General features: G+C 68.4%; 36 protein-coding genes, 1 tRNA gene and 1 riboswitch. Of the genes, 16 read left to right on the forward strand and 21 right to left on the reverse strand.

Annotated features, from left to right (window positions below; genetic code table 11):
* The 9 genes from ABIS05_RS12315 to ABIS05_RS12355 all read left to right on the forward strand — a co-directional run.
* A partial coding sequence (locus ABIS05_RS12315; RefSeq protein WP_348014256.1) for a DUF934 domain-containing protein occupies positions 1-230 on the forward strand: 230 nt, incomplete at its 5' end.
* Between the two features lie 160 nt (positions 231-390).
* Positions 391-993 (forward strand): phosphoadenylyl-sulfate reductase, encoded by a 603-nt coding sequence (locus ABIS05_RS12320; RefSeq protein ID WP_407074911.1) that lies wholly within the window; start codon positions 391-393, stop codon positions 991-993.
* Positions 990-1,955, forward strand: coding sequence for a sulfate adenylyltransferase subunit CysD (gene cysD, locus ABIS05_RS12325; RefSeq protein ID WP_348014257.1), 966 nt, complete (start codon positions 990-992; stop codon positions 1,953-1,955). Before ABIS05_RS12320 ends, cysD begins: the two co-directional genes overlap by 4 nt.
* Positions 1,955-3,241 carry a GTP-binding protein gene (locus tag ABIS05_RS12330; RefSeq protein WP_348014258.1) on the forward strand — a complete coding sequence of 429 codons (1,287 nt, stop codon included), beginning with the start codon at positions 1,955-1,957 and terminating at the stop codon, positions 3,239-3,241. The genes cysD and ABIS05_RS12330 overlap by 1 nt, the downstream gene beginning before the upstream one ends.
* On the forward strand, positions 3,241-4,020 hold the full coding sequence (cobA, locus tag ABIS05_RS12335) for a uroporphyrinogen-III C-methyltransferase (RefSeq protein WP_348014259.1): 780 nt from the start codon (positions 3,241-3,243) through the stop codon (positions 4,018-4,020). The genes ABIS05_RS12330 and cobA overlap by 1 nt, the downstream gene beginning before the upstream one ends.
* Entirely contained in the window at positions 4,017-4,340 is a 324-nt protein-coding gene (gene fdxA / locus ABIS05_RS12340) for a ferredoxin FdxA (protein ID WP_348014260.1), read from the forward strand. The genes cobA and fdxA overlap by 4 nt, the downstream gene beginning before the upstream one ends.
* A gap of 11 nt (positions 4,341-4,351) precedes the next feature.
* A complete protein-coding gene (locus tag ABIS05_RS12345; RefSeq protein ID WP_348014261.1) occupies positions 4,352-5,437 on the forward strand; it encodes an NAD(P)/FAD-dependent oxidoreductase in 1,086 nt (361 codons plus the stop codon).
* Positions 5,438-5,601: 164 nt separating this feature from the next.
* A riboswitch (TPP riboswitch) is annotated at positions 5,602-5,700 on the forward strand.
* 123 nt (positions 5,701-5,823) lie between these two features.
* On the forward strand, positions 5,824-7,902 hold the full coding sequence (locus ABIS05_RS12350; RefSeq protein ID WP_348014262.1) for a TonB-dependent siderophore receptor: 2,079 nt from the start codon (positions 5,824-5,826) through the stop codon (positions 7,900-7,902).
* A gap of 36 nt (positions 7,903-7,938) precedes the next feature.
* Positions 7,939-8,014, forward strand: a tRNA-Asn gene (locus tag ABIS05_RS12355).
* A 302-nt stretch (positions 8,015-8,316) separates the two neighbouring features.
* Here the strand turns inward: ABIS05_RS12355 and ABIS05_RS12360 are convergent.
* A complete protein-coding gene (locus tag ABIS05_RS12360; RefSeq protein ID WP_348014263.1) occupies positions 8,317-9,201 on the reverse strand; it encodes a hypothetical protein in 885 nt (294 codons plus the stop codon).
* Between the two features lie 248 nt (positions 9,202-9,449).
* Between ABIS05_RS12360 and ABIS05_RS12365 the strand changes: the two genes are divergently transcribed.
* Entirely contained in the window at positions 9,450-10,481 is a 1,032-nt protein-coding gene (locus ABIS05_RS12365) for a hypothetical protein (RefSeq protein WP_348014264.1), read from the forward strand.
* On the opposite strand, the gene ABIS05_RS12370 is transcribed toward ABIS05_RS12365, so the two are convergent.
* From ABIS05_RS12370 to ABIS05_RS12405, 8 genes are all read right to left on the reverse strand, one after another.
* Positions 10,474-10,887, reverse strand: coding sequence for a DUF2809 domain-containing protein (locus ABIS05_RS12370; protein ID WP_348014265.1), 414 nt, complete (start codon positions 10,885-10,887; stop codon positions 10,474-10,476). The two genes, ABIS05_RS12365 and ABIS05_RS12370, sit on opposite strands and share 8 nt — an antisense overlap.
* Positions 10,884-12,311 (reverse strand): cell envelope integrity protein CreD, encoded by a 1,428-nt coding sequence (gene creD / locus ABIS05_RS12375; protein ID WP_348014266.1) that lies wholly within the window; start codon positions 12,309-12,311, stop codon positions 10,884-10,886. The genes ABIS05_RS12370 and creD overlap by 4 nt, the downstream gene beginning before the upstream one ends.
* A 95-nt stretch (positions 12,312-12,406) precedes the next feature.
* Complete coding sequence (locus ABIS05_RS12380; protein WP_348014267.1) at positions 12,407-13,231, reverse strand: DUF2135 domain-containing protein; 825 nt, start codon at positions 13,229-13,231, stop codon at positions 12,407-12,409.
* A complete protein-coding gene (locus ABIS05_RS12385; protein WP_348014268.1) occupies positions 13,228-14,880 on the reverse strand; it encodes a DUF2300 domain-containing protein in 1,653 nt (550 codons plus the stop codon). Before ABIS05_RS12385 ends, ABIS05_RS12380 begins: the two co-directional genes overlap by 4 nt.
* Positions 14,881-14,891: 11 nt before the next feature.
* The gene (locus tag ABIS05_RS12390) at positions 14,892-19,613 is read right to left on the reverse strand and encodes an alpha-2-macroglobulin (RefSeq protein WP_348014269.1); all 4,722 of its coding nucleotides are present in this window, start codon (positions 19,611-19,613) and stop codon (positions 14,892-14,894) included.
* Between the two features lie 14 nt (positions 19,614-19,627).
* Positions 19,628-20,275: a DUF1175 family protein gene (locus ABIS05_RS12395; RefSeq protein ID WP_348014270.1), complete on the reverse strand. Its 648-nt coding sequence runs from the start codon at positions 20,273-20,275 to the stop codon at positions 19,628-19,630.
* Positions 20,272-21,918 (reverse strand): DUF2138 family protein, encoded by a 1,647-nt coding sequence (locus ABIS05_RS12400; protein WP_348014271.1) that lies wholly within the window; start codon positions 21,916-21,918, stop codon positions 20,272-20,274. Before ABIS05_RS12400 ends, ABIS05_RS12395 begins: the two co-directional genes overlap by 4 nt.
* A 332-nt stretch (positions 21,919-22,250) precedes the next feature.
* Complete coding sequence (locus ABIS05_RS12405) at positions 22,251-23,072, reverse strand: HDOD domain-containing protein (RefSeq protein WP_348014272.1); 822 nt, start codon at positions 23,070-23,072, stop codon at positions 22,251-22,253.
* A 127-nt stretch (positions 23,073-23,199) separates the two neighbouring features.
* Between ABIS05_RS12405 and ABIS05_RS12410 the strand changes: the two genes are divergently transcribed.
* Complete coding sequence (locus ABIS05_RS12410) at positions 23,200-24,513, forward strand: leucine-rich repeat-containing protein kinase family protein (protein WP_348014273.1); 1,314 nt, start codon at positions 23,200-23,202, stop codon at positions 24,511-24,513.
* A 153-nt stretch (positions 24,514-24,666) separates the two neighbouring features.
* Here the strand turns inward: ABIS05_RS12410 and ABIS05_RS12415 are convergent, their stop codons facing one another.
* Positions 24,667-27,156, reverse strand: coding sequence for a DEAD/DEAH box helicase (locus tag ABIS05_RS12415; protein WP_348014274.1), 2,490 nt, complete (start codon positions 27,154-27,156; stop codon positions 24,667-24,669).
* 184 nt (positions 27,157-27,340) lie between these two features.
* Between ABIS05_RS12415 and ABIS05_RS12420 the strand changes: the two genes are divergently transcribed.
* From ABIS05_RS12420 to ABIS05_RS12440, 5 genes are all read left to right on the forward strand, one after another.
* Positions 27,341-28,081 carry a class I SAM-dependent methyltransferase gene (locus tag ABIS05_RS12420; protein ID WP_348014275.1) on the forward strand — a complete coding sequence of 247 codons (741 nt, stop codon included), beginning with the start codon at positions 27,341-27,343 and terminating at the stop codon, positions 28,079-28,081.
* Positions 28,078-29,040 carry a hypothetical protein gene (locus tag ABIS05_RS12425; RefSeq protein WP_348014276.1) on the forward strand — a complete coding sequence of 321 codons (963 nt, stop codon included), beginning with the start codon at positions 28,078-28,080 and terminating at the stop codon, positions 29,038-29,040. Before ABIS05_RS12420 ends, ABIS05_RS12425 begins: the two co-directional genes overlap by 4 nt.
* A gap of 144 nt (positions 29,041-29,184) precedes the next feature.
* Positions 29,185-30,582, forward strand: coding sequence for a B12-binding domain-containing radical SAM protein (locus ABIS05_RS12430; protein ID WP_348014277.1), 1,398 nt, complete (start codon positions 29,185-29,187; stop codon positions 30,580-30,582).
* Between the two features lie 128 nt (positions 30,583-30,710).
* Complete coding sequence (locus tag ABIS05_RS12435) at positions 30,711-31,979, forward strand: nucleotidyltransferase family protein (protein WP_348014278.1); 1,269 nt, start codon at positions 30,711-30,713, stop codon at positions 31,977-31,979.
* Between the two features lie 76 nt (positions 31,980-32,055).
* Positions 32,056-32,883 (forward strand): class I SAM-dependent methyltransferase, encoded by an 828-nt coding sequence (locus tag ABIS05_RS12440; protein WP_348014279.1) that lies wholly within the window; start codon positions 32,056-32,058, stop codon positions 32,881-32,883.
* A gap of 78 nt (positions 32,884-32,961) precedes the next feature.
* On the opposite strand, the gene ABIS05_RS12445 is transcribed toward ABIS05_RS12440, so the two are convergent.
* The 11 genes from ABIS05_RS12445 to ABIS05_RS12495 all read right to left on the reverse strand — a co-directional run bounded on the left by ABIS05_RS12445 (position 32,962) and on the right by ABIS05_RS12495 (position 44,063).
* Complete coding sequence (locus ABIS05_RS12445; protein ID WP_348014280.1) at positions 32,962-33,966, reverse strand: hypothetical protein; 1,005 nt, start codon at positions 33,964-33,966, stop codon at positions 32,962-32,964.
* A 127-nt stretch (positions 33,967-34,093) separates the two neighbouring features.
* The gene (locus tag ABIS05_RS12450; RefSeq protein WP_348014281.1) at positions 34,094-35,500 is read right to left on the reverse strand and encodes an oligosaccharide flippase family protein; all 1,407 of its coding nucleotides are present in this window, start codon (positions 35,498-35,500) and stop codon (positions 34,094-34,096) included.
* A gap of 87 nt (positions 35,501-35,587) precedes the next feature.
* Complete coding sequence (locus tag ABIS05_RS12455; protein WP_348014282.1) at positions 35,588-37,066, reverse strand: B12-binding domain-containing radical SAM protein; 1,479 nt, start codon at positions 37,064-37,066, stop codon at positions 35,588-35,590.
* A complete protein-coding gene (locus ABIS05_RS12460) occupies positions 37,063-38,184 on the reverse strand; it encodes an amidohydrolase family protein (protein WP_348014283.1) in 1,122 nt (373 codons plus the stop codon). Before ABIS05_RS12460 ends, ABIS05_RS12455 begins: the two co-directional genes overlap by 4 nt.
* On the reverse strand, positions 38,181-38,846 hold the full coding sequence (locus tag ABIS05_RS12465) for a class I SAM-dependent methyltransferase (protein WP_348014284.1): 666 nt from the start codon (positions 38,844-38,846) through the stop codon (positions 38,181-38,183). The genes ABIS05_RS12460 and ABIS05_RS12465 overlap by 4 nt, the downstream gene beginning before the upstream one ends.
* 73 nt (positions 38,847-38,919) lie before the next feature.
* Positions 38,920-39,924 (reverse strand): radical SAM protein, encoded by a 1,005-nt coding sequence (locus ABIS05_RS12470; protein ID WP_348014285.1) that lies wholly within the window; start codon positions 39,922-39,924, stop codon positions 38,920-38,922.
* Positions 39,911-40,993, reverse strand: coding sequence for a hypothetical protein (locus ABIS05_RS12475; protein WP_348014286.1), 1,083 nt, complete (start codon positions 40,991-40,993; stop codon positions 39,911-39,913). The genes ABIS05_RS12470 and ABIS05_RS12475 overlap by 14 nt, the downstream gene beginning before the upstream one ends.
* On the reverse strand, positions 40,990-41,436 hold the full coding sequence (locus ABIS05_RS12480; RefSeq protein ID WP_348014287.1) for a hypothetical protein: 447 nt from the start codon (positions 41,434-41,436) through the stop codon (positions 40,990-40,992). Before ABIS05_RS12480 ends, ABIS05_RS12475 begins: the two co-directional genes overlap by 4 nt.
* A gap of 79 nt (positions 41,437-41,515) precedes the next feature.
* The gene (locus ABIS05_RS12485) at positions 41,516-42,223 is read right to left on the reverse strand and encodes a TorF family putative porin (RefSeq protein WP_348014288.1); all 708 of its coding nucleotides are present in this window, start codon (positions 42,221-42,223) and stop codon (positions 41,516-41,518) included.
* Positions 42,223-43,452: a S8 family serine peptidase gene (locus ABIS05_RS12490; protein WP_348014289.1), complete on the reverse strand. Its 1,230-nt coding sequence runs from the start codon at positions 43,450-43,452 to the stop codon at positions 42,223-42,225. Before ABIS05_RS12490 ends, ABIS05_RS12485 begins: the two co-directional genes overlap by 1 nt.
* The gene (locus ABIS05_RS12495; protein ID WP_348014290.1) at positions 43,449-44,063 is read right to left on the reverse strand and encodes a zf-HC2 domain-containing protein; all 615 of its coding nucleotides are present in this window, start codon (positions 44,061-44,063) and stop codon (positions 43,449-43,451) included. Before ABIS05_RS12495 ends, ABIS05_RS12490 begins: the two co-directional genes overlap by 4 nt.
* Positions 44,064-44,201 lie beyond the last annotated feature (138 nt).

Genomic DNA, 44,201 nt, shown 5'->3' on the forward strand with positions numbered 1-44,201 from the left:
CCCACCTGCTGCGCATCCGCCACCAGTTCAAAGGCGCCATCCGTGCGCGCGGCGAAGTGCTGGTCGACATGATGCAGTTGCTGGCCCGCACCGGCTTCGACGAGGTCGTCATGCGCGGCGACCAGTCGCAGGCTGCGGCCCAGAAGGCACTGGATCTTTTCGCGCCGGTGGGCTTCTACCAAGGCGACGTGGACGAGACGCGCCCGTGGTTCCTCAGGAGCGCAGCGTGAGCGACGGCGTTTCAAGCCTGCCCTGGGCCGCCGCGCCCGCTGACCCGCTGCAGGCAACGCCATCGGCCTCTACGCGAAGTGGACACCGGCGCTCGACGCCAAGATCGACGCCGCGCTGCAGCGCCTGCGTGAGGCCAACATCGAGCATGGCGACGGCCTCGTGCAGAGCAGCAGCCTGGGCGTGGAAGACATGGTCATCACCGACCTGATCGCCCGCACGCAACTGCCCATCGCCATCTCGACGCTGGACACCGGCAAGCTGCACGCCGAGACACTGGCCTTGCTGCCGCGCATCCACGAGCGTTATGGCCGCGATGTCGAGGTCTTCAAGCCCGTGGCCGACGCCGTCATCCAGTTCGTCGCCCGCGAGGGTGAGGAGCCGATGTACAAGAGCATCGAGCTGCGCAAGGCCTGCTGCGGCATCCGCAAGATGGAGCCGCTGGGCCGCATGCTGAAGGGCCGCAGTGCCTGGATCACCGGCCTGCGCCGTGAGCAATCAGGCGCCCGCGGCGACGTGGCTTTTGATGAAGACGACGGCAACAACCGCCGCAAGATCAGCCCCATCGCCGACTGGACCTGGGCCGAGGTCTGGGCCTATGTCGAGAAGTACGACGTGCCCTACAACCCGCTGCATGACCAATTCATGCCCTCGATCGGCTGCGCGCCCTGCACGCGCGCCATCGCCGTCGGTGAGGACTTCAGAGCCGGCCGCTGGTGGTGGGAAGACTCGACCAAGGAATGCGGACTGCACGCCAAATCATGAATGCTGCTGTGAAACCCGAACAACTCATCGCCGACGTCGACCACGCTCATTTGGATGCGCTGGAAGAAGAAGCCATCTTCATCCTGCGCGAGGTGGCCGCGAGCTTCGAGCGCCCCGCCCTGCTCTTCTCCGGCGGCAAGGACAGCTGCGTCGTGCTGCGCCTGGCCGAGAAGGCCTTCAAGATGAAGAACGCGGCGCATCCGAGTGGCTACTCGGGCCAGCTGCCCTTCCCGATGGTGCACATCGACACCGGCCACAACTTCCCCGAGGTCATCACCTTCCGTGATCGCCGCGTCGAAGAGATGGGCGAACGCCTGATCGTCGGCCATCTGGAAGACAGCATGGCCAAGGGCACCATCCGCCTGAGTCACCCGCTGGAAAGCCGCAATGGCCACCAGACGGTGACGCTGCTGGAGACCATCGAGGAGCACAAGTTCGACTGCCTCATCGGCGGCGCCCGCCGCGACGAGGAGAAGGCGCGCGCCAAGGAGCGCATCTTCAGCCACCGTGACAGCTTCGGCCAATGGCAGCCCAAGGAGCAGCGCCCCGAGCTGTGGACGCTGTTCAACACGCGCATCCGCCCGGGCGAGCATTTCCGCTGCTTCCCCATCAGCAACTGGACCGAGCTGGACGTGTGGCTCTACATCGCCCGCGAGAACATTCCGCTGCCGCAGATGTACTTCGCGCACGAGCGCCAGGTGATCCGCCGCAAGGGCCTGCTGGTGCCGTTGACCGACGTGACGCCGCCGGAAGCAGGCGAGACGGTCGAGACAGCGCTCGTGCGCTTTCGCACCGTGGGCGACATGACCTGCACCTGCCCGGTCGAGAGCCCCGCCGCGAATGCGAGCGAGGTCGTGGCCGAGACGCTGACGGTGACGGTGAGCGAACGCGGCGCCACGCGCATGGACGACCGCACATCGGAAGCCTCGATGGAAAAACGCAAGAAAGAAGGCTACTTCTGATGAAAGCCCTGAGATTCCTAACGGCCGGTTCCGTTGACGACGGCAAGAGCACGCTGATCGGCCGTCTGCTGTTCGACGGCCAGGCCATCCTGGCCGACCAGCTCGACACGCTCGAGCGCCGCGCCGCCGGCCGGCCCATCGACCTCTCGCTGCTGACAGACGGCCTGGAAGCCGAGCGCGAGCAAGGCATCACCATCGACGTGGCCTACCGCTACTTCGCGACCAAGACGCGCAAGTTCATCATTGCCGACGCCCCCGGCCATGAGCAGTACACGCGCAACATGGTCACGGCCGCTGCTGGCTCTGACGCCGCCGTCGTGCTGGTCGACATCACCAAGCTCGACCTGAACGAAGCCGAAGTCACGCTGCTGCCGCAGACCCGCCGCCACTCGCTGCTGGCCCAGCTGCTGCGCGTGCCGAGCATCGTCTTCGCCATCAACAAGATCGACGCGCTGGACGACGCCGGTGCTGGCTTCGCCAAGGTCAAGACGGCGCTCGACAAGTTCGCTGCCGCTGCCGGCCTGAACGTCGCGGCCACCGTGCCCGTCAGCGCGCTGCGTGGCGACAACGTCACCCAGCCGCTGGACGCGCCCTGGTGGAACGGCGAGTCGCTGCTGCAGGTGCTGGAGCGCCTGCCCACGCTGAGTGAGCGCACCGACGCGCCGCTGTCCCTGCCCGTGCAATATGTGCAGAAGGACGCCTACCAATCCAACGGCACCGGCGTGCAGCCGCGCGTGCTGTGGGGCCGCATCGCCCACGGCGCCGTGAAGGCAGGCGACACCATCGAGGTGCTGCCGTCCAAGCAGACCGCCGTCGTGTCCGAAGTCCGCCTGGCCGGCGAGACCGTGCCCAGCGCGGAAGCGGGCGACTCGGCCGGCCTGGTGCTGGACCGCCAGCTCGACGTCAGCCGTGGCGACTGGATCGTCACGCCCGGCAGCGCGGCGGCCACCAAGAACTTCTCGGCGACGCTGGCCTGGCTGGACACCGAAGCCGCCAAGCCCGGCCGCAAGTACTGGGTGCGCCACGGCAACCGCTGGGTGCAGGCGCGCATCTCGGCCATTGACTCGGTGCTGGACATCAACACGCTGACGCCGCAGGACGCGCACGAGCTGCCGGTCAACACCATCGGCCGCGTGCAGATGGAAGTGCAGCACGCGCTGCCCGTCGAGCCGTTCGCGGACAACCGCATCAGCGGCGCGCTGATCGTCGTCGACCCGGCCAGCCACCGCACCAGCGGCGCGCTGTTGGTGGACGTGCAGCCCGCTGCCGTCGAAGAGGCCTGGTAATGGGCGCTGGCCGTGTGATCTTCGTCAGCGCCGGCCCCGGTGCGGCGGACCTCATCACGGTTCGCGGTGCCCGTGCGCTCGGCACGGCCGACATCGTGCTGGCCGACGCCCTCGCCGACCCCGCCCTGCGCGACCTCGCGCCCCAGGCGCAGTGGGTGCTCGTCGGCAAGCGTGGCTATGAGCATTCGGCCAAGCAGACAGAGATCAACGCCCTGCTGCTGAAGGCCACCCAGGAGCACGCCGTCGTCGTTCGCCTCAAGGGCGGCGACGCGAGCATCTTCGGCCGGCTGGAGGAAGAGCTGGTGGCCCTGGCCGAGGCCGGCGTCGCCAGCGAAGTGATCCCCGGCGTCACCGCCGCGTTCGCAGCGGCTGCCCATGCCCAACGCCCGCTGACCCGCCGTGGCCGTGGCCGCAATGTGTCGCTGACCACCGCAATGACCGAGACCGGCGAGCTGCGCGCCGCGCTCAGCGCCGACACCGAAGTTTTCTACATGGCCGGCCGCCAGCTTGCGACGCTGGGAGCCAAGCTCATCGTCGCCGGCTGGCCCGCCGACACGCTCGCTCTCGTCGTTTCACGCGCGGGCTGCGCGGACGCCATCACCAGTGAGCACAGCATCGCCACCCTGGCCGATGCCGCCCCCCTGCACGGCAACTGCCCCACGGTCGTGACTGTGGGCACGGGCGCCGCGCCGGTGCAGGGCCAGCCCCACCTGACGCCCGCCTCTAAAATCGTCGTTTCGCCTGAACAGGCGCCCCTTACTACTCAGAGCCGCTCATGACCCACGTCGTCACCGAAGCCTGCATCCGCTGCAAATACACCGACTGCGTCGACGTCTGCCCGGTCGACTGTTTCCGCGAAGGCCCGAACTTCCTGACCATCGACCCGGATGAATGCATCGACTGCGCCGTCTGCATCCCCGAGTGCCCGGTCAACGCCATCCTGCCGGAGGAAGACGTGCCGGGCGATCAGATCCACATGATCAAGATCAACGCCGACCTGGCCAAAGGCTGGCCCAGCATCACCAAGCGCAAGGCCCCGCTGCCCGATGCCGATGACTGGAAAGACAAGACGGGCAAGTTGCCCGAGCTGATCCGCTGAACGCGCTCTCCATGCAGGCAGTAGAGATCAGGCCCGACGCCATCGAGACGGATGCCGTCATCGTCGGCGCCGGCCCGGTCGGACTGTTCCAGGTCTTCGAGCTGGGCCTGCTGGAGATCAAGGCCCACATCATCGACAGCCTGGCCTACCCCGGTGGCCAGTGCATCGAGCTGTATCCCGACAAGCCGATCTACGACATCCCGGCCGTGCCCGTGTGCACCGGCAAGGAGCTGACGGACAACCTGCTCAAGCAGATCCAGCCGTTCGGCGCGACCTTCCACCTGGGGCAGGAGGTCACCGTCGTAGAGAAGCAGGCCGATGGCCGCTTTGCCGTCGAGACGAACAAGGGCGTGCGCCTGCTCACCAAGACGGTTTTCATCGCCGGCGGCGTGGGCAGCTTCCAGCCGCGCACGTTGAAGGTGGAGGGCGTCGAGCCCTACGAGGGCGAGCAGGTCCACTACCGCGTCAAGAATCCGGCCCAGTTCGCCGGCAAGCAGCTCGTCATCATCGGTGGCGGCGACTCGGCGCTGGACTGGGCGCTGAACTTCTGCGCCGGCCATGCCGATGGCAACCCGCACAAGGCAGAGAGCGTCATCCTCATCCACCGCCGCGACGACTTCCGCGCCGCGCCCGCCAGCATCGCCAAGATGCGCGCCCTCTGCGACGCGCAGGAGATGCAGTTCATCGTCGGCCAGGCCACCGGCATCGACGAACGTGATGGGCAACTCACCGGCCTGAAGATCACCGGCAACGACGGCATCACGCGCATCGTGCCCTGCGACCAGGTGCTGGCCTTCTTCGGCCTCAGCCCCAAGCTCGGCCCCATCGCCGACTGGGGCCTGGCGCTGGAACGCAAGCAGATCGTCGTCGACACCGAGAAGTTCGAGACCAGCGTGCCCGGCATCTTTGCCGTGGGCGACGTGAACACCTACCCGGGCAAGAAAAAGCTCATCTTGAGCGGCTTCCACGAGACGGCGCTGGCCGCGTTTGGCGCGGCGCCCTACGTCTTCCCGGACAAGCGCATTCACCTGCAGTACACGACGACCAGCCCCAAGCTGCACAGGGTTCTAGGCGTCGATTCCCCCGTCTTCGACTGAGGGTTGGGGCTTGCGAAATGACGCCACAGCGGCGTTGCAACGGCTTGCCGTGGCAGTGCCACTGTCAGCGCCCGTGCGCCTTGCTGTGACGCCATTGCGCAAGCCTGGGGGGTTAGGGGAATGCAGCACATAGAATTCCGTCCAACGCATCACCAACGGTGATGCGTTTTCGCTAGGGGTGTTGATGGCCAGCCATCGACTGAGACAGTCCCTTTGAACCTGATTGAGGTAATCCTCGCGCAGGGAAGCAGCTGACCAGCTGGGCCTTTTTTCACTCCCGTCTCCCGGGGCCCGCCGCGTTTTCGTTTGCCGACCTGCCATCGCTTTTCCATCCGATGGCAAACCACCGTATTTCCCGCTCCACCCTCGCAACGGCTGCAACGTTGATGCTTGCGGGCGTCGCTGCCGCCCAGACCCTCCCCCAGGTCAGCGTGACCGGCAAGGCCACCGAGGCCGTGCCCAGCCTGTCCGGCTTCACCGACCCACCCGCCAAGCTGCCAATGCAGGCGCTCAGCCTGTCTGCCGAACGGCTTGACGACCTCGGCATCAGCCAGCTCTCGGGCATCACCAAGCTCGACGCCTCCATCTCCGACGCCTACAACGCCGTCGGCTACTGGTCGCAGCTCAAGATCCGCGGCTTCGACCTCGACAACCGCTTCAACCTGCGCCGCGACGGCCTGCCTATCAGTGGCGAGACGGCGCTGTCGCTGGTCAACAAGTCGGGCATCGAGGTGCTGAAGGGCAGCTCCGGCATGCAGGCCGGCACCAGCTCGCCGGCCGGCATCGTCAACTTCGTCGTCAAGCGTCCGCTGGCCGAAGACGGCACGGCGCTGATGCTGGAAGCCATCCAGGGCGGTTCGGTGCAAGCCAGCCTCGACCACTCGCAGCGCTTCGGCGCCAACCGTGAGTTCGGCGTGCGCGTCAACCTCGCGGCGGCCCACCTGGACCCGCAGCTGCGCAACGGCAAGGGCCGCTCCCATACCGCCGCGCTGGCCACCGACTGGCGCGTTAGCCCCGACACCCTCGTCGAGGCCGAGATCGAGTTCAACCGCCAGAGCCAGCCCAGCCAGCAGGGCTTCAGCCTGCTGGGCAACCGCCTGCCCGACGCCCACAGCGTCGACCCCAAGCTCAACCTCAACAACCAGCCCTGGAGCCTGCCCGTCGTCTTCGACAACACCCACGCCTCGCTGCGCGTGCAGCACAAGCTCAGTGGCGACTGGCGCGTGCAGGCAGCCCTCGGCATCCAGCGCCTGCGCACCGATGACCGTCTGGCCTACGCCTACGGCTGCAGCGCCGCTGACGGCATAACCTACTACGCTGACCGCTTCTGCCCCGACGGCAGCTACGACCTCTACGACTTCCGCAGCGAGAACGAGCACCGCGACACGACGGCGCTCGACGTCTCCGCCAGCGGCCCCGTGCAACTCGCCGGCCTGCGCCATGACGTCACCGTCGGCGGCCTGACGACTCAGTTCAAGAGCCGTTTCCAGCGCCAGGCCTACAACTGGGCCGGCACCGGCAATGTCGATGGCAGCGCGGTGACTAACGCTCAACCTGACCTGACCGACGAGAACACCAACCGCGACGAACGCAGCAACGAGCTCTACCTGCGCGACCGCGTGGCGCTGAGCGCCGACACCAGCGCCTGGCTGGGCCTGCGCCACACCCGCCTGCACCGCGAGAGCGTGCGCACCGATGGCTCGCGGCCGACCGACTACGCGCAGAGCGTCACCACGCCGTGGATCGCGCTGAGCCACGCCATCGCGAGCGACTGGCTGGTCTACGCCAGCTGGGGCCAGGGCATCGAGAGCGAGGTCGTCCCCAATCGCAGCCGCTACATCAAGCCAGGCGAAGCCCTGCCCGCGCTGAAGAGCCGCCAGACCGAGATCGGCCTGAAGACCGGCACCCAGCGCGTCGAAGGCTCGCTGACCATGTTCGACATCCGTCGCCCGGCGTGGCGCGACATCGGCAGCTGCGATACCGCCGGCACCTGCGAGCGCCGCGCCGATGGCTACGCCCGCCATCGCGGCATCGAAGCCAGCGCCGACCTGAAGTGGAGCGGCGGCGGCCTGTTCGGCAGCGTCATGCGGCTACAGGCACGCCGCGAGGACAGCGCCGACGCCAGCCTCAATGGCCTACGCCCGCCCAACGTGCCCGAGACGACGATCAAACTGCACGCGCGTCAGGACCTGCTGCCCGGCCTGCAAGCCCAGCTCGGCCTGCGCTACGAGGGCCGACGCTTCGCTACGCCGGACAACAGCATCGCCGTGCCCGCCTGGACGGTGGCCGACGCCGGCCTGCGCTACACGCAGCAGCAAGGCAACCAGACCTGGATATGGCGCGCGGCCATCGACAACCTCGCCAACCACCGCGCCTGGCGCGAGTCGCCCTGGCAGTTCGAGCACAGCTACCTCTACCCGATGGCGCCCCGCACTTTGCGCGCGAGCCTTGAAGTGCGCTTGTGAGCCTCCCGAAAACTTGTCTACAATAGCGGGCTCTGTTCCTCGATAGCTCAGTTGGTAGAGCGCCGGACTGTTAATCCGTAGGTCCCTGGTTCGAGCCCAGGTCGGGGAGCCACTCAAGAAGCCTCACATGCGAAAGCGTGTGGGGCTTTTTCTTGCCAACGTCAGCGCAGCCAACGGCTGCTCATCAGCGGCAATGACGCGACCCGAAACTCTAGGGGCTTGATCAGTTCGGGATGCACGACGAGACGATACATCTCGTCCGCGTCGGGCTCAGTTGCACTGGATCCAGGTTCTTGATGAACGGCCTTGTCGTCAGACCGGCACCGAGCAGCACACATCCATGTGCATCGCCCTTCTGGTTGTCGAGCCAGTTCTCGTGGAACTCGACGCTCAAGTAGGCGAATCCACGCCCCTTCACCGCCTCGACGCCGACCGGCGTCCACTCCCAACAGGGCTCGCAGCTTCGCGCCCTCCACGGCCAGGCGCAGCACCTTCGCCGCGGCACCATCGCCCGGCGTGTGGTTGACGTCGATGAACACGTCCCAGAGCGGCGTGAGGCACTTCAGATCGCTTGGCGGCATCCCAGCCCGTCGTGGCCATGATTGCCGCGCCGACGTCCAGGCCTGCATCGGTGGCCGTGGTGTTAGCCGCCGGCATGTCCATCAGGAAGAAGAACTCGCCCTGCCCGCTCGTGCCGGCCTCGCTCCGGTAGAACCTGCGCGTCCTGATGCCGTAGTTGCCGGCCAGCGCCGCCGACAGCGAGGCGATTTCGATGACGGTGCCAGGCTTGGACGTGATCGAGCTGATGATCCGAGGCTTGCTCTCCTCGCCCTTTTCCGTGATGAACACGTCGGTGTAGAAGGTCAGTCGGTCGGTTCCCGTGCCTGGCGTCGTCTCCGTGATCGTCGAGACGCCCTCCAGCGCCGGCACTCCCAGCTCGCGCGCGGCGGTCGGGTATGGCGCACCGGCCAGGCCGATGATGTTGTCAGTCACATTCGGCGCGCCGGATCCGGTGAAGTAAGTCCGCTCCGTCGAGTCGTTGGCCAGGAAGCCGCGTATCGCGTGCACGATGGTCGTCCAGCTGAGCCAGTAGCTCGAATCGGACAGCGTGTCGCGGCCCATTCGGTAGATCGTCTTGCGGCCGGCCGGCACGGTCGCCACCGTCGTCGGCTGCCGCCACGGAGTCAGCTCGCCGACACGCGGGCGCTGGTTGACCGAGTCGGAACCGATCGAGGCGTCGAGCGAGTGCGAATCCAGCGCCTTGATGGCGCCAGCGAAGCCGGCGAGGAGAAAACGCATTGCGTGAGCGTCGGCCAGGACCCGCGAAAGTCAACCCGTTCAGGCGGTCGCAACCGTCTTCCACTCCGCGTCGGTCAGGCTGCGGGCGTTGAAATAGATTGCCGTCATTTCCGCGTCAGCGGTGGCCACCGATCAGTCCAAGAATTCGGGACACCTAGATTGGCTGGCTTCGGCCGTTGCTCTTAACCACGCAGCGCAGCAAGATCTGGCTTTGCCGCGCGCACTACGCACTGACGCTGGAGAAGCCAATGAGCATGAACTTCGCTGGGATCGCACTGACCACCGCATTGATGACAGGATGGGCCCCGGTACAGGCGGCGCCGTCGATCACTTCAGACGTCCGAGTGGATTGGGCTTCGCTTAAGGTACTGCCGATTGCGGACGATGGGGGCGTAGCACCGTCTTTGACGTGGTTCAACCGCACTTCACAGCTGACCGCCTACAACCCCAATTCATCAGTGACCGTCGGCGATTGGACATCGCAACTCGAGAAATCGGTGGGCGATTCCCGGGCGTCGGCGACCGCAAGCATGGGCGCGTCCGAGATGCACGCCTACAGCATCGACACCGACAGCGGCGGCAATACCTCGGGCAGCATTTGGGCTCTGCGAGAGGGCGAGTTCTCCGTCATCGGCAGCGGTAGCGTTCAGCTCTCCGTTGACTACTCGTGGGCTGCCGCTTTGCACCCGACGGCCGACGCTCGAACGTGGGATAGCTTTGCCTATGCATACGTCGCGCTGCGCGCCGAGACGCGCTACGACCCCCGCAGCGGCGGCAACCGCAGCGACGAGCAGCAAGCCAACATTCAGCTGCTCGCACCACCTCAGATTGGCGAGTTCAAGGGCTCCGGCACCTTGACAATCAACGTGCCTGTGGTCAGCGGCGACTATTTCTATTTCACTGCATCAGCCAGTCCCACCACGAACCTATACGTCAGCGCGGTCCCTAATCCGCCGTCTATCTGGCTTATGCCTGTGGGGTTGCTTGCTCTGATGATCATGAGATCGCAAGCCGCCCGGATGCCCTACCGCATGAACTGGATGCCGAAGATCAAGAAGCCTCACATGCGAAAGCGTGTGGGGCTTTTTCTTTGGCCGCGATTGATTGCTGGAGCGACGAACTGCCAGCTCGCAAGCTTCCGAGCGAACCGCCCCAAGCCGGCCTTTCTTGCGTCACAGCTTGATCGCCCTCACCGAAAAGCCGTCAGCACCGGGTGTCCCCCCGCCTGTTGCATCACAGGCCGCACCCAGCGCATGGCGTGGGCAGGCCGATTTACGTGATGCGCCGAGAGCCCGAGTTACGTAGGTCGAGCAGGAGGGCAAGCGCACGGCACAGCAGCCAACCGCAGCCGTAAGCCACCAAGTCCCACACGTCAAAAGTAGCGCCCAGCGCGATGCGCAAAATGCGGTGCAGTGCGGTCTGCCCGCGCAGGCCCAGTGTGTCAACCATGCCCAGGCCTTGCAGGCATTCGATCGCACACGCAAACAGCAGCGACCACAGCGCCAGCCGCGCGGCCGGCTGCGCCACACAGGTCTGCAGCAGCGCGTAGACCAGCACGACGACCAGCACGTCGCCGCCGAAGCCGCGTAGAACGCCCGGCGGCGCATAGCGGGCAATGGCTACTTCGACGGCCAACAGCGCCAGGGCGGCGATCAGCCAGAGGGGGCGGAAGCGGAACGTGTTCACAGCGTTTCAGGCTGCGCGATTGGCGTGGCAGGCGCGGCGGGAGCGGCCTGCAGCCGGCCATACCAGTCCACCTTGCGCGTCAGCATCATCACGGCGGCCAGCACGGCGAACAAGGCCAGCGCACCGACGACCAGGGCCGTCTGCTCCAGCTGCAGCAGCATGTACAGCAGGCCGTACAACGCGGCGATGCCCACGCCGAAGGGCAGGCCGCGCTTCCAGCTGTGCAGCATGTAGCTGGCGTAGTAACTGAGCAGCAGCACGCAGGCGCTGGCGGCAATCGCGTAGGCCAGAGGGAAGGCCAGGTGTTCTGAGAGGCTCACCAGCAGCAGAAAGAAGATGCTGATGGCAGCGCCCACCAATAAATACTGAACCGGGTGCACGCGCAAGCCCCGCATGAATTCAAACAGGCCCACCGTCACAAAGGTCAGTGTGATGAACAACAGGCCGTATTTGGTTGCCCGGTCGGACAGCGAATAGGTGTTGATCGGGTCGATGAAACCCAGGCCCAGCGTTTCCACGCAGTTGGTGCTGCCAGCCACCCCGGCGGATGCCGTGGCCGCAGCGCTGGGGCCGTCATTGCTGGAGCCACCCATGCTGGTGCCGTTGCACAGCGCACTCTGGCTGAGCACGGACTGTTCCGCGTTGCTGCCCAAGGCGGAAATGCGCCAGTTCGCCTCAAAGCCTTCTTCGCTGATCTTGCGCTCGGAGGGCAAGAACTGGCCGGTGAAGCTGGGATGCGGCCAGTTGGACGACAGATTGACCTGCGTCGCACTGCCCAAGGGTACGAAGTTCAGGCTTTCGGTGCCGAGCAACTCCAGTTCCACCTCCGCCACCATGGGTGCGTTGGCTTGCATGTTGCTGGGCAGGATGGCGTGGATGCCGCGCGGGTAGGCAGCGTGCTGCGTGCCGGCCTGCACCACTTGCACTGCGCCATTGATCTTCATCTGGGCCTGGCGGATGCCACGCGCATCGGATACCGCCAGCATCAGCACGGCGGGGTCGCATTGCACCTTGGAGCCGGTGTTTTGGTTTCCCATGGCCAAAGCTTTCAATTGCGGCCATTGCGCGGTGATATGTGATTTGTAGGTGTAGACCTGGGTCGCGTGCAAGCCGCGTGCACGTGCTTCCACCTGGCTGGTGCCGCTGATCGCGAGGCTGCTCGGGGTCAGGTCCACGGTGAAGTCGCGGCGCTGGCGCACTAGGCGCTTTTCCTCGGTCGTGCTCCATTCTTCGGTGCAGCGCATGTGCAGCAGCGGCCCAAGCAGCGTTTGGCTGCCAGCCAGGCTGCTGGCCACGCTATCCACCGCGCTTTGATGTCTCCCTTGGCGCTCGTGGACCAGACGGGTGATCTGGTCCAGCCCCAGCAATAGCAGGATCGCCACCAGCAGCAGCCCAGCAAACTTGCCAAAAATAGTCGATTTCATTGCTCACTCTTTTTCTTGTTGAGGCTCGCGGCGCTCGGAACCCGACGCGGCGACGCAGACGACGAAAGACGCGAATGAAGCGGCGACGGGCGTCTTCATGGCATCTGGAATGCACGAACCAGGGTGAGTTCACCGGGCTTGCGCAGCGGCACGCGGAAGACCTGCTGCTTTTCCTGCGGCGTGCCTTCGTCCTGGATGATGGCGACCTGGGCCGTCGTGATCACGCCGCGCTGCTCGCCGGCGCCGTAGTAGTTGACGAACACGTGGTACGCGCCGCGCAAGGGTGCGGGCGTCGCGAAGATTTCCGGGCCGAAGCCGGTCGTCACGTCCACGTCCAGCGCACCGCCGTTGGCGGCCACGCGCGCGCCGTAGAACACGTGTTGGCCGTCGGGCGAGACGACGTGCAGGTCGAGGTCGGTGCTGTCGCTGTCCCAGCTCAGCACGACACGCAGGCGTGTGCGCACACGATCGGGTTGCGCCTCGTAGAACTGCCGCCGCTTCACCTGGCCGTCGGGCGAGCGCACCTCGATGCCGTGGCTGCCGGTGCCGAAGGACCACGGCCGCGCGAAGTTGCCGTCCTCGTCCACCAGCAGCGGCATGGCGATGCCGTCCACCACCAGCCGCGCAGGTTGGCGGGCACCGCCGGCGCTGTCTGCCTTTCTCATCTTGGCGATGCGCCCGCGGATCAGCGCGCTGGCGGACTTGGCGTTCACGTTGACGCTGGCCGCAGGGTAGTGGACCTCTTGCAGAAAATCCTGCTGCTGCGGCGAGGCGGAGCGCCAGCCGGAGCGCGGGTCGTCGAGGCTGACTTGCGCGTGGGCCAGAGGCGCCACGGCGGCGAGCGCGAGAGCACCGAGCCGGACCAGCCTGCCGAGGCGGTCGATGAAGGAGCGATGGATGAAAAGGCGGTGGGCTGTCATGAGTCTGCGAGTCGCTGGGCGAGCCGTTCGATGGCGGCCTCGTCGCGGCCCACCGGGTGGTGGCGGAAGGCGAGGTGGAGGTATTCGTGGATGAGCGTGACGCGGCCTTCGCGGCTTGCCCACTCGCGCACGCGGATGACGAGTCGGCGCTGGTCGGAATGCGGCGTGCCGCTGTCGAGCCGGCACACGCGCAGCGCGGCGCCCACCGGTTCGTAGCCGGGCTGTGAGCGCAGCGTGTCGCGCCAGCGCTGCTGGCGCTGCGCGAGCCAGAGCGCGGCTTGCGGCATCTCGTCGCAATCCCCGTTGGCTTGCCGGCCGGCCAGCGTGGCTGCGGGGTAGGCCTTGGCGAGGATGGCGTCGAAGCGCATGCCGGCGCGGCCCTGCGCCACGGCCTCCTGCCAAGACATGACGCCGTCGGCCGCCGTGTCGGCGTGGTAGCGCACGTTGGCGCCGGCCAGCACCAGGCCATCGGTGAAGGCGGCGGCGGCGCGGGCGGCGGCGCTTGGAGGGTTGGGGCTCACGCGCTGCAGGCGGCTGTCGTCGGCGATGGCGCGGCAGCCTTCGACGGGGATGCCGTTCTGCATCACATAGCTGCGCGAGGCCACGGCGAGCGCGCGTGCGGCCTGCGTCTCGCGGGCCTTGCCTTCGCGGTCGACGACGCGGGCGACGTAGTCTTCGAGCGGCAGGCGGGCGCTGATGTGGGGGCCGTCCACGTCGCGCCGCAGCAGCAGTGCGGGCACGGCGTCGACCAGCAACTGCGAGCCGTTTTCGAAGGCGATGCGATGGCGCCCGCTGAGCGGGCCGTCGGGCGAATCGCCGCCGCCAGCGCGCGTCACCGAGCGGATCGGATAGCGCTGGAAGAAGCTCACCTCGACGCAGTCCTGCGCGGCGACGGCGGCGGCATCCGGCGGGGTCGCCGGCAGCTGCTCGCCGATCCAGCGGGCATTCGCCTGCAACGCCGTCTTGCTGGTGCCCGGCGCGCCGAACCAGAACGGCGAGCCATCGAGCAGCCAGCCTGCGGCGCCGCCCGCGCGTTCGCCATTGATGCGCCACGACCAGGTCTTGTAGCGCGGGCCCAGGCCGACGGCGGCGGCCACCGACGGGTCGCGCACAGCCAGCGGCATCAAGGCCTGGCGAGCTGCGGTCTTCTCGGCATCGGGAATGCGCGCGACCGCTTGCAGCAAGTCATCGACGCGCAACTCGGTAGCCGGCTGAAGCTGCGACAGCCTGAGCAGCCAGGCGGGTGCGTCCTGCGCCTTCCAGTAGTGCTGCCAGTCTTGCTCGCTCACACCCAAGCGCTTCGGGTCGAAGTAGGGGCCGCAGGACCTCGCCAGCGCTTCGTCCCGGCCAATGCTTTCGCCGGGCTCGCAGCAGTATTCCTCCTCCGGCTGGCGCTGGCCCGCCACGCAACGGTAGGCCGGCTCCTGCACGGCGTTGGCGTGCAGGTAGGCGTGCATGAAGAGCTTCCAGCTGCTGCCCAGCGGCGTGCGCCAGGCGCTGGCATCGGCAGGTGAAGACGCATCCCGCTGCACCCCATGCAACTGCCCGTCTCGGCGCCAGGCCAGGCGCGTGTCGGGCGGGGCCGCATGCGCTGCGGCGGCGGCCAACAGGGCAGCGCAGGCGAGCAGGCGAAGGGCGGGTGTCTTCATCGCTTGAAGCCTCAGCGCACTTCCATGCCGGCCCAGCGGCCGCTGGTGTCGAAGGCCTTGGCGTCGGGCTCGTACATGCGGTGCAGGCGCGTGGCCGGCAGCTTGAATTGGCCACGCTGCGAGAAGCGCACCAGGTGGCGTACGGTGACCGGGTTGTTCGCGGCCAGCGTCTCCAGCGGCACGGCATAGCCTTGCGCCGTGGGCTGGTGCTGCGCACGCTCCAGCGGCTGCGCCTTGCCCGTCTCGCCGATGTCGATGCCCCAGGTGCCGCTTTCCACCGCCGCGCCCGGCGGCAGCGCCGCTTCCACGAGCGCCCAGCGCATGACACGCTGCGGCGTGACGGTGATCTGGTCGAGGTAGAGGCTGTTGGTGTCCAGCGGCGTGCCCGGCTGCACCAGCTCGAGCTTTACGTTCAAGCGGCCGTCGCTTGCGGGTGCGGCGATCTGCGTGCGCTGGCCCTGCGGTGCCGATGCCGGCTTCTTGGCCTCCGCGCGTGCCAGCGGCACCACGCGGTAGAGCGTGCGCTCGATGCCAGCGGGCAGGGTGGCGGCTTGCGCCTCGCTGCTCTCGTAGCTCACGAAAGCCCATGCGGCCTTGGCCCCCGCTGGCAGGGCGATGGCCGTGGGCAGGGCCGCACCCGCAGGCAATTGCCAGGCCACTTCGCCATTGGCGCTCGCCACACGCTGCCAGGGCGCCGGCAGGGCCGTCACCTCGGCGCGTGCCTGCGGTCGGCCGCCCAGCGCACGCTGCAGCCACAAGAGCGTCTGCGCGCGGTCGAAGGTGGGCACATCGGCACGCACCTGGCCGAGCACCGCAGCCGCCTTCTCGGGGCCGACACGCTTGCTCATCATCAGCAGCGACTGCACCAGCGGCGATTCCACCGGCATCAGGCGCGCGGCGGCAGCATCCGCCGCGCCGCGTTGGTCGCCGCTGACGTTCACCTTGGCGAGGCTCGCGGTATGCACCGCCAGCAAGAGCGCCATGTCGCGCGTGTTCACCGCCTCGCCTTCGACCATCACATAGCTGCCGCGGTGCTTGGCCATCTGCTCGGTATCCGACGCCGTTTGCGATTGCAGCTGGTCGAGCAGCGCCGACAGCATCGGGCTCACCGGCAGCCCCATCTCCTGCATCCACGACAGCAGCAGCGCGCGCTGCAGCGGCGCCAGATCCGCACCGCCCTTGGCGTAGACAGCCAGCAATTGCGCCCAGTGCTCGTCGGGCAGGCTGGTCTTCAGGGCCTGCGTCGCACGCCAATCAGCGTAGTAGGCGTAGCCGGTGAGGAAGGCATCGTTGGGCATGCTGCGGCCCCACCAGCCGAACTGCGCCTTCGGGCCGGCCATTTGCGCGAGCGAGAGCCGGGCGGTGGACAGGCGCTGGGTGAGCGCGGGTGCCAGCGGCAACTGCGCGGGCGACAGCGATTGCAGCGCGATCGACAGCGGCAACATGCGGCTGGCGGTCTGTTCCACACAGCCGTAGGGGAACTCGATCAGGTCGTCCATCCAGCGGTTGAACTCGCCGGCGGCGGCGTCTTGCGAGAAGGCCACGCGAACGCGCGTCGCATCGGCTGGGAGCTTGATGGCGGCACTGCCGGACGAGATGTCCAGCGCCGTCTCACGCGGTGCGCGCCAAGCCACCGGCAGGCGAGACAGCGTGGTCTCCAGCCGGTCCACCACCCGGCCGTCCTGCTTCAGGCTCAGCGCCAAATTGGCTGCGCCCACCGCCGTGGCCGCCAGCGGCAGCTGCACGAAGTTCACGCCCGGTGACACGCTCACCGTCTCCTTCGCATCGACGCCCGCGCCCTTGGTTTCCCATTCGACCTTCGCGTCCTTGCCGGTCTGGTTGAAGAGGGCGATGGCGGCTTGCGCACGGTCACCCTCGCGCTGCCAGTCCGGGCTCGTCCACTTGGCGTAGAAAGGCTTGTCCGAGCGCACCCAGCTGACTTGCTGGCCGACGCTGCCGTTGGCATCCATCGCACGGCCGGTGATGCGCCAGCGCGTCAGCGAATCCGGCATCACGAAGCTGAAGCGGGCATGGCCGCTTGCATCGGTGCTCAGGTGCGGCAGCCACAGCGCCGTGTCGATGTTGTCGCGGCGCGGGCGCTCCAGCACCTTCACCGCGCGCTCGTTCACCTGCCGGCTCGACGGCGCATCGCCCAGCTTGCTCGTGGCGAGGTCGTAGCCGATGAAGCTCAGGCTCGCACTGGTGCGCACATTGTTGCGGCGCGGGTGGAAGAAGAAGTCGTCAATGCTGGGCGCGATCTCTGGCTGCAGCACGTAGATCATTTCGTCGACCACGCCCACCGTCACTTCGGCGGGCACCGCCTTGCCGGCGAGCACGGTGCTCACGTCCACGTTGACCGTCTCGCCGGGCAGGTACACCGCCTTGTCGGCCTTGAAGCTCACACCGATTCGCGGCTGCTCCACCATCACGCCCTGGTTCTGAAAGACGTAGTCGCCGTTCTTCACGTAGGCCACCGACAGCGTCATGTTCGGGCTCATCTCCTCGCGCACGGCAAGCGTGAGCTTCCATTGCGTCGGCGCGACGCGCTCGCTGCGGATCCAGTCGGCGCTCTGGCCCATCACGGCGGTGGCCTCGACGCGGTCGCGCTCCAGGCTCACCAGCGCGTTGTCGACCGGCTCGGGAAAACTCACCAGCACCTCGGCGGTGTCGCCGGCGCGGTAGCTCGCGCGGTTGAACACCATGCCGATGCTGCCCACCGGCGCCTTGAGCCCATCGCCGCTCACCCAATGGCTGGTGGCGGCCACGATGCGGTCCTTCTCGTCACGCAGCGTGAGCGTGTAGGAGCCGGGCTGCGCAAAGCTCACGCTCAAGGCATCGCCGGCGGGCATCTTGCCGGACTCTTTCGCACGGTTCTCCAGCCGCACCCAGTCCCACTTGACGGGCTTGGACAGCTCGGCCGCGAGCGCGTTCGAGCGCTGGCTCGCCGCGATGCGAAAGCTCACCGCCTCGCCCGGCTTGGAGAACTGCTTGTCGGGCGTGAGCTTGTAGGCGCCGCTGCCGCGCTCCACCAGGATTTCCTTCGAGGTGCGCACGCGGTAGGCGGCGCCATCGGTGGCAAGCGCCGTCAGCACATAGCGGCTGGGCTCGGCCGCTGCGGGCAGCGAGAACTTCGCCACACCGCTGCCATCGGTCTGCAATTCGTCTTGCGTCAGCTTGAGCGGGAACTGGCCGGTGTAATCCAGCTCGCCGTCCACCATCGTCAGCTTCTGCGCCCGCGCCGTGAGGCTCACGCGGGCATTTGCCACCGGCTTGCCGTCGGGGTAGTTCAGCTGCAGCTTGCCGCTGATGGCATCGCCGGTCGTAAAGTCGCTCTTGTCGGGCACCAGGCCGATCTCGAAATGCGGCTTCTGGTAATCAGCCACGCGGAAGGCGGCGCTGTAGGTGTCGTCGCCCATCGTCATGCGCAGCTCGTAGCCGCCGGCGGCGGCGTTGTCCGGCAGCGCAAAGCGCGCATCGGCGCCCTGGCTACCGCTGAAGCGGGTGCTCAGCGTGCTGACCACCTGGCCGGCCGGGTCGAGCACGGCGATGGCCATGTCAGCGTCCGTCAAGGGCACAGACTGGCGCGCGTTCTTGAACTCGCGAGCGGCGACCTTCAACTGCACCCAGTCGCCGGGGCGGTACAGCGGCCGGTCGGTCACGGTGTAGACCTTGGCCGCGTAGATCTCGCTGTCGTAGTAGAAGTTTTCAGAGATGAAGACGCCGCCGGCCGGGTCCTGGCCCATCACATAGGTCTGCTCCGGGCTCTTGCGGTCGAGCTTGACGATGCCCTGCGCGTCGGCCGTGCCGCTCTTGAGCACGCCCACGCCGTCGGTCCAAACCACGCGGGTCTGCGGCACCGGCGCGCCGTTCACGCGGTTGGCGGACCACACCAGCATCTGCTCGCCCGACACCTTGGTCAGCGCCACCGTGTCCGACACGAAGACGAGCGTGGTTGCGCGGTGCTGGCCGGCGATGGCTTCGACGAGGTACAGCCCAGGCTGACGCTTGCCGATGGGCACGAAGACATTGCCCTGCGACGGGTTGATGAACTCGCTGCTGGAGCCCGCGAGCTTCAGGTCCTTCGGCGGCTCGATGGGCCGGGCTGCTTGCACCGGGTAGCGAAAGCGCTCCACCACCGGCAGGCCGGCGATGGGCTTGAACTGCGGCGGCTCCTCGAAGGTCGAGGGCTTGGTCAGCGCCTTGGGCGTCTTGAGATCGGGCGCCTGCTTCACCACGGCCTGGCGAGCGTTGGCCGAGAAGAGCTTCTGCCAGGCGAGCCGCGATTTGACGACCCAGTTGTCCCAGACGTGCGTGAGCGTGTTGCCCAGGCCTTCATCGCTGGGGCGCGCATCGACCTGCACGCGGTGAAGGTCCTTCTGCCGCTGCAAGAAGGCCAGCGGCTCGGGGATGCGGTAGACCAGCACGTCGATGCCGCCGACCTGCTCGAGCATTTGCGGCGAATTGACCTCGAGGCGAACCTTGGCGAGCTCGTCGCTGCCGAAGGTGGCGTCCGACAACAGGAAGAAGGGCTCGCCCACGAAGAGCGAGCGCGAGTTCGCCAGCGGCAGCGGCAGCGGCGCGGACGAGGCGGCCTGCGCCGTGTTGACCGGCTGGGCCGAGACGACAGCGGCCAGCAGCACCGCGACGAGTGTGCGGCGCAGCGCGGGGCGGTCAAAAAATGTCGAGATCGGGAAGGTCGGAAAGGTCGGAAAGGTCAGAGAGGGCGTGCGCATGGTCATCCTGCGTGTCATCGTGCGAGGAAGGAGAGTCGGTACAGACCCGAGAAGTTCGGGTTGTCGGCGGCAGGTCGCCATCGCGTGTCCGTCCATTCGAGAAGCTGGCTCGCGCGCAGGGCGCGCAGGCCGTTGTCGGTCGGCGTGCTGCGGCCGGTGTGATAGGCGATGTAGCGGCCCATCCAGACCATCAGGTGCTGCTCGTCGCCGAGGTCGAAGAAGAGCAGGTCGCCGGCCTGCGCCTGCGTGAGCTCCTTGCCGGTGAAGCGGGTGTTCTCCTGCACCAGCTCCAGCGCGCCGACATAGGCGTCGCGCGAGCCATCCACGCGGCGCCATCCGTTGCGCAGTGCCAGGGCTTGCGGCTTGGCGATGTCCGGTGGCACGCGCGTGCCCAGCATGCTGTTGGCGCGCTTCCAGTCGAGGTCGTGCTCGCGCAGCGTCTCGGCCACGGCGAATCGCACGAGCCCGGCGCAATCGCGGTGCGTCCACCGGGGTGTCGGGCCACGCTCGATCTGCGTGTGGATCAGCAGCGTGAACCAGTCGCGAAAGGCTTGCGACTGCGCGCGGTCGAGCATCGGCGCCGTTGGCGTCGCCACCGCGAACGCAGCGCGACTCGCCACCGGACCTGCGATCAGGCCCGCCAGAAGATTGCGGCGTTTCACGGCCTGCCTGTGGTGGCGATTGGTTGCCAATCCACGGCCACCCAACCCAGCGAGTCCGGTTTGCCGGCGGCCACCGCGCGGGCGGCGGGCAGCTTGCGCAGGGCGTCCAGGCGCGGCACGAGGTGCGTCTTCGCCGCCTGCAAGAAGAGCTCCTGGTTTGGCGGCAGCACCTGGAAGGCTTCGCGCTGCGCGAGGTCGGCGATCTGCCTGGGTGCGAGCACCGCGAGCGTTGCGGTCTGCGCGGGCAGCGCGTCGGCCACGCTCGGATAGCGCCGCGCCTGCGCATCGAGCGCAAGGCCCACCAGCGTGTCGTCCGGCGAGAAGACGATCCAGCGACCCTGGCGGGCGAGCGTGGGCCTGTAGCTCGTTTGCTCGCCGTCGCCATGCGGCCCCCAGGGCGCGCTCACTTCACGCTGCCAGCGGCTGACACCCTTGTGATCGGGCTGGCGGGGTGCCTCGGCGGCCTCGGAGGGATCGGCCTTGAGCAACCAGGAGGACAGGCTGTCGAGCGCCGCCGTCGGATCGGGGGCGTTCGCCTTGGTCAAGGCGACGAAGACCGGCGTGTGCAATTGCGATTTCGCATACCAGCAGACGGCGGCCGGGCCCTCGAGCTGGTCGGTCAGCGCGGTCCAGGCGGCGGTCTGGTCCTTCGTCGCCTGCTGGCCCGCCGCATCGCCGAAGACGAGCTTGAGCTTGCTCCAGTCAGCGGGCAGCAGGGTGCAGGCGGCGGGGTTCATCGGCAAGGCCTGCCAGACGGCGCGATCGGCCGGTGCGGTGGGCAGGGCCGAGGCGTTCTCCACGCGCAGCTGCGTGCGCAGCGTCGCGCCGCCGGCCGCGAGGTCCAGGCGCATCGCCTTGAACCCCGGGAAGAAGTGCTGGTAGCCGAAGGACAGCATGCGCGTGTCGGCAACGATGGTGTGGCCGGTGCCGGGCTCGCCCAGGCCCAGGCCGCGGCGGTACACCGACTGCGCCTTCGCATCACCCGACAGCAGCTCGCCAATCACATCGCGCGACGCACTGTCGGCTTGGCGTTCGGTGTCGAAGAGCAGGCCTGGGTCGCTGAGCACCACCACGCGGTTGCCCTGCGAGACGATGGCCAGCGTGCGCCGCGGCGAAAGCGTGAGGGCGTAGACGGTGGCGGCGCTGCCGTTGAAGCGGACGTCGCCGATCACGCTCAGCTGCTTGTCCTTGGCAGCGATGGTCGCGATGCCCTGCAGCGATTTGGCGAGCACGCCGCGCGTCATCGCAATCAGCCAGTAGCGCGGCGCGCCCTTGGCGTCGGTCCACATCGCGATTTCCGCCGGCTCGTCGAGCGCCAGTTCGAGCAGCTTGTCCGCGAGCGTGGTGTCGTGCTCATAGGCGATGCGCTTGAGTGCGCCCTTCAGGCCGAGGCGGTCTTCATGCTCTTCGTAGTAGAAGGCAAAGTCCTCGGTGAGCACATCGCGCGCGATCGGCGCCTTGATGAGGTCGCGCGGCAGCTTCGACAAGGCGGTAGTGGCGATGTAAGCATCGGGCCGAGCGAGGTTCACCTCCAAGGCATTGATGTTCCCCGAGAAGCGGGTCCACCCCATGGTGAACGCACCGACGACGGCCGCCGTGACGGCAACGCCGCCGACGATCCAAATCTTCTTTCGACTGAGCACGAGATCCCTTCCTCCGCGAAGCCCGCCACCGGCCCGCACCACGCGATTCATGCCGTCGCGGCGTCGGGTCCGCATGAAGCGGGCGTGAAATCGGGGCGAAGTATCGCCGTGGGCCTTGCACCTGCGATGGGCGATGCGCCGGCTGGCTTGTGCGTTTTTGCACATGACCTACCGGGGTTGGCTGCAGCTTCTTCGGCGGTGCTGACGGGTCGTAGACACCGATGGGTTCTCGGCTCGTCTTGCCGCCAAGTGAGTAGCGCCAGTAGAGCTGCACAGCACCATTGGCGAGCTTCCGGCGCTCAGCTGATCTGCCCCGAGTGCGGCCAGCCGCGTCAGGAGAAATCGCGTGCCTCGTCCACCGGCGTCCACGCGATGACCTTGTCGTCGCGCAGCCGCTGCGTGTCGGTCAGGCCGATGGCCTCGGCCACGCCGTGCGGGAAGGTGTCGAACAGCGCGGTGCCCTCGATGTCGAGTTCATGCGCGCGCGCGCTCCAGCAGGACAGGTACAGCAGGCTGGCAAGCGTCTGGTCCTCGCTGTCCTGCGGGTCGCACTGAAAACGGATGGCTTCAACAATGGCTTCCGGGAACAGCCATCGCGACGCGAACGCGGCGCCGACTTCCGGGTAGGCATAGCCCAGGTCGGCGATCTGGGCCTCGTAGCGGTTGTCGTCGGTCGCAAAGCCTGGCTGCAGGCTGGCGCGGCCGGGCATCGCCATCTTGAGCACCAAGTCGCCCGTGCCGTGCAGCAGCCCGGCGGTGAAGGCGATGCCCTTGTCCAGCCTGAATTCCTCGGCAAGAGACTGCGCGATCTTGGCGACGTCCAGGCTGTGGCGCCAGAACTCGGTCATGTCCACGCCAGGCACGCCCTTGAAAGCGCCGCCCACGGCCGCCGCCTGCACGAGTTGGCGCGTAGCCCGCAAACCCAACAACGCCGTGGCGGCCTCGACGGTGCCAACGCGCGAACCGCCCGGGCTGTAACGGGCGGAATTGACCAGCCGCAGGATGCGCACCGTCAGCCCGACCTCACCCGACAGCAATTGGTTGACCCGCCGCAGATCGGGCTCGTCCTTCTGCAGCTCGCCAAGAATTCGGTTGACGCCCTCTGGCAATGACGGGATCAAGGCATCTTTGGCGAGCAGGTCTTGGAGTTTCACGGGGCACCTCGCGAGGAATGTCGCAATGCTAATGGTCTTCAGTTTGAAGCAGTCATCGGCACGTTTCGAATGCCGCGCGTCACGACAACAATATCGGCCCACTTCCTGCCACCTGCGCAACCGCCGTTTGAACCCCCTGAACCCACTACGCAGCGGCGCCCTTCAAGGCGCGCAACGCCTCACCCTGCGCGCCGGCCTGCGCGAGCTGCCGCAAGAGATTTACACGCTGGCCGACACGCTGGAAGAGCTGGACCTTTCCGGCAATGAGCTGCACGACCTGCCCGGCGACCTGGCTCGGTTGCACCGGCTGCGCGTCATCTTCTGCTCCAACAACCGCTTCACGCGGCTGCCGGAGGTGCTGGGGCGTTGCCCAGCGCTGGAGATGGTCGGCTTCAAGGCCAACCAGATCGCCGACGTGCCGGCCGCCGCGCTGCCGCCGCAGCTGCGCTGGCTGATCCTGACCGACAACCGCATCACCGCCCTGCCCGATGAACTGGGCCGCAGGCCGCGCCTGCAGAAGATGGCGCTGGCCGGCAACCGCTTGACCGCCCTACCCGCCGGCCTCGCGGCCTGCGAGCGGCTGGAGCTGCTGCGCATCTCGGCCAACCAGCTCGACGGCCTGCCCGACTGGCTGCTGGCGCTGCCACGGTTGACCTGGCTCGCGCACGGTGGCAATCCGTTCAGTGCAGCGCACGAAGCGCAGGCGCTCGAGCACACGCCCATGCCGCACGTGCCGTGGAGCCAGCTCGACGTGCAGGCGCTGCTGGGCGAAGGCGCGTCCGGCCACATCTACCGGGCGGCGCGCGCTGGCGGCGAGACTGCCGCGCTGAAGGTCTTCAAGGGTGAAGTCACCAGCGACGGCCTGCCGCTCACGGAGCTGGCGGCCAGCCTGCAGGCGGGGCTGCATCCGCAGCTGATCCCGGCTATCGGCCGCTTGAGCGAGCACCCGGCCGGTGCCGACGGCCTGCTGATGCCGCTGGTCGGCCCCGAGTTCCGCACGCTCGCCGGGCCGCCCAGCCTGGCGTCCTGCACGCGCGATGTCTACGACCCCGCCCTGCGCCTCACGCCCAGGGCCGCGTTGACGCTCGCCGCCGGCATCGCCAGCGCACTGGCGCATCTGCATGCACGCGGCCTCTCGCACGGCGACCTGTACGCGCACAACATCCTGCACGACGGCCTCGGTCAGGCACGGCTGGGCGACTTCGGAGCGGCGTCCTTCCTGGCCAGCGTGCCGGCGCATCAGGCCATCAGGCTGCAGGCGCTGGACGTGCGTGCCCTCGGTTGCCTGATGGAAGAGCTGGTGGCCTGCTGCGACGAGGTCTCACCGCCGTTGCAGGCCATGTCAGCGCTGGCACAAGCTTGCTTGTTGGCCGACGCCGATCGGCGACCGAGCGCCGGGGACGTGGCTCAGCAGCTGCGGGCGAAATCCGGCGAGGCCTGAAGCACGAAGACGGCGAAGCATCTCGGTTTTCCATGGCGCGTTCGTGGCACATGTAGCGCACGGAACCTGCGGCGACATGCGGCAAGGAACACAGCCACAGAGACACAGAGGGACCTTCATCCCGCTGCCTCTGTGCCTTGTTTGGTTTTCGCTTCAGCCCTTCAACCACGGCGCCAACGCTTTCGCCAGTTGCCCCAGCAAGGCCGCGTCGGGCATGGGCACACGCAGGCTGGGCTTGCCGGTCGTCGGGTCGATCTCCATGCGGATGGGCGGCGGCGCGCCCGGTTGACGCTGCGCAGCCAGGCCTTGCAGCATCGCCGCACCGGCCTGAAGCAGTTTGGCCCAGGCATCGACGTCGGCGTCGGCCGCCGGGCCATCGCCGCCACCAGCAGCGACAGTTGCTGGCTCCGGCGCAGACGCGACGACGTCATCGGACAGCGCCAGTCCGTCCTGGCCCGACGCGCCTCCCGCGTTCGCCGACACCGGCACTTCTCGCTGCGCAACAGGCTCCCCAACGCTCTCGTCCACCCCCATCGCCCCAGCCACCTGCTCCACGCTCTTCATGAAGCTGGCCAGCCGCGTGCCCTGCAGGAAGACCTCGCTGGCGCCGCCGTCCAGCACGCCGGCGAACAGGCTCTTCTTGAAGGCCAGCACGCCCAGCATGCCCTCTTCGATGCTGCCCTGGCCGATGAGGTTGACGACCTGCACGCCGCGCGATTGCCCCATGCGGTGCACGCGGCCGATGCGCTGCTCCAGCACGGCCGGGTTCCACGGCAGGTCCATGTTGACCACCAGCGCAGCGGCATGCTGCAGGTTCAGGCCAACGCCGCCGGCATCGGTGCTCAGGAAGATGCGGCAGCCGGGGTCGGTGTTGAAACGCTCGACCAGCGCGCCGCGCTGTTCACCCGGCACGCCGCCATGGAACAGCACATGACCCCAGGGCCGGCCCGCCAGCCGGCGGCGGATGAGCTCGTGCGTGCCCAGCCACTGGCTGAACACCACCACCTTGGCGGCCGGGTCCTCCAGCCACTCGTCCAGCAAGGTGAGCAGCTCGTCGGCCTTGCTGCCGTGGTCGGTCTCATGGTCGAGCAGGAAGGTGCTGTTGCAGGCCATGCGCATGTTCTGCAGCGCGCACTGCAGGCGGCGCTGGTCCACGTCCGACAGGTAGCCGGTCTTGCGCCAGCGCGACACGATGCGCGTGACGATGGCGCCGTTCTCGTCGTGGTGCACGCGCTGTTGTGGCGTTAGCGGCACGAAGAGGCGGTTGTCCACGCGCTCGGGCAGCTGGGCCAGGACCTCGGCCTTGCGCCGTCGCAACATCACGGGCGCAAGCGTCTGCTGGATGCGGTCGAGCGCGCGGTAGCCGATGACGCGGCCTGCGTCGTCGCGCAACTGGTGCTCGTCCAGCAGCTGCCAGGTGGGGCCCAGGCGGTGCTGGTCGACGAACTGCACGATGGAGATCAGCTCCTCCAGGCGGTTCTCCAGCGGCGTGCCGGTCAGCACCAGCGCATAGGGGCTGGCGATGCGCTTGAGCGCGCGAGCCGCCACCGTGTTCCAGTTCTTGATGCGCTGCGCCTCATCGGCGATGACCAATTCGGGCGCCCAGGCGGCGATGAGGTCGGCGTCGCGCGCCAGCATCTCGTAATTGACGATGCGGCAAAAGGCGTCCTCGGCGTACTGCGCCTGCCGATGCGGCCGCAGGCCATGGATGACCTGTGCGGGCCGGCCGGCAAAGCGCGCGAACTCCGCCTTCCACTGGTGCTTCAGCGAGGTCGGGCACACCACCAGCACCCGCTGCACGCCGAAGTGGCGCGCCATCAACTCGGCCGCCGCGATGGCCTGCACCGTCTTGCCCAGGCCCATCTCGTCGCCCAGCAAGGCCCGCCCCGCACGCGCCGCGAACAGCGCGCCTTCGACCTGGTACGGGTACAGGCGGGCCTTCAGCAGCTTGTGCAGCGCCTTGTCTTGTGCGCCCTTGGGGTAGGCCTGGGCCAGCGTGAGCTGGCGCTGCTCAGCGTCGCGCACCTGGGCGATGAAGGCCCAGACATCGTCGCCCACGCGCAGCTCATGCCCGGCGGCCTGCGCCGCCCGGGCCAGCGTGCTCACCTCGTCGAGCCGGCTCCACGGCAGCGCCCAGCCGGCGGCGGGGTCGAAGCACTGGCGCGCCTGTTTCAGCAGACGGGGCGGGCAGTCGGTGCCGGGATGCAGGCGCAGCTGGCGGGCGCCGAGATAGTCCAGCCGGGCCTCGCTGTGCGTCGCCGCTTGGCCGCGTGCGAGGGCCGCCTTGCCGCCGCGGCGTGCCTGCAGTCGCGCCAGCGTGAACTCGATGTGCTTGCAGGTGCCCAGGTGGTTGGTGGCGTAGTCCCAGCAACTGCATTCATTGCCGCCAGGCTCCAGGCCACGAATGGTGACCCGGTAGTGCGTGCCGCTGTCGGGGTTGTCGACGCGGAAGGTCGAGAACACCGGCTCGGCGCCCAGATTCTGCAAGCCGAAGCGCTGCTCGCGACCGAACTGGCGACGCAGCGCCGCCTGCCAGTCGGCCACGGGCAGGGCCTCGGGCCGACGGGTGCGCGACAGGCGGGGTTCAGCGCCCGCCTTGGACCGGGTTCCGGGCTTGGCTTTGCGCAGTGGGGCGGCGGTCATGGCTTCAGCTTGCAGTGGCAGTGGGGCAGCATTGTTGCCGCTGCTTCGACGAGTTGAAGAACCACGCCACCAGGATCTCAACGTGACATCGCGGTCGGATTGACGATTGAAAACCAAATCGCGTTGAACCATCGGTCGACGCGGCGGAACCCACGCCCCCAAGGCTGCTCTCCAAATGTCCCGCATGGCGCAACTCAAAACCAACTTGTCATCACCTCGCGACGCTCCTGCTGACGCGACGGCCCGCTTCTACGACGGTGCGGCGGCCGACTACGACGCCCAAGTGGACGACCAAGGCGACAACGCGGCGGTGCGACTGTCTTTCTGTGAGCGCGTGGCGTCCCTCGCCGGGCCTGGCGGGGCAATCCTTGATTTCGGTTGCGGCACAGGCACGGACGCGGCCTGGTACGCCGCGCGTGGGCACCGGGTCATTGCCTACGACGTCTCACCTGGCATGGTGAATTTACTGAGAGCACGCTGCAGGAACGAGATTGCGGCCGGGCGCATCACGCCTGCGGTGGGCCCGCTCGACGCCATGGAGACCGCGCTTGAGACAAGCTCTCCGGTTGCAACCATCTCTGCCAACTTTGCCGTGCTGAGCCACGTGCCTGAGCTTAAGCCGCTGCTGCAGTTGCTCGCTTCGCATGTGAAACCGGGAGGAGCGTTGGTGGCGAGCGTCCTCAACCCTTTCTACCGCCAAGAAATGCGCCAGAGATGGTGGTGGCGGAGCGCATTGCGTTCGATCCGGACGGGGTCGATCAAGTTGCAAGGCCAAGTCACGTCCTACCGGCATTTCGTGAGCACCATACGCAAGGCGGCCGAGCCTCATTTCACTTTGACGGAGCTTCATGCGGCCAGTGAAAACACGCTTCTGGGGGCGCTCGATTCACACTTCCTGTTTGTCGTTCTCCGCAGGCGGCCATGAGGCATTTGCTGTCCTTGTTGCGCAGCGGCAAGGGTCTGCGCCACGTACCGGTGGTGAACGCCGACTCGGCGGAGTTTTCGCTCCGCGTGGTGCTGCGAGGGCTGCTCGGCGGACCGGTTGACGTCAGTGGTGATCACTGCCCCGTGTCTCTGCGCCCGTTCGTTCTGGGCGTCCGCCTGGCAGCGGAGAACGCTGATCAAGGCGCCCTGGCGCGGCGCGTATGGCTGGAGATCTACCCGCCCGGTTCAGAAACCATGCCGTTGGCGCGACTGGCATTGAAGTCGGTCGGACTGCTGCCGTTGAAGCAGGGCGCCCTCCACCTTTTCGAAGTGGCGCGCACGTTGAACCGCTGCCTGCCGCGACCCACCTTGTGGCTCCGGTACCTGCTGGCCTGGCAAAACGCCCGGACCGCTGCTCGGCGAGGGGATGCGCTTCGCATGTCTGCGCGAGACCTGCGCGCGCTGAACGCCTACTACATCGTGGCAAGGCCGGTTTTTCTCGTGGGCGCGAGGCACGACGAGCGGGTGGATCTATTCCCCATGGACCTCGTGAGCGCGCTGTCGTCGGGAGAGTACCTGCTGGCTCTGCGCGCCACGAATCCAGACGTGGCCCTCATGGAGTCCTCCGGGCGCATTGCCATGAGCAGCGCGCCCGCCGAGCTGCTCGATACCGTCTATGCACTCGGAAACCGGCATCGCCATCCCATACCTGATCTGCGTGATTTGGCCCTGCCGATCTCGACGTCGCCTCTGTTTGGCCTTCCCGTGCTGAACCAGGCGGGCCTCGTTCGTGAACTCACCGTGGAGAGGGTCGAGCGAATCGGTTCACACGTCTTGTTCATCACTCGCATCGAGCACGAAGCCGGGCTCGCGGGCCGGCAGCTCGCCCACTTGAGCGGCACCTACATAGAGTGGCTGCGGCACAGGCAGCGGGGCTGCGAAGTGCTGGCGCCCTTGTAGATCGTGCAGGCGATCTGCGCAGCCCCAGCCTCTCAGGCGTCCCCTGCCTCGTCGGCGCGGCGCCGGGTGGCAAAACAGCAGGTCCATTGAACCTCCCCGCCCTGAGCCGGCACACACGGCCTGATTCCAATTCGAGGGGAAGGCGTGCTCTCCATCCTGGTCGGCCACAGTTTCTTTCTGCGCTTCGACGCCAAACAGTTCGACCGCGCCAAGCCTTATCCCCCGCTCGCGACCCTGCAGGTCGCCGAGCTGCTGCGCCGCCAGGGCCATCAGGTCGCCCTCTTTGACGCCATGCTGGCCACCGGCACGCAGGACTTCGAACGCCAGCTCGCTGACGTGCAGCCGCGCGTCGTGCTGCTCTACGAGGACAACTACAACTACCTCAGCAAGATGTGCCTGGCAAAGATGCGTGAGGCCGCCTGCACCATGGTGGCCAGCGCCCGCCAGGCCGGGGCGCGCGTCATCGTTGCCGGCTCGGATGCGAGCGACGCGCCCGAGATTTATCTGAGCGCCGGCGCCGACGTGGCCCTGCGCGGCGAAGGCCTGGACGTGCTGCCCGCGCTACTGCGCCGACTGGAGGCCGAGCCGCAGTTGCCCGGAGCCGATCTCGTTGCCGGCTTGGGGCAGCCCATCACCCTGCAACGCGACGAAGCCGCCGAACTGGAAGCCCCCGCCGCCTGGGACCTCGTCGACATGGAGCGCTACCGCGCCATCTGGGCCGCCGCCCATGGTCACTTCAGCCTCAACATGGCCGCGTCCAAGGGCTGTTCCTTCCGCTGCACCTGGTGCGCCAAGCCCATCTGGGGCCAGCGCTACCAGCAACGCGGGGCCGCCGCCGTGGCGGCAGAGATGGCTGAGCTGAAGGCCCGCTTCGCGCCCGACCACATCTGGTTCGCCGACGACATCTTCGGCTTCCGCGCCGACTGGGTGCAGCGCTTCGCGGCCGAACTGGACCGGCTGGGTGGCGGCATCCCCTTCTCCATCCAGACCCGGGCCGATCTGATGACCGAAGCCATGGCCCGCGCCCTGGCCGACGCCGGCTGCCGCGAGGCCTGGATCGGCGCCGAGAGCGGCAGCCAGCAGGTGCTGGACGCTATGGACAAGGGCACGACGGTGGCCGAGATCCACCAGGCCCGCGAGCGCCTGCGGGCAGTCGGCGTGCGGGTGGGCTTCTTCATCCAGCTCGGCTACCTCGGCGAGGGCCTGCCCGAGCTGCTGCAGACTCGCCGCCTGATCGAGGAGGCACGGCCCGACGACATCGGCGTCAGCGTCTCCTACCCGCTGCCGGGCACACGCTTTCACGAGCAGGTCAAGGCCCAGCTCGGCGCCAAGACGCATTGGGATGACAGCGCCGACCTGGCAATGATGTTCTCCGGCAGCTTCGGCACCGAGGTCTACCGCACCGTGCGCGACCTGCTGCATGCCCAGGTCGACCTCGGCCGGCTGGACGGCGATGCGCGCCAACGCATCGGCCACGAGTTGCAGCAGCGTTGGGCGGCGCTCGTCGCCAGCGTCCGCCCGGCCCTTGCCCTCGCGCCATGAAAACCCGCGCAATGCAAGGGCGCCGTCTCGCGGCTGAGCGCCCGCTCGTCCGCATCGGCTACTGACCGGGGCCGCGCAAAGAGGTTCGCTTCATGATTGGAAGGCCAGAAGCCATGGAAAGATTTGATTTGCCGCTGCTGCCTGCAGCGACGGTGCGGGCCGCGCTACGGCTGACCACCGAACGCTTCGCTGCCGAACTGGCGAGTCCGACAGACCGCGCGCCCGATTGGACAGACCGCGCGCCCGATTGGAACGATTTCGAATGGCGGACGGCGATTGCCGTGTCGGTGATGCACGGGATCTCCGCGTTGCTGGCTGATCGGCTGCGCTGGGCCGGGCCACCACACTGGCAGGCCTTTCTGGAGGAACAGGCGGAGCAAGGCAAGCTGCGCGAGCGCAAGGTGCGCGCGCTGCTCACGCGCCTGGACGAAGCCTCTCGGCGAGCGAATCTGCCGCTGTTGGCCATGAAAGGTTCGGCCCTGCTCGCGCTTGGCCTCTACGAACCCGGGCAGCGGCCACAAAGTGACGTGGACCTGCTGGCCCGTCCGGGCGACTTCGACGCTACTCACCAACTCGTACTGAAAGCAGGCTATGCCGAAGGTGTGACGATGTGGAAGCATCGGGACTACCTCCCGCTCGATGCGCTCGCCGTCCCCGCCTTCGGCGAACACGAGGCCAACCCGATCAAGATCGAACTGCACACGGCGGTGCATGAAAGGCTGCCGGTGCGCGAGGTGGCTATCACCGCTCAGGTCTTCCCGGCAGACGCCCAACCCGGGTTGAACGCCTACCCCAGCCTGGCCGCCTTGATGCGGCATCTGCTTCTTCATGCGGCGGGCAATCTCTGCGGTTGCGGCATCCGCCTCATCCAGCTGCATGACATCGCGGCCCTGGCCGAGCGCCTGAGCCAGGCTGACTGGGACGAGGCGCTGACCACCGCCTCGGATGGCCTGCCGGCATGGTGGGCGGTGCCGCCGCTCGAGCTTGCACAGCGTCTTTTTCCGAGCCACTGGCCGCATGAGAGGCTGGCACGCGCGCGCGCTGCGGCCCTGGCGGCCTGTCCCGCCCGCCTGCGTCGCGCCGCCCTGCACTACCCGCTCGACCAAGTGTCCATGTCCAGATACAGCGTTCCGATGCTGCCTGGCATCGAATGGTCCCACGGCGTCATCGAAGCCTTGCAATGCGCCCGCCTGCGCCTGCACCCGGGGCGTAAGGCTGTGGCTCAGAGCCGCCGCGCGGCGGCGAACGTGCACGCCTTTGCCAGCTCCCCCTGGGTTGACCAATCACGCTGGCAGAAGGCTTTGCGCTTTCTGCTCGGAGCGCCACCGCGAGTGACGACGATGTATTCGCTGCGCAGAGCCATGGCCTACGAACCGGCGCATGCCAACTTCGCGTGAGCCAGGCTCCTTGCGGGCTGCGGCAACGCCGCCTTATGCAAAACCGCGAACGTCAACCGTCCACCTCCCCGTGCCCATGACCAGCCAGCCTGCGCAGACTCAACTGGACGACACCCGCGACGCCTTCGACAGCGTCGCCGCCGACTACGACGGCCCACGCGGCAACAACGCCGCCATCCAGGACATGCGTGCGGAAATGTGGCGGTGGCTCGACGCCAGCTTCGCACCCGGCAGCCGCCTCATCGACCTGGGTTGCGGCACGGGGCTGGACGCCGTGCACCTGGCGTCCCAAGGACACCAGGTGACAGCGACGGACTGGTCCGAGCGCATGGTCGAGCGCACGCGGGACCGGGCCACCGAGGCCGGCGTGTCTGACCGCATCGAAGCCCTGGCCATCGGCGCGCACGAGTTGCAACGCCTCGCAGGCGACGCCAGTTTCGACGGGGCCTATTCCAACCTCGGTCCGCTGAATTGCGTACCCGACCTCGACACGGTCGCGCGCGAATGCGCCCGGTTGCTGAAGCCCGGCGGCCGCCTCGTCTTCACCGTCATTGGCCGCTACTGCCCCTGGGAGATGGCTCACTACACGCGCCGCCGCCGCTGGGGCCGCATTGGCGTTCGCTTCGCTCGCGGCACCGTCGCTGTCGGCATGAACGGCCGCACGATCTGGACGCGCTACTACACGCCCGCCGAATTCTTCGCCGCCTTTGAACCGCATTTCGAACTGGAGCAGCAACGCGGCCTGTGCATCTTCGTGCCGCCCCCGTATCTGACCTGGCTGGCAGAACGCCATCCTCGCATGCACAGGTTCCTGTGGCGCCTGGATCGCCGCGTAGCCGGTTGGCCACTGCTGCGTGGGCTTGGCGATCATTTCCTGCTCGTCATGCAACGGCGCGCCAGCTGAAGCGTTTCGTCAGCAGGAGGTGGGCCGGTGGCGCTGGACGAGCGGATCAACACAGCCTCGGCCCGACGAGCACCGCCGTCATGCCCTGAACAAGCCCTTCAAGGCAAGCGCCCCTGCCCGTGGATGGCTGCCGCGCCGCAGTTCCCAGCCAGAAAGCCGCGCACAGCCCTCGACAAAAGACGCCCAGCCCGGCTGGCCGGCGGCATAGGGCTGGCTGAGGTGCAGGCGCTGCAGCATCTCGTCGACATCCAGCGGCCTCAGCAACTCGCTGCCAACCGCCGGCTCGGGTGATGCGAACACGACATGCTCGAGTTGCAGCGGCTCGGCCGCCAGCGGCGCCCAGCCGCCACGCAGGTTCAGCTCGTACTTTTCAACTCCGCTGCGCCGCCGGATCACCGGCGCGGCCTCGACGCGCGCGCGCAGCGCCTTGTCGTCGATCCAGCGCAGCGCATCGAAGCGCAGGTGCAGGAAGTTGGCAATGCCTCTGGCCTGCAACGCGTGTGGGTCGACGAAGCTGGCGTCCTCGGTCAGGAAATCCAGCCCCAGGGCCATGGCCTGCAAGGCAAGCGTCGACTTGCCCGCGCCGCTCGCGCCGATCAGCAACGCGCCCGCGCGCCCCAGACCGACGCAGCCCGCATGCAGGCCGAGCAGGCCGCGTGCGCGCGCAGCCAGGATGAAGACGGCGAACTCGATGAGCTCATAGCGGAGGTGGTAGGGGAAAGCCAGCAGCGCGCGCGTGACTTGCACCAAGGCACGTCCGGCGTCCACATTCACCAGCGCGAGGTTGTGCGCATCCATTGCCACGCCAAGCAGGCCGGCACCGCCCAGCATGCCGGGCTCGGGCGGCTCGGCGCCTAAGCCCGCATCGCCTTCCGTCAGACGCAGCTCGACCTGCAGCGCCACGCCTCCCGGGCCGTGCGCCGGAAGGCCGGCATAGGCCGCGTCCACCAGGGCCAGAAGCTCGGCGCTGTCGCTGTGGAACTCGACGTCGGCGCCGAGCAGGCGATGCCTGCGTCGCAACACCAGCGGAGCGCGTTCGCCAAAGGGGTCGGCGATCTGCCGGGTATCGGGCTGCCAAGTCATGGATGTCATCGGTGATGCGACGTTTGGAGGATGAACGCGAGGGCCTTCGGCGGCAGCGCTTCCTGTCTCAGGCCGTTGAACTGCATGCCGGACCTCGGCGCCGTCACCACGCAATGCGCCCGCCCGATCAAACTCGGCGGCCGCGGCGGCGCGCCAGCAGCTGAAGCGCCTCGTCCAGCAGCGGGTGGCGGGCCCAGCGGAGCGCCGCCAGCCAGGCCAGCGGCGCCAACATCCACGGCACCGCGACGGCGGCGAGGGTTGCCAGCGCGCTGCCACCCACAGCCGCCAGCAGCGCGCGCGGCGGCTGGCCAAGATGCCGCGCGGCCAGCCAGAGCTGCAGCGGCAACGCCGCACAGGCCGCAGCACACAAGGCCCAGGCGAACGACGCAAGGCCCCCGTCGACGAGCGCCAGACCCAGGCCGATGCGCGCAGCCAGCGTCACACCCGTCGGCCAGGCGGCCAGCGCCGGCCGACCGACGGCGGCCAAGGCGTAGCCCAGTTGGGCAAAGACCTGCCCGAGTGCCGCCGCCAGCGCCAGTGGCAGCACAGCCGGCGTGCAATCCATCCAGGCTGGGCCGTAGAGCAGATGCACCAGCGGCTCGCGATAGATCACCGTCAAGGCGAGCAGCGGCCAGCCCAGGCCGGTCAGCAGCGCCGTCGCGCGGCGCAACACCGGCTCCAGTGGCTGGCCGCGCGCATGCTGCGAGGCCAGTACCGGCAGCGCCCCGAAACCCAGCGCATGCCCAACCACAGCCTGCAGCAGCCCGACGGCGGCACTTGCCCGCCCGAGCAGCCCCACCTGGCGCGCCGAGCCGAACTGGCTCAGGAGCAGGTCCGGCAACACGCCATTGAAGCCGTTCACCAGGCCGACGAGGGTGGTGCCGAGTCCGAAGCGCAGCACCCCGCCCCAGCCCCGCCAGGACGGCCACCAGTTCCGGCCTTCGGTTTGCACGAGCACATAGACCACACTCCAGACGAGCACAGTGGTCACCTGCGCCCAGGCCAGGCCCAGCGCGCCCCAGCCATTGGCCGACAGCAGCAGCGCAACGCCGGCTTGGCTGAGCATCCCGATTCGCGCCGCGAAGGCAATCGGGGCCGCCGCCAGCGAGCGCAACTGAAGCCCGGTCATCGCGGCGGTAAACGGGGACAGCAGCAGACCGAGCGACAGCACATGCAGCAGCTGCGCGAGCCCAGGCTGGTCAAACTGCCCTGCCAAGGGCTCGGCCAGCAACCACAACGCCAGCGTGCCGGCCAGCGTGGTGCTGGCCAGCAACCCCAGGCAGGCCGAGAAGCGCGCGGGCGTCAGATCGGGTTCGCGCTGCATATAGGCCGACACGCCGGCATCGCGCAAAAGCTGGGCCACACTGAAGACCGCCAAGCCCAGGGCGTATAGCCCCAGCTCGGCGGGCTGCAGCAACCGCGCGAGCAGCAGACTCAGTGCGAAGCGCATCACGATGCCGCTGGTCGACGCAGCCAGGTTGACCAGGAAGGCGCGCCGGAAATTGGCGACCCCTGACAGGACGACCGTGTTCATGCCGCGACCAAGTCCTCGCCGGCCGCGACGCGGCGCAGGCCCAGCGCATCGGCCGAGCTACAAGACTGGGCGAGGGACAGTTTCATTTCAGAGCGAATGCAATTGCGGGTCCCAGAGCTTCACCGCGCGCTCCAGCCAACGCAGCTCGCGCGGGCTGTCGTAGTGCGCCATCCGATAGCGCCAGGCAGAGGCGGCACGCAGGGCGGCCTTCTGCCAGCGCGGCGCGCGGATGTCGGTCAGCGTCGGGAAGCGGCAGCCCAGCACGGTGCGGAAGTCGCTGATCCGCCGCCGCAGCGCAGGGCTGAGCCAGGGCGCATCGAGATGGCACCAGTAGTCAACCCATTGCGGCTGCGCCCAGCCGTCGGCACTGTCGGGAAAGGCCAGGTCGCGCGGCAGCGCCGGATCACGCAGCGTCCAGCGGCCTTCGCCCAGGCGCTGCGGCGGCAGTGGCGTGTACACGTAGAGCATCACCTCGGTGCCAGGGTGCAGGCGCTTGATCTGGCGTATGAAGGCGAAGGTCCGCTCGGTCTCGCCTTCAGGATCCTGCGGCGGCGCGAGCATGAAGGACAGCTCGGGCACCACGCCGTGACGGCGGCAGGCCTCGACGACGGCCAGCGTCTGGTCCGACCGCGTGCCCTTGCGCATGTCGCGCAGCAAGGCGTCATTGGGGGACTCGGCGCCGATGTAGGCCATGCGCAGCCTGCTGCGCTTGACCAGGGCCCACGAGGTGTCGGACAGCCCCAGCAGCGCATCGGCGCGGGCGAAACACCACCAGGGCATCTGCAAGCGCGCCAGCACTTCGAGCAGCGGTTGCATGTCGATCTGGCGGTCGAAGAAGTTGTTGTCGTAGAAGTTGACCGAGTCCGCACCGAAGCGGCTCTGCAGCAGGCGCAAGTCCCGCTCCAGCCGGTCTGCTTCCGGCAGCGCCGTCTTGCCACGAAACATCGCCGCGACGCCGCAAAAACTGCAGCGGTAGCGGCAGCCCAAGGCAGCCTGGTAGCCCGTCGTGCGGCGGCCGAGATAGGTCGGGCCGAGGTAGCGCTGCGGGTCGTCGACCTCGTTGTAGCTGACTTCCAATTGCAGCGGCGCCGTCGAGAAGGCACGGTCGGCGTTGTGCACGATCTCGCCATCACGGCGCCAGGACAGGCCGCCGACGTCTGCCAGGGCCCCCCCCTGGGTGAGCGCATCCAGCAGTTCCATGAAGCCCTGCTCGCCCTGGCCGCGCAGCGCGTAGTCGACGCAGTCGCTGTTCAGCGCCGCGTCCGAGCACAGCGTCGGGAAATAGCCGCCCCAGACGATGGGCAGCTCGGGCGCCACGGCGCGGATGGCTCGCGACACGGCGAGCGCTGCGGGCAACTGCGGGCCACCCATGACGGAGAGGCCCACCGCTGCGTAGCCGCCCTCCTTCACGGCGGCCGCCGCCGTCTCGGGCAGATGGCGATCCAGATTGCCGTCCAGGATGCGTGTCTCGTAGCGGCTCTTGAGCGCCGCAGCCAGATGCATGACGGCCAGCGGGAAGCGCGCGTTGGACGTGATGCGCGGGTTGATCAGCAGCACGCGCTTCATGCCGGTACCTCCTCGGCCAACAGCTCAAGCCCCGGCTCCGCGATGAGGAGATGCGGCGCGATGGCCTTCGGGCGGCCGTCGACGCGCACCGGCGTCAAGCCCAGGGTCTCGCCCAGGTCGGCGTCGGCGTACAGCGGCCGCCCGCCCACGACGACGAGGCGCAGATCGGCCCGCGTCGCATGCGACAGCGGCAGGCCGGGCGGCAGCGCGATCAGGTCGGCGCGCAGGCCCGGCTCGAGCCGGCCGCGGTCGGTCAGGCCCAGCAGGCGGGCGGCGCCCTCCGTGACCCAGGCTTCAAGACGCTCCTCGCTCCAGCGGGTCAGCTCGCGCACCAGCGCCAGTTCGGCCAGCAGGTCGCGCCCGCCGCTGATGCGCGAATCGCTGCCGAGGGCCAGCCGGCCCTGGGCGAACAACCACTCCGGGTCCAGCGTGCGGCCGAAGAGGTGCAGGTTGGAGCCGGGGCACCAGACGACGGCGGCGCCAGCCTCAACCAATCGGCGCTGCTGCGCGGCACTCAGGCCCAGGCCGTGCACGAGCAGCGTGCCAGGCGCGATGCAGCCCAGGGCTTCGAGTCGGTCGAATTCGAGCGCCGCTGCGGTGTCTATGCCTTCGGCGGCGTGGACGATCCAGGGCCGGCCAGCCGGTGTGGCCTGGTGCGAGGCGCGCACCGCTTCGTCACCATCCAGCGCAAGGGAATGGGACCAGCCGCCGGGCGCGGGCACGTCAACCGGGAAACCCGGCTCGTCCAGCACGGCGTCACGCGGGTCGTGGTGGAGCACCGTCGTCACGCCGCTCAGCAGGTTCTTCAGGCCACCGGCGAGAAAGCGCAGAGCGCGCGGCTGCCGCCGGTGTGCCAGCAGACCCGGGTCGGTTGACAGCTGCGGCGTGATGTCGGCAATCCACTCGCTGGCATTGCGATAGCCGCTGCGGAACTTCAGCCGCGGCAGCGCGCCGTTGAGATGCAGATGGTCATGGGCATTGATGAGGCCAGGCAGCAGCCGAGCGCCGCCGAGGTCGATCCGCTGACCAGCAAGCTCCGCGCGGATGCAACCTTCGGCCAGGCTCAGGCTCATTGCCTGGCCACGGCTGTCGACCGCATTGACAAGCTGGCATCTCATGGCTTGAACAGCCGCAGGACGAGGACGACGGCCAGGCCGTGCCAGCGGGCGTAAAAGGACTCCGAGCCCGTGAAGGTTTCGCACAGCTCCTGGCCGACGCGCACCTCACGCCGCGCCTCCAGCACGAGGCCGGCGCGCCAGGCGGCGGCGAGATGAGCCTTGGGGTCGTGCAGGGCATGCAGCAGCTCGTGGCGCTGCCCGTCGGCATCGGTGAAGCTGCGCGTCATGCCGGCCCGCGTGGCATCGGGGTGGAAGTCGGAATAGACCAGGCTTGCGCCCCCCGCGAGCACGCGCGCGGCCTCGGCCATCCAGGCATCGAGACTGGGCGCATGGCCGACGGCCAGGCCGCTGACGACGAGGTCGAAGCTGGCCGCCGCAAAGGGCAGCCTGGACATGTCGGCCCGCACGCGATGGGCCAGCGGCGCGCGGGCCAGCATGCCGGCCGAGAGATCGCATCCGACGACGAAGCGCGCGCCTCGCTCCTGCAGCAGCAGGCCGTAGCGCCCGCTGCCGCAAGCCAGGTCCAGCGCGCGGCGGCCGGTGACGTCGGGCATGAGCGCCAGCATCGCGGCCTGCTCGGCACGCATCAGCGCGTTGTGCGGCAACGGTGGATAGTCCTCGGCCCAGAGGTCGTAAGCCGCTTCGTTGGCGAGGCTGCTCACTGGTGCACCCTTCGGCCTGCGGCCTGTCCCGCCAAGCGGGAGCGAGCTTGCTCGGGGCGGCCCGTCGCGGCGCTCATGCGGAAAACCATTTGGAGCAGACGCAATGCGCGCACTCGGGTCGGTCGCCGGCACGGATGGCGGCGCGCAGCCGGCGCTGGGCGGGCGAGTTCAGGTTCTCCGCCAGGCCGGCCTCGCCCACCCGGCCGGTGCCGGCGATGAAGAAGCAGGGCCGCACCCCGCCGTCGGCCTCGATGACGGCGGAATGCTCGGGCGCATTGCAACGCACCGGCGGTGGCGCGCCCAGGCCGAGTCGCGCCCGATAGTGGGCCTCGATGCGGCGCAGCTTGGCGGGCGGCTCCGCGATGAAGCCGCTGGCGAAGTCGGCGGCGTGCTCGCACTCCAGCGCGTCGAGACTGGCGGCCAGGACCGGCAGGTCCTCGGCGCCCAGCGCGACGCCGTCCACCCTCGCGCCGTGGCGGCCGAAGGCCTCGGCATGGCTCACATCGGCCGCAAGGAAGGAGATGCCGGCCACACCCAGCTTATGGGCAAGCACGACGAGGCCTGCCACCTCGCCGACGTTGCCGCGCTGCACCGTCACGCGCAGGCCCACCGTCACGCCCTCGCGCACGGCAGCGCGGATGCCGGTGCAAACGGCCTCGAAGGCATCCAGGCCGCGAATGGCCGCATAGCTGGCGGCCGTGCTGCCGTCCAGGGACACGGTGACCTGCTCGAACAGCCGCGCAACCTCGGCGGCATGCTTGGCCAGCGCGAGGCCAGCAGTCAGCAGCCACAGCTTCAAACCACTCGCACGCAACCGCGCCGCGATCTCGGCCCATTGCGGGTGCAACAGGGGTTCGCCACCGGAGACGAGGACCGTCTCCGTCCCCAGCGCGGCCAGGCCCGGCAGCAGGCGCTCGACGGTGCCGAGGTCGACGTCCCGCCGCCCATGCCGCCAGTAGTCGCAGCTCACGCAGCGCGAGTTGCAGCGCTCGGTCAAGTAGAGCGTCGCCAGCGGCAGCCGCGTCAGCGGCTCGGCCAACTGGCTGCGCCGCTCGACGAAGACGCTAGAAGAGTCCATGCAGCTCAACAAAGCTCTGCCGCCGGTTGTCGACCGCGTTCTGCGGAATGCCGCCGAACTTTCGGTAGCCCGCGCGCAGTTGCACGAAGGCAATCGGCGTGTACTCGTAGATCAGGCTGTAGCGCACCTTGTTGTCGTGGGCCACACGACGGTCGGGGTCGAGGTACTCGCTGGTGAGCTTCAGGTTGTGACCTTGCTGCACCAGCCAGTTGGCCTCCAGCAGCGTGGCGAGCTGGCGCCGCTTGCCTTCTGGATAGCCACCGTCGCTGACCAGGTCGATCTCGGCCAGCCAGCTCACCGGCCCGGTCGTCGTGCCGGCGAAGAGGCCATAAGCCTGGCGATTGCCGGCCGCCGCCTTGACCTGTGCCGCCGCAGCGCCGACGCGACCCCAGGGCTGCATCCAGATGGCCTGCGCCGTCGTCTGGTGACCGTTGCCGCCGCTGTTGCCGGGGCCGTTGCTGCGCACGAGCTGGATGGACCAGTCATCGCTTTCATGGCCCAGCTCCAGACCCTTGTCGGGCACCGTCATGCTCACGCCGCTGAGCTGCCGGACAAAGGCCAGGCTGTCCTGCAGCCGCCAGCCGAAGGGCAGGTAGAACTGGCCGGCCTTGGCATACCAGCCCAGGCCCGGCGTCGACAGGCGCACGTAGGCCTCCTGGCGCTCGGCCTTGCCCGGTGCGACCTGCTGGTCCAGATAGACGCCCAGGTACTCCTTGATGAGCTGCACGTCGGCGTACAGGCGTATCTGCTCCGTGCCGCCCACACTCGTGGCCGGCCGACCGGACACCGAGGTGCGCGTCGTCGCGGTGCGCAGGTCGCCACCCAGGCGCAGGCGGTCGTCAAACAACGAGCCGTTCCAGCCCTGCAGTGCATCCGGCAGCGCATTGGCCGGGATGCCGCCTTGGGCGAAGGCATTGCCAACCGCGTTGCGCAGGCCACCACCGGTGGGGTTCACGTGGCAGGCCACGCATTTGATGCCACTGCGGATGGCGAGATAGGGCTCGGCGCGCGCTGCGCCCGAGACGAGCAGCGCAAGGGCCAGGCCCAGCAGCAGACGTGCGGCCCTCACTGCTGCGCTCCATTGCTGATCCACTGCCGAATCAGGGCAATCGTCTGGGCGTCCAGATACGGCCCGCCCAGGGGCATGCGCGCACCGACAGCCTGGTGGCCTTCCAGCTTGTGGATGAGGTAGCTGTTGTCCGCGTCGCCCGGCGCAACGCGCTTGAGCGCGGGCACGCCGCCGCTGGCCACGCCCACCAGCATCGCGTAGCTGTTGGCCGCGTCCAGCCGCAAGCCTCGCGGCGCCGAAGCGCCCGCATGGCAAGCCGTGCAGACGGGCGTGAAGACATGCGACTGGATGGAGCTGAAGCTCGCTGTCATCGGCCCGCTCGGGTCGGTACCTTCTCCTATCGGTCGGCCATTCGCATCCAGCCCCTCACCGCCGCCGCCACCGCAGCCCGCGATCAGCGCGGCGACTGCAAGCGAACCGCACACCCATGTTTTGAACTTCATCGCTGCCCTTTCGTGGCTGTCATTGCGGCATGAGTGCCGGCACGCAGCGCCGTGGTTCAAGCGAAAGGAAAAAAGTTGATCAGAAGGCCGTGGTCAGGCTGAGCACCGCCGTGCTTCGGCGCGTCGCATTGATCCAGATGTAGGGCCCGCCACGACTGGCGGCGACCCAGACAAGCTGCATCTCGCTGCCTGCCCCCCACTGAAGAGACGCACCGGCACGCACGTCCACCCGCGCGGTGTCTTGCGGCCCGCCGTAAACGACGCTTGACCGGCCCCACCCGTGCAGCAGCCCGATGTGGCCAATGGCCGCGATGCCCTGAGCCAGCGGCCAGTGCAGATTGAACTCGCCGTAGAGGCTGCGCTGGCCGTTGCCGTAGTAATCAGGCGAGGCATAAAGACGCAGGTTCCAGCGCTCGCCCAGCAGGGCCGCGTAGGTCTCGACGAAGTCATAGCTCGACACGTTCTCGAAGCGGTGCGCGAGCAAGCCCAACTCGGCATTCAAGCCGGGCCGCAGTTCGACAACGCGGCCGCCGTAGGCCCGCAGCGACGCGCCGCCGCGCCGCTCGAAGCGAGCATGGGTCAATGAGGCGCCGGCATACCAGCCGCCCTCCCCGTCCCAGGCCAGGCCGAGCTGAGCGCCTGGCCGGTTGCCGCTGTAGGAGAGGCCACGTTCGCGCGCGTCGCTCTGCAGGGACAGCGTCGCGCCCACGTCGGCCCGCGCCGCGCCGGGGCCGGCGAGCAACAGAACGGTGAGCAGGGCGAGTCGGGCCGGGCGCGCGGGGGGCATCAGTCGCCAGTTTGCCCCAGCCGTGTGCAGATCGAGCCAGCGCTGCCGGCCTGTCGGGCCAGCGTCGCGCAGCTGTCGATGCGGTCCTGGCCCACGGTGACGAAGGCTGCCTTCAACAACGCGCCGCCAGCGCGCGAGCCACCCAGTTCACGCATCAGCGCCAGCAGCCCCGCCGCATGGGCGGCCGAGAAGGAAGAGCCCGTTACCAGCCCCCAGCCACCGCCGGGCAGCGTGCTCGGCACGTCGCGCCCGGGCGCAATGAGAGCCCCCGAGGGCAGCGGCGGCGCGCTGCCGACGACCAGCACGCCGGGGTGGTTGGCAGGGAACGGCCCGCCCGAACTGGGCAGCGCCGCGACGATGCTGGCGCCGCGCGCCTGGGCCTGGTCGAGCAGCAGGCCCAGCAGCCGGTCATCTGGCCCGCCCAGGCTCATGTTGATGATGTCGGCCCGCTGCTCCAGGGCCGCGTACAAGGCCTTGGCCAGACCGAGGCCGGTGCACAGCGTCTGAGCGGAGCTGGTTTGCCAGCAGGCCCGCAGCGCCAGCAGCCTGGCGTGGGGCGCTATGCCGGCGATGCCCACGCCGTTGTCGGCCCGCGCTGCGATGATGCCGGCCACTGCTGTGCCGTGCCCTTCAGCGGGCGGCGGGCGGTCGTCGACGAAGTTTTGGTTGAACGCGATCTGACCGACCAGATCGGGGTGGCCGACCTCGACGCCGCTGTCCACCACCGCCACGCGCACGCCACGGCCGGTGGCCAGCTTGTGCAGCTCGGCCAGCCGCCATTGCTGCGCAGCCGGCTGGGCGGCGTAGAGCGGTTCCTGCGCGCTGCTCGGCGTTTCAGCTTGTGCTTGGTAGAGGCCGACGGGCTGCGCCCAGGCCACGCGGCTGTCCTCGGCAACGGCGCGGGCGGCGTCGGCGGACGTGCGCCGATCGTCCTCAGGCAGCCGCATGACGAAACAGTCCACGCCGGCCAGCGGCATGGGCCATTCGCTGCGCATCTCCAGGCCGTGGCGCCGGGCCAGGTCTTGCGCCACTTGCTGACGCGACTGCCGGCCCACGCCCGCGCCGTAGTTGCCGGCATAGCTGCCGTCGGGCCGGTAGTGGGCCTTGGGCAACTGCAGCATGACGAGCACCTGGCGCTGCGCCTCCTCGGCCTGGGCCGCCGCCGGCCGCCCCGCGATGCAGCAGACCAGCAGCACCAGCAGGTGCAGCCAGAAGCTCTTTCGCTTCATCGTGACTGTCCCGGTTGCTGCGGCTGCAGCGGCTCGGCCAGCGTGACGATGGGCGCCGCGCGCAGCACCGCCAGGCCGCGGGCATCCACGCGCAGCAGCCAGGCGCCGGTCTCGGTCGGGCCGGCGACGACGCTCGCGCCCTGCGCCCGCAGCAGCTCGCGCAGAGCCTGCTCGCTGGTGCCTGGCTTGAACATGACGAGGGCGTCGGCCACCACGGGCGCACTGCCCGAGGCGGACAGGCCTTGGTAGTCCGGCCCATCCTGGCGCGCCTGCAGCCACAGGCCCAGCAGCAGCGCGCACGCCGCGCCCTGGGCACCCAGGGCCCAGGGCATCCAACGCCGCCCGGCCGGCCTGGACGCAGGTTGCATGCGGGCATGCAGCCTGGCCAGCCCCGCTTGGGCATTGCCGCCTTCGACAGGTGAACCGGCCGCGTTCAACAGCGTCTGCATCGGCCGCTCCGCAGCCAGCTCGTTGCGGCACGCCTGGCAATGCAGCAGATGCCGTTGCACGTCGCCCATCTCGGCATCGTCCAGCTGACCGCGCGCATACCAGGGCAGCAGGGCCTGCACGGCCACATGCTCATCGTGTTCCATAGCGATCACCACACTCATCACAGTTCTCCACGATGACCGGCCAGGTCATCCAGCAGCAGGCGCAGGCGCCGCCGCGCATAAAACATCCGTGTCTTCACGGTCTCGGGCGGGCAACTCACCACCTCGGCGATCTCGCCGTAGGCCATGTCGTGGAAG

The organism is Roseateles sp., from assembly GCF_039929605.1.
Classification (GTDB): domain Bacteria; phylum Pseudomonadota; class Gammaproteobacteria; order Burkholderiales; family Burkholderiaceae_C; genus Pelomonas.

Bases quoted from the DNA above. Each gene is read 5' to 3' on its own strand.
- cysD (WP_348014257.1), top strand. From the start codon at position 990: ATGAATGCTGCTGTGAAACCCGAACAACTCATCGCCGACGTCGACCAC.
- ABIS05_RS12330 (WP_348014258.1), top strand. From the start codon at position 1,955: ATGAAAGCCCTGAGATTCCTAACGGCCGGTTCCGTTGACGACGGCAAG.
- cobA (WP_348014259.1), top strand. From the start codon at position 3,241: ATGGGCGCTGGCCGTGTGATCTTCGTCAGCGCCGGCCCCGGTGCGGCG.
- fdxA (WP_348014260.1), top strand. From the start codon at position 4,017: ATGACCCACGTCGTCACCGAAGCCTGCATCCGCTGCAAATACACCGAC.
- ABIS05_RS12345 (WP_348014261.1), top strand. From the start codon at position 4,352: ATGCAGGCAGTAGAGATCAGGCCCGACGCCATCGAGACGGATGCCGTC.
- ABIS05_RS12350 (WP_348014262.1), top strand. From the start codon at position 5,824: ATGCTTGCGGGCGTCGCTGCCGCCCAGACCCTCCCCCAGGTCAGCGTG.
- ABIS05_RS12360 (WP_348014263.1), bottom strand. From the start codon at position 9,201: ATGCGTTTTCTCCTCGCCGGCTTCGCTGGCGCCATCAAGGCGCTGGAT.
- ABIS05_RS12365 (WP_348014264.1), top strand. From the start codon at position 9,450: ATGAGCATGAACTTCGCTGGGATCGCACTGACCACCGCATTGATGACA.
- creD (WP_348014266.1), bottom strand. From the start codon at position 12,311: ATGAAATCGACTATTTTTGGCAAGTTTGCTGGGCTGCTGCTGGTGGCG.
- ABIS05_RS12380 (WP_348014267.1), bottom strand. From the start codon at position 13,231: ATGACAGCCCACCGCCTTTTCATCCATCGCTCCTTCATCGACCGCCTC.
- ABIS05_RS12385 (WP_348014268.1), bottom strand. From the start codon at position 14,880: ATGAAGACACCCGCCCTTCGCCTGCTCGCCTGCGCTGCCCTGTTGGCC.
- ABIS05_RS12390 (WP_348014269.1), bottom strand. From the start codon at position 19,613: ATGCGCACGCCCTCTCTGACCTTTCCGACCTTTCCGACCTTCCCGATC.
- ABIS05_RS12415 (WP_348014274.1), bottom strand. From the start codon at position 27,156: ATGACCGCCGCCCCACTGCGCAAAGCCAAGCCCGGAACCCGGTCCAAG.
- ABIS05_RS12420 (WP_348014275.1), top strand. From the start codon at position 27,341: ATGGCGCAACTCAAAACCAACTTGTCATCACCTCGCGACGCTCCTGCT.
- ABIS05_RS12425 (WP_348014276.1), top strand. From the start codon at position 28,078: ATGAGGCATTTGCTGTCCTTGTTGCGCAGCGGCAAGGGTCTGCGCCAC.
- ABIS05_RS12440 (WP_348014279.1), top strand. From the start codon at position 32,056: ATGACCAGCCAGCCTGCGCAGACTCAACTGGACGACACCCGCGACGCC.
- ABIS05_RS12445 (WP_348014280.1), bottom strand. From the start codon at position 33,966: ATGACTTGGCAGCCCGATACCCGGCAGATCGCCGACCCCTTTGGCGAA.
- ABIS05_RS12450 (WP_348014281.1), bottom strand. From the start codon at position 35,500: ATGAACACGGTCGTCCTGTCAGGGGTCGCCAATTTCCGGCGCGCCTTC.
- ABIS05_RS12455 (WP_348014282.1), bottom strand. From the start codon at position 37,066: ATGAAGCGCGTGCTGCTGATCAACCCGCGCATCACGTCCAACGCGCGC.
- ABIS05_RS12460 (WP_348014283.1), bottom strand. From the start codon at position 38,184: ATGAGATGCCAGCTTGTCAATGCGGTCGACAGCCGTGGCCAGGCAATG.
- ABIS05_RS12470 (WP_348014285.1), bottom strand. From the start codon at position 39,924: ATGGACTCTTCTAGCGTCTTCGTCGAGCGGCGCAGCCAGTTGGCCGAG.
- ABIS05_RS12480 (WP_348014287.1), bottom strand. From the start codon at position 41,436: ATGAAGTTCAAAACATGGGTGTGCGGTTCGCTTGCAGTCGCCGCGCTG.
- ABIS05_RS12485 (WP_348014288.1), bottom strand. From the start codon at position 42,223: ATGCCCCCCGCGCGCCCGGCCCGACTCGCCCTGCTCACCGTTCTGTTG.
- ABIS05_RS12490 (WP_348014289.1), bottom strand. From the start codon at position 43,452: ATGAAGCGAAAGAGCTTCTGGCTGCACCTGCTGGTGCTGCTGGTCTGC.
- ABIS05_RS12495 (WP_348014290.1), bottom strand. From the start codon at position 44,063: ATGAGTGTGGTGATCGCTATGGAACACGATGAGCATGTGGCCGTGCAG.